Genomic DNA, 56,503 nt, shown 5'->3' with positions numbered 1-56,503 from the left:
GGGTCAGCTGTTCCAGTGCTGGCCGACGAGGTCGGTGGCCTGCTGTTCCCACTGGGCGTAGGCGTCCGGGTAGGCCGACACCTGCACGGTCTGCGCGGCGTCGGTCAGCGCCATGTCCTGCCAACCGTCGACCTGCGTGAGGCCCTTGAGGAACGCCGTCGTCGAGTAGGCCGGGTCGGTGATCTGCTCCGGCGTGCCCCAACCGGAGCTCGGGCGCTGCTGGAACAGGCCCAACGAGTCGTGGTCGTTGGCGTCACCCAGGTGACCCAGGTTCTCCAGCTTCGACTCCTGCAAACTCGTCGCGATCGAGATCACCGCGGCGCGTTCGGGCAGGCCAGCCTTCTTCGTCGCGGCGATGATCGCCTTGACGTTCGCGGTCTGCTCACCGTTGAGGTCGATGTGCGACTGCTCGCCCTGCGGCTTCGGCGCACCCGTCTGCACCGCCACCGCGACGGGCTTGGCGTCCACCGGGGTGGCGTGGGCGGCGATCGGACCGGCGAACACACCACCGGCGAACGCGAGACCAGCAACAGACAGCACACTCTTACGGAAGATCGTGGTCATGGGGGTAGCTCCTTCGGGGGTAGGAACACCCACACCGCCAAGGGGGAAAACGGCGGGCAGGGTGTGAGCACCTCGTCCGGCGCTGCACAAACAAGGGGGAAAGTTTGGGGGCCTGCGAGCCCGGGGGCTCGCGGCGCCGATGTCGGCGGCCTACCAAGCGCGGGGGCTCGGGGCGCCGGGACCGGATGCAACGACCGGCGGGCCGGGGTCATTCCCGGGGGGCGGCCCATCCAGCGGCGCCCGCATCACGGCGGCGCCTGGTCGCTGGCCGGGTCTGCAACGACCGGACCGGGCCGGGCATTCCCACCCCGCACCGGGGTCGAGCCTCACCGGCGGTGGTCCTGCGATCGTCAGGGGATGTAACGACCCCCAGCCAGCCACCATTCCACCGCCCGAGTGCGGCCGGTCACAGCCCACAAACCCCACCACCGGACAAACCACCCACCCCGACGCGACCGACCACGACCCCCGTCGGGCACTCACCGGGTGATCCACTCGGCTTCGGCGAAAACGGGGTATCCGGGACGGGGTGACACCCCAGTTTCATTGATGCCGAGTTGATCGCAACGTCGGGCTGAGGATGGATCCGACAAGGGCGGGTCTAGCTCTCATCGGCGGGCCAGGAGCCGCTGCGGTAGAGCGTGCCCCGGCCGCCCGGATCGGGGATCCCGTGCAGCGAGCGCCGCTCGGGGTCGGTCGGCTCGGGGTTGCCGGCGGCGCGGCGGGCTCGTCGCACGCGGGATCCGACGAACCAGGCGACGGCCGCCCCGCAGACCACGATCACCACGTTCTGCAGCGCGCCGACGTAACCCTCGACGAGATGCCAGTTGTCGCCCAACAGGTAGCCGGCGAGCACGAAGGTGGTGTTCCAGATCAGGCTGCCCAGCGTGGTGTAGAGCAGGAAGGTGCTGACCGGCATCCGCTCCACCCCGGCCGGGATGGAGATCAGGCTCCGGAAGATCGGGATCATCCGCCCGAAGAAGACCGCCTTCACGCCGTGCCGCAGGAACCACGCCTCGGTCCGGTCCACGTCGGCGAGCTTGACCAGCGGCAGCCGGGCCACGATGGCGCGCATCCGGTCGCGGCCCAGGGAGGCACCGATCAGGTAGAGCGCCAGCGCACCCACCACCGAGCCCAGCGTGGTCCAGAAGATCGCGCCGAGCAGGCTGATCCGACCCTGTGCGGCCACGAACCCGGCCAGCGGCAGGATGACCTCGCTGGGGATCGGTGGGAACAGGTTCTCCAGGGCCACCGCCAGGCCGGCGCCCGGCCCGCCGAGCCGTTCCACCAGGTCACTGACGTAACCGACGATGCCGCCCTGCGGAGGTTCCGCCGCGGCGGTGGGGGTTCCGGTGGCGAGCACGGCGTGGGACGTTCGAATCATGACCCCAACGCTACGAAGTGATCCTGAGAACCGACCGGGAGGCGGTCAGCCAATGTCGTCGGACGTGCACACCACCGGCCGTACCCCACTGCGGCTCGCGGTGGCGCAGCCGCCGTGCGTACCCCTGGATGTCGCGGAGAACGCGCGGGCGCACGCTGCCGCGGTCCGCGCGGCGCGCGCCCGGGTGGTGGTCTTTCCGGAGCTGTCGCTGACGGGGTACGAGTTGGACGCCCCGGTCGTGCCGGTCGACGACCCGCGGTTGGCGCCGCTGGTGGGGGCGTGCGCCGAGACGGGCACGCTGGCGTTGGCCGGTGCGCCGGTCGCCGGTGACCACATCGCGGTGTTGGCGGTGACCGGCGCTGGTGTGACGGTGGCGTACCGGAAGATGTGCCTGGGTGGCGCGGAGCCCCGCCGGTTCGTTCCGGGTGACACACCGGGTGTGCTCGATGTGGACGGTTGGCGGATTGGCCTGGCGGTGTGCAAGGACACCGGCGTCGCCGCGCACGCGCAGCGCACGGCCGCGTTGGGGATCGACGTGTACGCGGCGGGGGTGCTGGAGTTGGCGAGCGACGCCGCCGTGGTGGACCAGCGGGCACACCGGATCGCCGTCACGCACCGGGTCTGGGTGGCGGTGGCGAGTTTCGCCGGGTCGACCGGTGGTGGCTTCACCGAGGCGGCGGCGCGCTCCGGCGTCTGGACGCCACAGGGCGAGGTGCGCGCGCGGGCGGGTACGGCGCCGGGCGAGTTGGTCCGGGTGAGCATCGACTGAGCGGCCGACGCACTGCCCGACGGGCGCCACCGCACCCTGCCCGGTGAGTGGCACGGCGCGTCCGACGAGGTGCTGGCACCGGTGCTCGCCGAGCATGTCGCCGGTTGACCGCCGCCCGTCGAGGCGCGGCCTGTCGTACGGCGCGGCCACAATCCCTGCATGGCTGTGATTCCCGCTCGGCTGTCGGTGGTCACCGTCGGCGCACGCGACATGGGCCTGCTGCGGTCGTTCTACCGATCGTTGGGCTGGCCGGAGCTGCCGTCAGCTGACGACGGCTGGTCGGCGTTCCTGCTCGGTGGTGTCCTGCTCGCCCTCTATCCGCTGCCGGAGCTGGCCGCCGAGGCGGCACCCGGTGTTTCCGATCCGGCCGGCGGCTGGTCCGGGGTGACGCTGGCGTGCAACGTCGACGGTCGTGCGGACGTCGACGTGGCCTTCGCGGCGGCCGTCGCGGTGGGGGCGACGGTGGTGGCGGAGCCGACCGACCGGTCCTGGGGTGGGCGCTCGGCGTACATCGCCGACCCGGAGGGCAACCGGTGGGAGATCGCCTGGGCGGGCACGGCCGTCTTCGACGAGAGCGGCGCCCTCGTCTCCTTCGGTTGAGCGTGCCGTGGTTGCTCCCGGCAGGCGAGCTTGGAATGCTTCGGCCATGACTTCCTTCCCGGGGACCTTCGCCGCCGATGTCATCGGTGAGTCGGCTCGGACGCAGTTCGAGACGTTCATCGATGAGCACCGCAGGGCGCTCGACGACTACCTGGACGGGCTGACCGAGGAGCAGGCGCGCCGGTCGTTGGTGCCATCGCGGACCACGCTGCTCGGCCTGGTGAAGCACGCGACGTTCGTCGAGAAGGTGTGGTTCGACGAGGCGGTCACCTGCCGGTCGCGCGCCGAGATCGGCATCCCCGCGACGCCGGACGAGTCGTTCATCCTCGACGACGGCGACACGATCGCCACCATCCAGCGGGCACACCGCGAGGCGTGCGAGGCGTCCCGCCGTGCGACGGCGTCGCTGGGCCTGGACGACGTGCTCCGCGGCAACCGGCGTGGGCCGCTGCCGCTGCGCTGGGTCTACCTACACGTGTTGCGCGAGCTGGCTCAGCACTGTGGGCACGCGGAGATCCTGCGCGAGCAGATCCTGAGCGAGTAGTGCCGAATATCATCGCCGCATGCCCGAGTTGATCGCGCCCACCGTCCGTCTGCACGACGCCTGGCTCGAGGCGCACGACGAGTGGGGGCCGGGCGTCCACGAGGATGGTTTCGGGCTGCGGCCGTCCGACGAGGTGCGCTCGCCGGACGGGTTCGCGGCGTGGGTGACCCGGCTCAACGACCAGTCGGATCCGGCGATGCCGCTGGACGGCGGTCAGGTGCGGTGCACGTACCGCTGGATCGTCGAGGACGGCCGGGTGCTCGGTGGGATCGCGCTGCGGCACGACCTCGACGATGTCCTGCTGCGGGTCGCCGGGCACATCGGCTACGGCATCCGGCCGTCCGCGCGCCGCCGCGGGTTGGCGACCTGGGCGCTGGGCCGGATGCTCGACGCGGCGCGGTCGCTCGGCCTGCAGCGGGTGCTGATCGCCTGCGCGGCCGACAATGTCGCGTCGGCGAGGACGATCGAGCACCACGGTGGCGTCCTGGAGGACATCCGGGACACCACGCTCGGCCCGACCCGCCGTTACTGGATCACGCTCTAGGCCATCCGCTGGTGTCGCCGAAGCGGCGCAGGGTCCAGCGGGCCGGCGGCCAGGTGCCGGTGTCGTGGTCGGTGGTCCATTCGGTGATCGAGGCCGGGGGGATGACCAGGTCGAACCCCCGATGCAGCGGTTGGGCGGCGAGCGCGTGGAAGGCGACCTCGACCGTCGCGGTGTGACCGATCAGCAGCACGGTGGAGCCCTGGTGCCGGTGGGCGATCTCCATGATCGCGCGGCCGACGCGGGCCACCAGCTCGGCCCAGCTCTCGTTGCCGTTCTCGAACGGCCGGAACAGCCCTCCGCCCACCGCGGCGTGTTCGGTCCGGAAGCGGGCGACGGGCAGCCCGTCGGCGTACGGGGGCGTGTGCCAGGTGCACAGACCGCAGTCGGCCACCGGGCGGAGGCCGAACGCCGCAGCGATCGGTTGCGCGGTTTCGACGGTGCGGCGCAGCACGGACGAGTAGACCGCCACCGGCCGGTCGGTGGCGTGGTCCTCGGCGAGCCGTCTGGCGAGCCGGTGTGCCTGGTCGTGGCCGAACGCCGTCAGGCCCCGGCATCCGTGCGGGCCGCCCACGATCCCGTCGATCTGGTGGACCGACTCGCCATGACGCACGAAGATCAACCGTGTCCGCATCGGCCCATCATGCCAGTGAGACCGGCGGATGGATCAGTCGTCCGTACGGCCGGTGGAGAAGGTGCTGGCCTGATCGAGTAGTTCGTCGAGGTGGGCGCCGGTCCGCGCGGGGAGCCGGTCCCGGTCGACCAGCTCGGCGATGTGGTCACGCAGGTCGGCGACCCGCTTGGCGCGGTCGCGGGACCGGCGGTTGAGGTCGGCGAGGTCGTCGCGCAGGTCCTCGGCGGTTTTGCGGTCGATCTCGCCGCGGGCCTGGGCCGCGGCGAGCACGGCGGTGAACTCGTCGGTGACCTGTCGCAGGCTGACCGGCACCTGCTGGCCCACGGCCGAGGGCGCGGCGCTGCTGGCGGCCGGGGGTGTGGACGGTGCCGCCGGCGTCGGCGACTGGGTGCTGGGCGTGGGCGCCGGAGTGGTGGTCGGCGACGGGCCGGCGACCTGCGCGGGGCGCTCGGGAGCGTCGAGATTCTGGGCGAGCAGCGCGCCGAGGCCCACGACGGCCGCGAGGCCGGCCGCGACCAGCACGACGGCCGATCGACGTGACCGGCGGCGCGGCGCGGCATCCACCGGTACGGGGTGGGGGCGGACGGCGGCGCGGTCGATCAGGGTGGGCGGATGGGCGCTCGGCAGGATGCGCAGCAGCTCGGTGGGCGGCTCGACCGGCTGACCGGCACCGAACCGCATGGCCAGACGCGCTGCCGTCGGCCGGCGGGCCGGGTCGGCGGCCAGGCAGGCGAGGGTCAGCTCGGCGATGTCGGCGGGCAGGCCGGCCACCCGCAGCGGCGGCACCGGTGTGCCCCGCCGGTGCACCTCAAGGGCGTCTTCCCAGCTCTGCACGGGCAGCGGGGCCTGCCCGGTGAGGGTGCGGTAGAGCAGCGCGCCGAGGGCGTACACGTCGCTGGCCGGGTCGGGTGGGCCGGCGGCGAGGCGTTCCGGGGCGAAGTAGGCGGGTGTGCCCATGAGCGGTTCGCCGGACTGGCTGTCGAGCCCGCCGAGCGCGGCGATGCCGAAGTCGAGCACCTTGGCGCCGGTGTCGGTGAGCATGACGTTGCCCGGTTTCACGTCGCGGTGCACCACGCCGATGCGGTGCGCGGCGGCCAGCGCGGCGGCGATCTGCCCGGCCACCCGGACCGCCTCGGGCCAGGGCAGCGGGCCGCCGCGCAGCCGATCGGCCAGATTGTGCCCGTCGACCAGCTCCATCACCAGGTACGGCACGACGGCGCCGTCGGCCAGGGTCGCCTCGGCGTAGTCGTACACCTGGGTCACGTGTGGGTGGGTCAGCCGGGCGGCCGCGCGGGCCTCGCGTCGGATGGTGGCCCGCAGGTGCGGGTCGGCGGCGAGCTGCCCGGCGAGCACCTTGATCGCCACCGGCCGGCCGAGCACCTCGTCGTCGGCACGCCACACCTCGGACATGCCGCCGAGACCGATCCGCTCGTGCAGGACGTAGCGGTCGTGGAGACGGAGGGTGGGCGTGAAGGGTGACATGGCCTCACCAGTCTGCCTGGCGAGTTCCCACTCGACCACCCTGCGTGCCCGGCCCGGTGCCGCCCGTCCCCGACGTACCGAAATGGGCGGTTGTCAGGAGCAGCGGGGCAGCGGTCGGGGCTGGATCCGGTCGGCGAGCCGGCGCAGGGCGACGGCGGTCGCCTCCCGGGTCGGGGCGAGCAGCGCCCGGCGGGTGCGCTCGACCTGGACCGGCGCGTCCGGTCGGGCCGAGTTGACGTGGCGGTTCATGGCGTCGAGAGCGGTGACGTATCCGGTCGGGTATTCCATGGTCAACTCCTCGGGACGGGTCCGGTGGAGTCCCGGACGACGAGTGCGGTGGGCAGCAGCACATGACCGGCTGCGGCGTCCCCGGGCGGCTCGAGCAGCAACTCGGCGGCGATGCGGCCCTTCTCCTCGGCCGGCTGCCGGACGGTGGTGAGGCCGGCCGCCGCGGCCTCGGGGACGTCGTCGAAGCCGGTCACCGAGACCGGCGGGTGGGCGCCGCCCGGCCGTTGGGCCAGCGCGTCCAGCACGCCGAGGGCGAGCACGTCGGAGCCGGCCAGGACGGCGGTGGGGGGCGCGGGCCGGTCGAACAGCCCGGCGACGGCGGCGACCGCCGCCTGGCGGCTGTTGCTCCGGGCGTTGACCAGCGTCAGCTCGGCCCAGTCGACGCCGACCTCGGCGAACGCGTCGGCGAAGCCGGTGAGCCGGCCGCGCGTGGTCGGGTGCAGGGCCTCGTGCACGCCGGACAGGGTGAGTGGGCCGGCCGGCGCGTCGGGGAACACGGAGTCGGCGAGCAGGGCCACCCGGCGGTGACCGAGACCGGCCACGTGCGCGGCGACGCTGCGCGCCGCGGCCCGCTCGTCGATGCCGACGAACCGCTCGTCGTCGCCAGCGTCGTCGCGGGCGGCGGTGCTCACGTACGGCAGCCCGCGCGCCCGGATGACGTCCAGCGCCCATTCCTCGTCGGCCACGCAGTAGACGCAGAAGCCGTCGACGGCGGCGTTCTCCACGGCCCGGCGGGCGTCGGTCTGTGCCGGCGGCAGCGGCACGAGCAGCATGCTGGTGCCGTGCCGCTCGGCGGCCCCGCCCACCCCGGCGAGGAAGCGGACCGCGAACGGGTCGGTGAAGGCGTACGACAGCTGCGAGGTGAACAGCACCCCGATCGAGCCGACGAAGCCGCGCCGCAGGGATCGCGCGGTGGGGTTGGGACCGGGGTAGCCGAGGTGGCGGGCGGCGTCCAGGATCCGCTCGCGCAGGGCGGCGGAGAGCTGGTCGGGCCGGCTGTAGGCGTTGGACACCGTGCTGCGGGAGACGCCGACCGCGTCCGCCACGGCTTGCAGTGTTGGCTTCACCGGCACCCCTCTGTATCGATTCAGACTGGATCGATACAGAGACTAGCCCGATCGGTCGGCGACGGTCAATACGACGGGCCGACGAACGTCCGGGCACCGACCGGCGTGGCGCACGCCGGCGGGCGACCGCGACGACGGGACAGGTGCCCGGACTCCCCCAGCGGCGGCGGTCAGGGCAGGCGGGCGACCGCGCCGTACATGCTCACCTCGACCACCGAGGGGCGCGGCTGCGGCTCGCCCTCGGCCCGCCACTCGGCGACCGAGGTGATGCCCGGCTCGACCACGTCGAGGCCGGTGAAGAAGCCGGTGAACTCCGCCCGGGTACGCAGGTTGATCAGGCCGTGCGGGCCGCCACCCTTGGCCGCCGCCCTGGCCTCCTCGGCGACGGCGGGCGGCAGGTACTCGTGGGTGGCGTGCGAGGCGGCCAGGTAACTGCCCGCCGGCAGCGCGTCGAGCAGCCGGCGCACCAGCGCGTACGGGTCGTCGCCGTCGGGCACGAAGTGCAGCACCGCCACCAGCATGAGCGCGACGGGTTGCGACAGGTCGACGGTGCGCAGCAACTCCGGGTGCGTGAGGATCCGTTCCGGATCGCGCAGGTCGGCGTCGATGTACGCGGTGGCACCCTCCGGAGTGCTGCTCAACAGCGCGCGGGCGTGCGCGAGCACGATCGGGTCGTTGTCCACGTAGATAACCCGGGCCTCGGGCGTGACGGCCTGGGCGACCTCGTGGGTGTTGTTGGCGGTCGGGATGCCGGTGCCGATGTCGAGGAACTGCCGGATGCCGGCCTCACGGGCCAGGAAGCCCACCGCCCGCTGCAGGAACCGGCGATTCTCCAGCGCGGAGGTGCGGATGGTCGGGAAGGCCGCCGCCATCGCGTCGCCGGAATCACGGTCGGCCTGGAAGTTGTCCTTGCCACCCAGCCAGTAGTTGTACCGGCGGGCCGGGTGGGGCACCGAGGTGTCGATCCGGTCGCTCGGTGAGCCCGCCGGCGTGCCCGAAGTGTCGGTGGTCAAGGCTGCCTCCGCGCTGGCGTCCGTCCACTGTCGCCGGTCGCCGACCATGCTAGTGCCGCGCGCACGCTCGCGTGACCCCGGCCGGGGTCACGCCGGGTAGTGCTCGTCGAGCAACCGGCCGAGGATCTCCGGCGTACGCTCCGGCGGTTCGGCCTCGACGCAGAGCCGTTCCATCGCCACCGCGTAATATTCCAGGTCGTCGCGCTTGTCCAGGTAGATCGCGCTGGTGAGCTGTTCGATGTAGACGATGTCGGGCAACTCCTGGTCGCCGAAGCGCAGGATGGTGAAGGCACCGCCGGCCGCAGCGTGGCCTCCGGCGGCGAAGGGGATGACCTGGAGGCGGATGTGGGGTGACTTGGTCGCCTCGATGAGCGCGGTGAGCTGGCCGCGCATCACCTCAGCCCCACCGATCGGACGGCGCAGGGCCGCCTCGTCCACCACGGCCCAGAGCTGCGGCGGGTTGTCCCGGCGCAGCAGTTGCTGGCGCTGCATCCGCAGGGCGACCCGACGGTCAATCTCGGCGGCGCCGGCCGTGCCGTGCCCGAGCAGCACGACAGCGCGGGCGTACTCCCGGGTCTGCAACAGCCCGGGCACGAACTGCACCTCGTAGCTGCGGATCAGCGCGGCCGCCGCCTCCAGGCCCAGGTACGACTGGAACCAGCTGGGCAGCACGTCGCCGTAGCGGTGCCACCAGCCCGGGCTGTTGGCGTCGCGCGCGAGCTTGAGCAACGCCTCGCGCTCACCGTCGTCGGTGACGCCGTAGAGGGTGAGCAGGTCGGAGACGTCGCGTTCCTTGAAGCCGACCCGGCCCAGCTCCATCCGACTGATCTTGGATTCGGACGACCTGATCTCCCAGCCGGCGCCTTCACGAGTCACCCCACTGGACTCCCGCAGCCGACGCAGTTGGGCACCGAGCAGCATGCGCAGCACGGTGGGCCCGGTCGTCGGGCCGCCCTCGGCGGGAACCATCGTCACCTGCGGACCTCCGGATACCGACCATCGCGGACGGGAACCCGGCCCGGCCGACGTGTAAGCATGCCATGGACCGACAGTGAGGTGAACTCCTCCCGGCCCGGCGATTCCGTCCGGCCGCCGGAGGACGGTCAGTTGATCAGATGGTCGAAGTCGCCGTCGCGTGCGCCGAGCACGAAGGCGGCGATCTCGTCCACTGTGTAGATCAGCGCCGGCCCGTCCGGATGTCGGGAGTTGCGGACCGCGATGCCGGCTCCCCCGGGCAGTTCGGCGAGTTCGACACAGTTGCCGCTGGGGTTGCTGCGCCGGCTCTTCTGCCAGGTCAGCGGGGGCAGCTGATGGATCGGGACACCATTGGGTGGCTGCTGCATGAGGAAGTCTTTCTGCTCACGAGCCCGCCGGTGCCCGTGGGAGGAGCGGTGACGGCGAGGGGTGCGGTATCGACATTGGACGCTGCTGCACGTGCATCTGCTATTGCATCTGCACCGGACGGCGAGCATGATAACGCACGTGAATGGTGCCCATCCGTTCACTTTGAGTAACCCCTGGCTGGGCAACCACCAGGGGAAACGGGGGTCCGGCACGGTGTGCGCCGCGTCGGCCGGAGACTGGAGGCGGTCGCGGCGATGGGAGGGCTCGTGCCGGATCCGATGAGTGTCGCCTCCGGCATCTGCGCGGCAGGCGCGCTGCTCTCCTCCTGGCAGTTGCGCCGCAGGGCGGTGCGCGCCGAGGCCGAGATCGGGCACCTCCAGGCCGAGTTGGCCGCCGAGCGGCACGCCGCCAGCCACGACCCGCTCACCGGGCTGCCCAACCGTCGCGCCTTCTACCGCCTCGCGGCCGCCCTGCTCACCGACGCGGCCGGGCAGCCGCTGATTGCCGTCGTGCTCGACCTGGACGACTTCAAGCAGATCAACGACCGGTACGGTCACGCCGCCGGCGACCAGGTGCTGATCAGCGTGGCCGAGCGGCTCGCCGGGTTCGCCGGCGACAACCTCGTGGCCCGCCTCGGCGGGGACGAGTTCGCCGGGCTGCTCGCCAGCCCCACCATCGACCGGCGCTGGATCGAGCACGCCACCCGACGGCTCAGCGAGACCGTGGCCGCACCGATCCGGCTGTCCGGATGCAGCGTCCGGGTGACCGCCTCCGTCGGGCTCGCACCGGTGACCGGCCCGGCCCAGCTCACCGACGCGCTCAGTCGCGCCGACGCCGCCATGTACCAGGCCAAGAGCCTCGGCGGCACCCGCGCACCCCGGCAGCTCGTCGACAGTGTCCCGCTGGGCGAGCACTGAGCCGGCGCACCCGCACGGTCAACGTCGGTCAAGGTCGCGTAGCGCCACGTCGGCGAGGGTGATTACACGAACTGGCCCCGAACGCCTACGACCGGATGATCGGCCTGGATTTGGCCGACGTCAGCGCCGACGGCGCGATCACCAAGGCACCGCGCGGCGGCGACCGGGCCGGCCGCTCACCGGTCAACCGCGGCCAAGGCGGCATGAAACGCTCGACCGGCGTCGACGGCTACGGCATCCCGCTCGGCGTCACCGGCGCCCCGGCCAACCGGCACGACTCGCCGCTGCTACGCGACACCTTCGAAGCGTGCAGCGCCCAGCTGTGCCATCATTGGCCTGAGCAGGTCACCGCCCACCTCGACCGCGGGTACGACAGCACACGCTGGGCAGACGGTGGGGAGGCCGGCGGAGCAGGCCGAGATCGCCCGGTTGCGCCGTGAGTTGGAGTTGACGCAGGCGAAACTGGCGCGGACCGAGACGGCGTTGACGATCGTGGGAAAAGCACGAGAGCTCTTGGAGGACATCTCCAGGAGCGAGCCGGACGGTCCGGACGTGTTCGGGCTCGGCAAGCGCTGATGGCCGCTTACCGGGAGTTGACCAGCACCGGCACCACGACTCGGCAGGCGGCGGCGATGACCGGGATCGCCCGGTCCAGCGCGGACCGGGGCTGTCGCCGGTTCACCACGCCGACAAGATGCTCATCCCCACACTACTTAACGCGGCCATTCGGTGACTCACCGACTTTGCTTCGACTCTGGGGCTGAGGCAACGCCACCCTGTCCATTCGTTTTGGAGGGAGCCTGGCCGTAGGGGATCTGACCACTAGGTCCCGGCCGGCCGGAAGCGCCAGGACTGTGCGCCGGGACGCTGCTGACCAAAGAGGCCGCTCCCGGCACGAAGGGTACCGCCGACGGGATGAGCCGCGGGTCGACCACCGGATGCGGCGGTTGGGGCGGGGCGGGGCGTCGCCAGGGTTTCGACGGTATATGGCGGGAGATACCTGCCGGCGGTGGGACTGGGACTGGGACTGAGAACGGGGACCGGTTATGGTGGAAGCCACCTCTGGTCCTCGACTGCGCCGACGGCATGCGGGGTGCCTCCGGTTCCGTATTTGCTGCTCCGAGAACTGCCTGAGCGACCTCCCAGGAGACGTGACGCTTGCCTACTCGCGACGCGAAGATGCGTGGCAGCGACAGACCATCCTCTGACCGTTCGTCTCGACGTGGGAGTTCGCTGGACATCAGATCCTCCTAGACTGGTGTTTACTGAACAGAAACAGTCAATAACTACAACGCAGCTCGACTCGTCGGGGTTCATAGCCTTCCACGTAAGGGCCGCGCGACTGTGCGTAGTGTTCATTTCGTGCCGCTAGACACCTTTCGCGGTCTGGCTGAGGTCGGTGGAGATAGACCCGTCCCGGTGAGGTATCCGTCGATCAAGCCGGTGCGGTATCACTGGCGTGTGAGGCGGTTTTTCACCGCGGCGGCGAGTTCGGTGGCGGTGCGGACGCAGTGGTTGGCGAAGCTGCGTTTCATCGCTGACCAGGCCTTCTCGGCCCGGTTCAGTTCGGATGCGTAGGCAGGTAGCTGGTAGGCCCGTAGCCAAGGCCGGCGGGCGATCGCGGCGCGCATCGCTGGGCTCTTGTGGGCGTGCAGACGAGCTTGTCAAGTTGTCTGTGTAAGTTGATCTGAATTCATTGATGATTGAGATCTTGATCGGGCGTCGTTTAACCTACGGCAAGGTGGCCGGCGTCGCCGTCGTCGGCAACGAGGACGGCGCACACCACACCATCGGCCAGGTGCAGCAGGCACTCAACGAGGTCGGCTTCACCTGTGCCGCCGCCGGCGCCACCTACTGGGTCGGCGAGGCGCTGCACACGGTGGACTACCGCGACGTCGGGCCGAAGCCCGACACCACCGGCCGTACGACGAAGGCCCTCGCCCTCAACAGCGCGCACCTCGCCCGGCTGCTCGCCGAACAGCCGTACCCGCCGCCGGACGCGCGCGGCGCCGCGGACGGCCCGAGCCGCGCGACGGCCTGACGGGCCGCCAGGGGTACGTCAGCGCCAGCCGTAACCGGCGCGCAGGGCCTGCCCGACCCGCTCGAACCGGGGCCGATCGAGGATGGCGCCCTCGCGCCGGATGCTGTCCTCGCGCATGGTGAGCACGCGGTCCAGACGTACCCAGCTCGGCCGGTTGTCCCGATCCCACTCGCCGGGGCCGAGCGCGAACCAGTGCCGCTGCCCGTCCCGCTCGCTCTGACTGGACAGCATCAGCCCGAACAGCGTGCGGCTGTGCCGGCCGACGACCAGCACCGGCCGGTCCTTGCCCTGCCGGGGATCGTCCTCGTACGGCACCCAGGTCCAGACGATCTCGCCGGGATCGGCCTGACCGTCCCGCTCCGGAGCGTAGGTCAGCTCCCGCCGTTGCAACGCGCTCACCTGGCGTCGGCGGGCCACCTGCGCCGGGCCCGGCCCGGTACGCCGCGGCGACGGGATCACCGCGCCCACCCGGGAGATGCGCGCTGCCACGTTCCTCAACAGACCAGCCACGGCGGGCAGCCTACCGGCCCCCGTCCGCACCCCGGCGCGGGCGGTGGGCTGCGGCAGACTGCTCCCATGACTGAGCTGCCCGACGACCTGCCGATCCTCGAACGGCGTGCGGTACGGGTCGTGGTCCTCGACGACACCGACCGGGTGCTGCTGTTCCACACCCGGGATCCGGACCATCCGCGGCTGGGCACCTGGTGGGAGCTGCCCGGCGGCGGCATGAACGCCGGCGAGACGTACCGCGACACGGCGGTGCGGGAGCTGCGCGAGGAGACCGGCATCGACGTCAGCGCCGACCAGGTCGGCGCGCCGACCTGGCGACGGCGGGCGACCTTCCTGCACCGACAGGTGCGCCACGTCCAGGACGAGGTGGTCGTCGCGGTACGGCTGACCGGCCCCGGCCCGGACGTGGACGAGGCGCACCGGCTCGACTACGAGCGGGAGGACTACTTCGGGTTCCGCTGGTGGCCGCTGCCCGAGGTGGAGGCCAGCCCGGCCCGCTTCTACCCCGGTCAACTCCCCCGGCTGATCGGTGGCTTCCTGGCCGGCGAGGAGATCGACGAACCGTTCGAGCTGTGGTCGTGAGGCGCGGCGGCGGGCAGAGTGGGGGCATGACGACCGAGCTGCACGGGCCGCTCGCCGCGTACGCCGCGCGGCTGCACGCCACGATCGGCGACCGGCACCACATCGCCTCCCCGTTCGGTGCCTGGCTGCTGCTCGCGCTGGCCGGGACGGCCGCGACCGACCAGGCCGACCGCCCGGCGGCCGACGCGCTCGCGGACGCCCTGGGCACCGACCTGGCCGACGCCGCCGACATCGCCCGTGCGCTGCTGGACGCGCCGCACCCGCTTGTCGCGTCCGCCACCGCGCTCTGGCACCGGCCGGGTCAGGGCGACGGCGGCCGGGCCGACTGGCGGGCCGCCCTGCCCGAGCGGACCGAGGTCGGCGCGCTGCCCGACCAGGCCGGGTTGGACGCCTGGGCACGCGAGCACACGCTCGGCCGGATCGAGACGTTCCCGCTGACGGTCGGGCCGGACGTGGTGGTGGCCCTCGCCAGCGCCCTGGCCACCCGCATCTCCTGGGCCGCGCCGTTCGAGGTCGCCGAGGCCCGCGCACTCGGCGCCGGCAGCGCCTGGGCGGGGCAGCTCCGGCGTACGCTGCGCAGCCCGGGCCACGGTCACCGCTGCGCCATCGCGTCGACCCCGGAGGCCGGTGACGTGATCGTGCACGCCGCGTCGGCCCGGGCGGAGGACGGCGCGGGCCTGGTCGTCGTCTCGGTGGCCGCCGCACCGCAGGTGCCGCCGGCCGATGTGCTCGCCGCCGCGTACCGGATCAGTGCCGGCGCGGCCGACGGCGCGCCACCGGCCGGTCGCCGCTCCCTCTTCGACCTGCCGCTCGGTGACGGTCCGCTGTGGACGGTCCGCGAGGAGAGAGTGCGGACCCGGGCCCGCGACGGCCGCGAGGAACGGCACACGGCGGTGCTGCCCTGCTGGTCAGCCCGCAGCGAGCACGACCTGACCGCGCCGGCGCTCGGCTTCCCCGCCGCCTCGGCGACCCTGGCGGCGGCGCTGGCCCTGCCCGTGCAGGACTTCGAGGCACGGCAGGTGGCGATGGCGCGGTTCGGGCGGTACGGCTTCGAGGCGGCGGCGGTCACCGGCATGTTCGGGGTGACGAGCCTGCCGCCGGAGGGTGTCGCCCGGATCGCCGAGTTGCGCTTCGGTCACCCGTACGCGGTGGTGGCCGTCGCCACCGACACCCGGCCCGATCGCAGCACCGGGCCGTGGCACGGCGTGCCGGTCTTCTCCGCCTGGGTCACCGAGCCCGAGGAGTTGCCCGACGCCGACGCCTAAGGCCCGGGACTCGGCGCGCTGAGACGCGGCCCGGCGCGGCACATGATCAACTCAACTTCAGCGAAAGTGCGGTATCCCGGTCGCTGGGACACCGCGCTTTCAGGGAACGCGAGTCGATCATTGACCCCGGAGGTATGACGACAGGACCGCCGCGGAGGAGACGGCCAACTCACGGTCGAACACCTCGTCCGGGGGGACGAACAACATCGCTCGGCCCTCACCGAGGATCACGTCCTCCTGCCGGGCCGTTGTGGTGCCCTCGAACACGTGCACCGTCACCGTGTGCGGGAAGCCGGCCTCATCCGGGCGCGGCCCACTCCACAGCGGGTGCAACACGTCCGCCGTCAGACCGGTTTCCTCCCGCAACTCGCGCCGCGCCGCCTGCTCGGGCGACTCGCCCGGCTCACGGTGGCCGCCCGGCAGACTCCACTGGTTCGGCGAGACCGGGGCGTCCTCGTCCCGGTGCTGCAGGAGCACCGCGCCCGAAGAGTCGACGAGCAGCACGAGCGCGACCTCGTAGGTGGCCACCGCCGGGGACGCTGCTTACGAACGGGCGGTGACGTGGGCGACGAACGCTCGCCAGGCCGTCGGGGCGAAGACCAGGGTGCCGGCGTCGCGGTTCTTCGTGTCGCGGACCAGGACGACGCCGGGGAGATTGTCCGCAACCTCGACGCAGTCACCGCCGTTGCTACCGCTCCTGGTGCTCTTTCGCCACCGTGCGCCGGTCACGTCCATGATGCTGCCGCTTCTCTCAGGAGGTCCAGGGACCGCCCGCGGGGAAGGGCCTCGCCCCGGATGCGTTCCCACCGTCGCTCGAGGGTAGCAAGCTCCGACGTCTGATCGACGATTTGCGCCTGCGCCTGACTGTCCACATGTGCCACCCGCGTGCCGTCTGGCAACTCCGCGAGTGTGAACGGCCCGTTGAGCCCGGGGTAGGCGATCGCCTCGCTGGGCACGACGTGAAGCTGAACGCTCGGCAGGTCGGCGCAGGCCATAAGGTGAGCGAGCTGCGCAGCCATGAGCGGCCGCCCTCCGGCGAATCCTCGATGAAGGATTCCCTCATCGAGCACCGCGACGAACAATGGCCCACGTTCACGGGTGAGGATCGTCTGCCGATCGATGCGTGCCGACACCAGCTCTTCGATCTCAGCCGTTGTCAGCGCCTCCCACGCGAGTGTGGCGCGGGCGTACGCCTCGGTCTGGAGCAGGCCGGGGACCCAGGCGAGCTGGAAGGCGCGTAGAGCGACCGCCTCGCGTTCGATGTCGACCCACGGCCGGAACCAGACCGGCTCCCGACGGTTGAAGACGTCCGGCCACAGGTCCGCCACATCCTTACTCAGGATCTTTGCCACCTCGGCACGGTGACGGGTCTGCGGTACGCGTCCCGGGTTCGCCCAGCGGGCCACCGTCTTCGGGTGAATCCCCATGCGACCGGCCAGACTCTCGGCCGTCTCGGAAGCCTCGGCGAGCGCCGCGACGAATGCATGGTTCATGCCTGCGTCCCTTCGGGAGCCAATGGAGCGTTCCGAGGAAATCATCTAACGCTGTGTGATTGTCAGGCAACCCTCGGCAGGGTTCTTCGTAGACGGCGTGGGCGGTGGAGGCGACGAAGCCCGCCGCGCGCGTTCGTAGCGGGGGCCCGGCCGACCCGACGGCGAGCACCGAGGCCGGGCCCCCTTCCCAGAACGGACGTGAGGGGAAGCCATGCCCGACACACCAAGGACGCCCGACGCGACGCCGGCGAGGCCGGGTGTCGAGGCCGAGCCACGAACGATCCGGTCCGGCGACCTGCTGCGCCTGACCCGCGACGCGAGCCCGCAGTTCGTCCGCCCGATCACGGTGCGGGTGATCCGCGTCCTGAACGATCGGCACACGTACCACGGTTGGCTCTGGATCGAGTGCTACGAGGTGGGCCGTAACGGGAACGCGGTGGCCCGACGGGAGCTGTACCTGATGCCCGCGCGTGTGCCGATTGGCGGCTCCGCCCGTACCGCAGCGTCGCGGACGGCCAACCGGAACCCGGCGGGCGGCGGTGTGACCCGGCGACGGGACCACCTCCCCTCCCGGCCCACCTGGCGATGCCGGGCGTGCGGGATCGCCTGGCCGTGCTCGCCCGCGAAGCTGCGCCTGCTCGCCGAGTACCGCAACGATCGGCCCGCGCTGCTGGTCCACCTCGCGACGCTGCGCGCGCAGGCCGCCGTCCATCTCGACGAGTCGAATTCGACGGCTGAGCTGGTCTCGCGCCTCACCGACCAGGCCACCGCCCGCTGAGCAGGCGGACGCCCCACTCGTCCGGATCCCAGGCGCGGGGTGCCGGCACGGCCGCACCGGCACCCGCCCCGTCACACCCCGACCGGCACCCGTTCCTCCTCGCGCTGGGAGGCGCGGGCTGCCATCCGGCGTTCCCGCTCCTGCGCCCCGATCAGGTCGTCGGGCAGCGAGTCCGGCACCTCCAGGTCGAAGCGTCGCAGCAGCCGGATCGCGAAGCCGCCCAGGGTGATCACGACCAGGGCCGCGCCGAAGCAGACGTACGCGAAGCCGATGCCCCGGCCCGCGCCGGTGCCGATCACCGCGCCCACCGACCCGGCGAGCGCCCCGTCCGGGGCGAGCAGCGGCTCGAACAGGCTGGTGGCCGCCGGCGCGAGCAGCGCGAACCCGATCGGCAGGGTCGACCAGGAGATGGTCTGGTTGAGGCTGAACACCCGGCCGTGGAAGCGTTGCGGCACCTTGACCTGCACGATGGTGGCGTAGATGGACTGCGCGGTGGTCATCGACATGGCCAGCCAGAACGCCCCAACGCTGATCATCACGACCGACGCGTCCAGGCCGACCAGGACGCAGCCGAGGGCGGTGCCGAGGTTGCCGATCAGCACACCGATCATCCGGCGGTGGCGGGGGCCACCCCACAGCGACATGAGGACGCCACCGGCCACCGCTCCGAGTGCCTCGGCGAGAGCCACCTGGGCGACCTGCGTGGCGCTGCCGAAGGACAGCACCAGCGGCGTGGTGAGCACCAGGGCGGGTGCCAGGAAGATGTTGCCCAGCGCGAAGTAGCCGAGCATCAGCCGGAAGCCGCGATGCCGCCACGAGTAGCGCAGGCCGTTGGCGATAGCCACGAGCAGCCGCTCCCGGGGCCGCCAGCCGAGCAGGTCGGGGAAGCGGACCACGGCCAGAGTGGCGATCGCGACCAGGTAGCTGGCCACGTCCAGCAGCAGGATGCCCTTGAGGTCGATGGCGGCCAGCAGACCCGCCGCGAACACCGGCATCAGGAGCATGGCAAAGCCGTTGGAGAGCTGGGTGATGCCCGTCGCGTGCCCCAGGTAGCGCTTGGGCACGAGCTGCGGCACCGCCGACTGGAACGCGATGCGCTGGAACGACCCGGCCACCTGACTCAGCGCCACCAGCACGTAGATGTGCCAGAGCGCCAGGCTGCCGGTCCAGAGCAGCGCGGCGAGCACCAGCTGGACCGATCCGGCGCTGCAACTGGCGATCATCATGATCTTCCGCCGGCTGACCCGGTCGGTGACCGCCCCGGCGACCGGCAGCATCAGCACCCCGCAGACCAGCGCGAGCGCCCACAGCAGACCCAGGTCGGCCACCGACCCGGTGCGGGTGAACAGCCAGATCGGCAGGGCGAACGCGGTCAGCGCCGAACCGGTGGTGGAGACGAGCTGCCCGACGGTCACCGCCACGAACCGGGCCATGCTCGGCCGGACCAGCGGCTGCTCCGGCTCGGCGATCGCGTCGACCCCCCGGGTGTCGACGACCGCCCAGCCGGCGTCCTCACCGCGCGCCTGCGGGGTCAGCGCGGAGACGTCGTCGAGCGCCGGATGGACCCGGGTGACGATCTCGGCCAGCTCCTGTGCCCGGTACTTGAGGAAGAAGTGTCCCGCCTGGTCGAGCACCACCAGCGCCAGGCGGTCGCTCAGGAACTGCCACTCGGCGTACCGCTCGGTGTGGTAGTCGGTGACCGGGTCCTCCGAGCCGACCACCGAGATGATCGGGGCGCGCAGCTTCGTCGCGCGCCGGTCGAGCAGGTCGGTGAAGTACTCCTCGGACGCACGGGAGTCGGCCCGCATGTTGCTGATGATCCGGTCGGCCTGCTCGGCGTCCAGCTCGTCGGTGTCGACGCCCATCGACTTGAGCCAGCTCGCGTAGTGCCGGTTGCTGCGCAGCTTCTCCAGCCGGGTCCGCACCGCCGCGAACATACCCTTCGGGCGGGCGAACGGGAACATCGCGCCGATGTAGAGGGACGTCAGGTCCCGGCCGGCGGCCTCCACCTTGCGGGCCACCTCGGCGACGATCGCGCTGCCCACCCCGCAGTGCCCGTACAGGGCGAGGGGGCCCTCGACGCGTTCCAGGATCTCCCCGGCGACCCGGGTGGTCAGCTCGTCGAACGGCAGCGCGGCCTCGGTGAGCCCCACGTCGTGCCCGGGAATGGCCAGGGACCACAGCGCGTGCCCGGCCGGCAGCGCGTCCGCGAGCGGCTGGTAGACGATGGCGCTGCCGCCGCCGTACGGCACGCAGACGTACGTGATGACCCGCCGATCCGCCGGGACGGGTTTCGTCAGCTCGTAGAGCAGCCGACGTGGCCCGTCGCCACCGCCGTCGCCGGACATGAAGGCGGCCAGGTCACGGATGGTGCGCTGCTGGAACAGGTCCATCACGCCGACCGGCCGGCCGCCGTGCTCGGCCTTGCGGATGCGGGCCACCACCTGCGTGGCGAGCATCGAGTGACCGCCCAGGTCGAAGAAGTCGTCGTCGATGCCGAGAGCGTCCACGCCGAGGATGTCGGACCAGATCTCGGCGAGCAGCCGCTCGGTGTCGTCGCGGGGCGCCACGAGCGCCACCGACGCGGCGCGGGTGACCACCGGCGCGGGCAACGCCGTACGGTCCAACTTGCCGTTCGGGGTCAACGGGAACGCGTCCAGGGTGACGAACGCGGCCGGCACCATGTACTCGGGCACCGTCTCCTTCAGCGCCGCCTTCACCGTGTCGTGTGCGGCCGCGCCGACCACGTACCCGGTGAGGCGCTTGTCGCCGGGCGTGTCCTCACGGACCAGCACGACCGCCTCGGTCACCCCCGGCTGGGCGCGCAGCGCGCTCTCGATCTCGCCCAGCTCGATGCGCAGGCCCCGCAGCTTGACCTGGTGGTCGATCCGACCGAGGAACTCCAGCACACCACCGGGCTGGCCGCCGGGCGCGACCCGCCAGCGGGCCAGGTCGCCGGTGCGGTACAGCCGCGCGCCCGGCTCGAGGGCGAACGGGTCCGGCACGAACCGCTCGGCGGTCAGCGCCGCCCGGCGGTGGTAGCCACGCGCCAGCCCGACCCCGCCGATGTGCAGCTCACCGGCAACGCCGACCGGGCACGGGTTGCCCCGGGCGTCCAGCACGTGCAGGCGCAGGTTGCTGATCGGCGCGCCGATCGGCACGCTGGTGAGCCCGGCCAGCAGCGCCGGATCGCACGCCCAGGCGGTGACGTCGATCGCCGCCTCCGTCGGGCCGTACAGGTTGTGCAGGCCGCAGCCGGGCAGCCGCGCGGTGAAGTCGCGGGCCGCCGCGAGCGGCAGCTCCTCACCGCTGCAGATCACCCGGCGCAGCGCGGTGGCCGCCTCGACGCCGTCCTCGGCGAGGAAGACCGTCAACATCGACGGTACGAAGTGGGCGGTGGTGACCCCCTCGGTGACCAGCAGATCACGCAGGTAGCCGGCGTCCTTGTGACCGCCCGGCTCGGCCAGCACCAGCCGGGCACCCTTGCGCAGCGGCCAGAAGAACTCCCACACCGACACGTCGAAGCTGGCCGGGGTCTTCTGCAGGACGGCGTCGTCGGCGTCGAGGCGGTACGTGCGCTGCATCCAGTCGAGGCGGTTGACGATGCCCCGGTGGGTGTTCGGCACGCCCTTGGGACGGCCGGTCGAACCGGAGGTGTAGATGACGTACGCCAGGTTCGCCGGGCCGGCCGTCGGCGTCGGGTCACTGACCGGCTGGTCGACCCAGACCGACTCGTCGTCCAGAACGAGCACGCTCGCGTCGGTCGTCGGCAGCACGTCGCGCAGGTCTCCCTGCACCAGCACCACCGGCGCGGCGGCGTCGGTGACCATGAACGCCAGCCGGTAGGCCGGATACTCCGGGTCCAGCGGCAGGTAGGCGCCGCCGGCCTTGAGCACCCCCAGCAGGCCCGCGACCAACTCCACCGACCGTTGCGCGCAGACCCCGACCAGCGTCTCCGGGCCGACCCCGGCGGCGCGCAGCCGGTGCGCCACCCGATTCGCCGCCGCGTTCAGCTCGGCGTACGTCACCGAGCGGCCGGCGAACCGCAGCGCCACCGCGTCCGGTGTCCGGGCGGCCCGCTCCTCGATCGGAGCGTGCAGCGTCTGCTGCCGCGGGAAGTCGTGGTCGGTGTCGTTCCACCCGGCCAGCAGCTCCCGCTCGGCGGGTGCGAGCAGGTCCAGCGCGGACACCGGCAGGTCCGGGGTGGCGGCCACCGCGCGCAGCAGGGTGGTCAGCCGGTGCGCCATCCGCTCGACGGTGGCCCGGGTGAACAGGTCGGTGTTGAAGACCAGCTTTCCCCAGAGCCCGGCACCGGTCTCGACGGCGTGCAGCTCAAAGTCGAAACGGGTGGCCCGCAACTCCATCGGATGCCACTCGAAGGCGACGTCGGCGTCGTCGGCCACCCCTTCGAACCGGCCCATCTCGTAGTTCTGCAACACGAACATCGCCTGGAAGACCGGCGAACGGCTGACGTCGCGCGGCAACCCCAGCTCGTGCACCACCCGGGCGAACGGCACCTCGGCGTGCTCGAACCCGTCCAGCACGGCCCGCCGGGTCCGGTGCAGCAGCTCGGTGAACGTCGGGTCGCCCGCCAACTCGGCGCGCAGCGGCAGCATGTTGACGAACATGCCGACCACGTCCTCCAGTTCCGGCGCCGACCGCCCGGCCACCGACGCGCCGACCGCGAAGTCGTCCTGCCCGGCGTGCCGGGCCAGGAACACCTGGTACGCGGCGAGCAGCGTCATGAACAGCGTGCCGCCGTACGCGCGGGTCAGCGCGGCCAGACCCTCGGTGGTGGCCCGGTCCACGGTGAACTCGACGAAGTCCCCCCGGTAGGTCTGGGTCGCCGGCCGCGGCAGGTCCAGCGGAAGCTCCAGCGGGGTGATCCCCGTGAGCCGGTCCTTCCACCAGTCCAGGTGCCGGCGGGCGGCCGGCCCGGCCAGCTCCCGCGCCTCCCAGACGGCGAAGTCCCCGTACTGCACCGGCAGGGCGGGCAGCTCCCCGTCGCGGTAGCGGGCGATCAGGTCCCGCAGCAGCACGTCGACCGACCAGCCGTCGCCGACGATGTGGTGCTGGCCGAGGAACAGCACATGTTCGGTCGGCGCCAGCCGGATCAGCAGGGCCCGCAGCAGCGGCCCGTTGGCCAGGTCGAAGGGCTCGGCGGCGGCCCGGTCGACCAGGGCTTGCGCGGCGGCGTCGTCGGCCGCGTCGACCACGGTCAGCGGCACCTCGACCACGTCGTCGAGCACCACCGTCGGTCGACCGTCGACGTCGGCCGGGAACCGGGTGCGCAGCGACTCGTGCCGCCGGGTCAGATCGGCCAGCGCGCGGCGCAGCGCCGCGACGTCCAACGGTCCGCGGACCCGCAGCGGCACCGCGATGTGGTACGCCGCCTCCCCTGGCGCGAGCTGGTCCATGAACCAAACCCGCTCCTGGGCGTACGACAGCGGCACCTCGGCGTCCGGCGCACGGCCAGTGATCCGGGCGCCGGACGCGCCGGACGCCCGGCGGCGCAGCCGTTGGGCGATCAGCGCCTGCCGGGCGGCGTCGCGGGCGGTTTCCTGCACGTCGGTCATGAGCCGGTGTCCTTCTGCGCCGCGAGCAGAGCGGCGACCTCGGTTTCGGAGAGCTCGTCCAGTTCGGCGGCGATACGCTGCTCGATCTGGGCCGCCAGGTCGGCGACCACCGGGCTGCTGAACAGCGCCCGCATCGGCAGGTCCACATCCACTTCGGCGCGGATGCGCGCCATCGCCCGCATGCCGCGCAGCGAGTTGCCGCCGAGGGCGAAGAAGTCGTCGAGGGCGCCGACCTTCTCCAACTGCAGAATCTCGGCGTAGACCTCGGCGACCAGCGCCTCGGCGTCGGTACGCGGAGCGAGGAAGCCGCCGGAGGTGACGACCGTCGGGGCCGGCAGCGCGGCGGTGTCCAGCTTGCCGTTCGGCGTCAACGGCAGCGCGTCCAACCGGACGAAGGCGCTCGGCACCAGGTGCGCGGGCAGGTCCAGGGCCAGGTCGGCGGCGACCGTCGTCTCGTCGACGTCGCCGACCAGGTAGGCGACCAGCGTCGGCTCACCCGCGTCGGCACGGACCACCACCGCTGCCGCGTCCACGTCCGCACGGGAGCGCAGCACCGACTCGATCTCGCCCAGCTCGATCCGCATCCCCCGGACCTTGACCTGGCTGTCGCGGCGGCCCAGGTATTCCAGCGTCCCGTCGGCCCGCCACCGGGCCAGGTCACCGGTGCGGTACATCCGCTCCCCCGGCGGCCCGTACGGGCAGGGCAGGAACCGCTCGGCGGTGAGCGCCGGCCTGCGCAGGTAGCCCCGGGCCAGTTGCGCCCCGGCGACGTACAGCTCGCCGACCACGCCCGGCGGCACCGGGTTCAACGCGGCGTCGAGCAGGTGTGCCCGGGTGGTCCAGGTGGGTTGGCCGATCGGCACCGGGCCGGCGGGCACCGGCTGGCCGGGGGCGATCCGGGCGGCGACGCAACCCACGGTCGCCTCGGTCGGGCCGTACTCGTTGACCACGGCGACGTCCGGGTGCGCCGACCGCCAGGCGGCCAGCTGCTCGCCGGTCAACGCCTCCCCGCCGACCACCAGGTCGGTGGTGGGCGACAGCGCGTCGTCGAGCAACGGCAGGTGGCTGGGGGTGACCTTGAGGAAGGTCGGCGGGCCACCGGCCCGGGCGGCCGGAGTGTCGATGCCGGCCAGCCGGACCGTGCCGCCCGCGGTGAGCGTGCCGAGCAGTCCCGTCACGGTCAGGTCGAACGTGACCGGGGAGTGCAGCAGGGCGGTGCCGGCCAGGCCGGGGTAGGTGTCCCGAGCCCAGGCCAGGTACGCGGTGACCGCCCGGTGCTCCACCAGCACACCCTTGGGCCGGCCGGTGGAGCCGGAGGTGTAGAGCACGTACGCGGGGTGCTCCGGGCGCAGCGGCGCCCGCCGGTCGTCGTCGGTGAGGTCGGTGTCGGTGAGGTCGGTGTCGTTCCGGTCGGCGGCGGTCGCGGCGTCGAGCACCAGCGCGTCGGCCGGGGCGAGGGCGGCCGTCCCCGCGGTGGCCAGCACCAGCGTCGGTTGCGCGTCGGCGAGCAGGTAGCCGATCCGGTTCGCCGGGTGGTCGGTGTCCACCGGCAGGTACGCCGCGCCGGCCTTGAGCACCGCGAGGATCGCCACCAGCAGCTCCGCCGAGCGGGGCAGCAGGAGCGCGACGACGGTCTCCGGGCCGGCACCCCGCTCGACCAGCAGCCGGGCCAGCCGGTTTGCCCGCGCGGACAGCTCGGCGTAGCTCAGCTCCACCCCGTCGCAGAGCACCGCGACCGCCGCCGGGGTCACGGCGCACTGCCGCTGCACCTCGGCGACCACGGTGCTCGGGGTCACGTCGCCACCACTGCCGGTCCAGGTGAGCAGCAGGTCCCGCTCGGCGTCGTCGAGCAGGGGCAGCGCCGACAGTCTGGTGGCCGGGTCGGCGACCACGGCGGTGAGCAACCGCAGGTAGCGGGCCACGATCGTCTCGGCGGTGGCCCGGTCGAACAGGTCGGTGCGGTAGACCAGCCGGCAGGTGCCCCGGGTGATGTCGAAGGCCAGGTCGTCCTTGGTGGTGCCCAGGGCCACCACGTCCAGGCCGGAGTCCGGAATGAAGTTCAGCGCGGTCTGGAACACCGGCTGCACCGACGGGTCGCGCTGCCCGGCGACGGCCTCGACGACCCGCTGGAACGGGGTCTGCCCGTGCTCCATCGCCTCCACCAGACCGCCCCGGATCCGGCCGAGCAGGTCGGTGACGCTCGGGTCGCCGGTCAGGTCGCAGCACAGCGCGACCGGGTTGACGAACATCCCGATCAGCGGGGTCAGCTCGGCGGTGTCCCGGGCGGCGGTGGAGACGCCCACCACCACGCGCGTGTCGCCGGAGATCCGAGACAGCAGGGCCGCGAAGGTGGCCAGCAGCACCATGTACGAGGTGGCGGAGGTGCTGGCGGCGAGTCGACCGACCTGGTCCAGCAGCCCGTCGGGCAGGTCGAAGCGGACCTCGTCGCCGGCGAAGCCGAGCTGGGTGGGGCGCGGTCGGTCCAGTGGCAGAGTGGTCACGGCCGGCGCGCCGGCCAGGTGGCCGCGCCAGAAGGCGAGCTGCCGGTCCAGTTCGTCACCGCTGAGCTGGTCGCGCTGCCAGACGGAGAAATCGGCGTACTGGATGGGCAGCACGGGCACGTCGGCGGGCGCGCCGGTCAGCGCGGCGCGGGCGAACGCGGACAGCTCGGTGTCGAGGAGCACCGCGGAATGGCTGTCGAAGACCGCGTGGTGCACCACGAACTGCAACCCGACCCGGTCGGCGGCGAAGTGCACCAGCCGGGCCCGCCACAGCGGCGGGGCGTCCAGCGGGATCGGAGTCCGGGCCAGCTCGGCGAATGTCTCGTCGTAGCGGGCGTCCTGCTCGTCGGCGGGCAGGGCGCTCAGGTCCAACTCCGCCAGCTCCAGCGGCTCGACGGCCCGGACGACCTGCGTCAACGTGCCGTCGACCATCCGCAGGTGGGTCCGCAGCGCCTCGTGCCGGGCGACCACCAGCGCGAACATCTCGGCGGCCTGGGGTGCGGTGACACCGACCGGGAAGCGGCACGGCGCGGAGATGTTGTAGACCGGTGAGCCGGGGTCGAGCTGGTTGGCCGTCCACACCCGCTCCTGGGCGTACGAGGCCGGGAAGGTCCACTCCCGGGTCATGACGCCGTCTCCCGCACCGAACGGGGACGCATGTCGGTCCAGACGGAGTCGATGTGCGCGAGGCACTCCTCGCGGGTGCCGGCGAACCCCTCGTCGTACCACCCCGCGGGGAGGTCCCGCTCGGCCGCCCAGATGGAGTACTGCTCCTCGTCGTTGCGGACGACCAGGAATCGGGATTCGGACATCACTGTGCTCCATCGGTGTCGGGGGTGTGCGGCTCGGCCATCGCGACGGCGATCTTGCGGGGGCCGGTGAACGGCTCCCGGCCGTGCGCGGCGGTCATGTTGTCCACCACCAGCACGTCGTCGCGCTGGTAGTCGAAACGGACGCTGGCGGCGCGGTAGGCGGCGCGCAGGTGGTCCATGACGTCGGCGGGGATCTCGCCGCCGTCGCCGTAGTAGGTGTTCGACGGCAGCCCGTCGGCGCCGAACATGGCCAGCAGCCCCTCCTGGAGGTCCTTGGCCAGGCTGCTCACATGGAAGAAGGTGGCGTGGTTGAACCAGCGGGGGACGTCCGAGCCGGGCCGGTGGTGCACGGCGTCGCGCACCGCCCGGGTCCGCAGGCCGTCGCGGCCCACCCACTGCAGCGTGATCCGGTTCGCCGCCGCGTACGCCTCGACCTCGGAGCGGTCCTCGGTGCCGAAGACGTGCTGCCAGGTGGTGCCGAAGTCCTCGTGGAAGTTGCGCATCAGCATCCAGCGACGGCGGATGAACTCCTCGCGGACCGCCGGGTCGATCTCCTGGTAGACCCGGCGGATGTCGGCCAGCGGGGTGGCGCCCAACGTCTGCGGCGCGGTGATGCAGTAGAAGAACAGCGTCAGCGGCCACCGCGCCTGGTACGAGTTCTCGTTGTGCAGGAAGATCTCCTCGTCCGGCGGGTAGTCGGTCGAGGTGTACACGCGGCCCTTGATGGCGTGCCGTGGTGAGGACCGCTCGGTGTAGGTCAGTGGCTCACCGGACAACGCCCGGACCACCCGGTCGAAGCCGTCCACCCCGCCCACGTCGAAGCCCCGGAACAGCAACCCGCCCTGCTCGGCCAGGGTGGCCCGCAGCTCGGCGCGGCGGTCGGTGATCAGGTCGGTCAACGCCCGACCGTCGGATTCGACGACCACGGGCAGCGTGGCGATCGTGTCGCTCATGGCTTTTCGGTCCTGCTTTCTCGTCAGGCGCGGGGCAGTCGCGGGATGGTGGGGATCGGTGCCGGGGCGGCCGGCTCGTCGACGGCGGCGGCGCGCAGCTCCTCGATGCGGGCGGCGAGCCCGGCCACGGTGGGGGTGTCGAACAGGCTGCGCATCGGCAGCCGCACGCCGGTCGCCTTGCGCATCGCGGCGATCAGCTGCACCGCGACCAGGGAGTTGCCGCCCAGGGCGAAGAAGTCGTCGTCGACGCCGACCTCGGTCACGCCGAGCCCGTCCTGCCACACCCGGGCGATGACGGACTCCAACTCGGTGCCGGGCGCCGCGCCGCCGCCGGAGGCGGCGGGGGTGGCGTCGTCGGCGGTGAGGGTGTCGGTGGTGAGGGTGTCGGTGGTGAGGGTGTCGGTGGTGACCCGGCCGGCCCGGCGGCGGATGTCGTCGACGGTCCTGGTGGCGATGACCACCTGGGCCCCGAGGCCGGCGGTGAGGCTGCGCCGGAACGCCTCCGCCCCGTCCACCGGCCGGATGTCCTCGGTCGAGGTCGGCGTGGGCGCGTCCACCTCGGACGGTTGGACGAGACCGCCGGTGACCGCGTCCCGGTCGACGCGGCGCAGCACGAAGTCGCTGACGGCGACCAGCTCCACCCCGTCGGGGTCACGCAGCGACAGGTCGGCGACGACCACCTCGTCGCTGTCACCCGCCCGGTGCCGCAGCTCGCTGGTGAACCGGGTCGGCAACGGTCCGCGCACCACGATCCGGCCGTACGACAGCGGCAGGTAGGTGCCACTGCCCTGGCCCCGGCCGAACGCGGTCGCCACGTCCAGCAACGCGGGGTGCAGGCCCCAGGCGGGCAGCTCGGCGACGGCCGGGGCGGGCGCCTCGATCACCGCCAGCTCGGTGTCCTCGGCGAGGTGGTGTTCGCGCAGGGCGGCCCAGCGCGGCCCGAAGGTGAGCATGCTGCCGCGGCCCCGACCGAACGAGGCGTCGTCGTCCACCCGGCGGCCCACCGCGGACGCCGCCCGTGCCGGTGGCGCCGGCTCGTCGGTCCAGCCGGCCACACCGCGGACGTGGGTGCGCAGTCGACCACCCGCCAGGCTGCGCACGACGAACTCGGTGCCCCCGTCATCGGCCGGCATCAACTCCACCCGGTACTGGGCGACCGTGCCGTCGGGCACCGCGAACGGCTCCAGGAAGACCACGTCCCGCAACTCCACCGCCGCGTCGGGGCCGGGTGCGGGCAGCGCGTCGACCACCGCGGCCCGCACCGCCTCCAGGTGCGCGGTGCCCGGGACCACCGGCACGCCGCCGATGCGGTGCTCGTCGAGCATCCAGTGGCTGCTGGCCGAGACCAGGCCGTGCAGCACCGTCTCCGCCGGCCCGGTGACCTTCGTGGCGAGTACCGGGTGGTCGACCGCGCTGGTCACCGTGTCGCGACCGGCCGCCCGGAACCCGGCCGGCGCGGCGGTCTCCACGGCCATGCCCACCTCGGCCCAGCCACCCCAGTTCTGCGACAGCACCGGCGACCGCCAGCCCGCGCCGGAGCGGGCGTGCGCGTCCAGGAACGCGTTGGCGGCGCAGTAGTCGACCTGCCCGAAGCCGCCGACGACAGCGGTGATCGACGAACAGAGCACCACGAAGTCCAGCGGCAGGTCGCCGAAGACCTGGGCGAGGGCGAGCGTGCCGGCGAGCTTCGGGGCGAGCACCCGCTCGGCGTCGGCCCGTTCCTTGACCTCGGCCATCCCACCACCGGGCAGGCCGGCGGCGTGCACGATGCCGTCCAGACCGCCGTACGCGGACAGCGCCGCGTCGCGGACCCGACGCAGCTCCGCCGGGTCGGTGACGTCGGCGGCGAGCACCAGCACCTCGGCGCCGGCGGACTCCATCCGGCGGATCGCCGCGATGGCCCGCCCCGCCCGGTCGTCGCCGTGCACGGCGAGGTGGTCGTCCCACCGTTCGCGCTCGGGCAGCCCGGAGCGGGCCAGCAGCACCAGCTTCGCCCGCGCCCGGGTGGCGAAGTCCTCGGCCAGGGTGATGCCGACGCCGCCGAGACCACCGGTGATCAGGTACCGGCCGCCGTCGCGCAGCGCGCCCGGATCCCCCTCCGCGTCGATCGTCACCTGCTCCACGTCGGCCCGCCAGCGCCGCCCACCCCGCAGGGCCACCTCGGGCTCCCGGGGGCGGCGCAGCTCGGCGACCACCGCCGCGACACCGTCGTCGGACGGATCCGCGTCGACGAGCCGGACGCTCAGGCCGGGCAGCTCGGCGGGGAGCACCCGGGCCAGCCCGGCCAGGGTGGCGTGCTCCGGTCGGCGCAGGTCGTCACCGCGTACGTCGCCGGTGCCGGTGGTGACCAGCTCCAGGGCGACGCCGTCCTCGGCACCGGTCAGGCCGGCGCCGGCGAGCGCCTGCACGAGGTGCAGAGCGCTGAAGAAGCCCCACTCCTGGGCCGCCCAGGTCGCCGCGATGTCGATGCCGGCGGGTACGCCGTCGAGGGTGAACGCGTGCACCACCCGGGCCGGCGGCACGCCACCGTCGGCGGTGAGCGCGGCCACCAGGTCGTCGTAGTCGGCGCGTACCCCCGGGCGGAGCCGGTAGTCGCCGTCGGCGGCGAACGCGTCGCCGGGGCGCACCACGACGGGGTCGGCGCCGGCGGCCCGCAGGCCGGCGACCAGCGCGTCGCCGCGCGGACCGGCGGTCAACACCAGGCAGCGGCCCAGCGGCACGGTCGGCGGCAGCGGCGCGGCCTGCCGCCACACCGGCACGGCGAACCACTGCGGCAACGGTCGCGGCCCCACCTCGACCGGGGCGGTCACGACCGGCTGCTCCGGATCCGGGTCGATCCAGAAGCGGCGGCGCTCGAAGGGGTATGTGGGCAGCGGCACCCGCCGGGCCGCCGGGTCGTCGTCGAAGCGCACGGGCACGGCGGCGGACCAGAGCGCGCCAGCGGCGCCGAGCAGGGTGGCCAGGTCGCCGGTGCCGTCGCCCGGCCCGGGCAGGCTGCTCAGCGGGGCGAGCTGGCGCTGCTCCGGGGCGGCCCTGGCCACCTGCATCCGGGCCAGGCTGGCCAACTGCCGGCCGGGGCCGCACTCAAGCAGCTGCCAGGTGCCCGCCGTCAGCAGGGTGGCGACGCAGTCGCCGAACCGGACCGGCTGCCGCAGGTGCGCAGCCCAGTACGCCGGGTCGGTGGCCTGCTCGGCGGTGATCCAGGCGCCGGTGACGTTGGACAGGAACGGCAGCGTCGGCGGGCGCAGCGTGACCGTGCCCATCAGCGCCGTGAAATCGGCCAGGATCGGGTCCATCATCGGCGAGTGGAAGGCGTGCGAGGTGCGCAGCATCTTGCTCTTGCCATCCAGCGTGGCTGCGAACGCCTCGACCGCGGCGGTCGGGCCGGCCACCACGCAGGTGCCCGGTCCGTTGACGGTGGCGACCGCCAGCTCCGCGGGCAGGTGCGCGGCGACCACCGACTCGTCCAGCGCCACCGCCAGCATCGACCCGGTCGGCACCGACTGCATGAGCCGGCCCCGACCGGCGACCACCCGCAGCGCGTCGGGCAGGCTCAGCACGCCGGCGATGGTGGCGGCGACGTACTCGCCGATGGAGTGGCCGATCATCGCGGCCGGCCGCACCCCGGCGGCCTGCCAGAGGACGGCCAGGGCGTACTCGACGGTGAACAGGGCCGGCTGGGTGTAGCGGGTCTCGACGAGGCGCTCCCCCGCCGCCGGGTCGCGGCCGAGGATCAGGTCACGCAGGTCCAGGCCGAGTTCGGGGCGGAGCAGCTCGGCGCACTCGTCGACGGCGGCCGCGAAGCTGGGCTGCTCGGCGTAGAGCTGCGCACCCATGCCGGCATACTGGGCGCCCTGACCGCTGAACAGGAAGCCCACCTTCGGGGCGGGACTGACGGTCACCGGCTCCGGCCCGCGCTTGCGGGCACGCAGGGCGGCGGCAGCCGAAACCAGGTCGGTGGCGACCACCGCGCGGCGGTGCGCGTACTGCCGGCGGCCGACGCGCAGGGTGTGCGCGATGTCGGCGAGGTACTCCGGCCCGGCGTCGGCCGCGCTGTCCAGGTGATCGGCGAGGCGCCGCACCGCCGCGTCCAGGGCGGTGGGGGTGGCCGCGGAGACCTGGAGCAGGTGCGCCGGGCGCACCCGCCGGTCGTCCCGGTATGCCGCCGGCGCCTCCTCCAGCACCACGTGCGCGTTGGTGCCGCCGATGCCGAACGAGCTGACCCCCGCCCGGCGCGGCCCGCCGTCGGCGTCCCACTTGGTCAGCGTGTTCGCCACGAAGAACGGGGTGTCGGCGAACTCGACCGCCGGGTTCGGCGTCTCGAAGTTGATCGTCGGTGGGATCAGACCGTGCTCCATGGCCAGCACCGTCTTGATCACGCTGACGATGCCCGACGGCTGGCTGAGGTGCCCGATGTTCGACTTCACCGAGCCAATGCCGCACCAGCCCCGCTCGTCGGTGTCCTTCGAGTAGACCGCGGAGAGCGCGGCCACCTCGATCGGGTCGCCCATCGCCGTGCCGGTGCCGTGTGCCTCGACGTAGGTGATGGTGCGCGGGTCGACGTCGGCCATCGCCACGGCCTGGGCGACCACCGCCATCTGCCCGTCGACGCTCGGCGCGGTGAAGCCGACCTTGCCGGCGCCATCGTTGTTGATCGCGTTGCCGAGCACCACGGCGCGTACGGTGTCGCCGTCGGCGATGGCGTCGGAGAGCCGCTTGAGCAGGGTCACCCCGACCCCGCTGCCCCACACCGTGCCGTTCGCGTCGGCGTCGAACGGGCGGCACCGGCCGTCAGGCGAGGTGAAGCCCTCCATCCCCAGGTAGCCGACGTGCGGCAGCTCGATGTTCACCCCGCCGGCCAGGGCCATGTCGCACTCGCCGTTGCGCAGCGCCTCGCAGGCCAGGTGGAAGGCGACCAACGAGGTCGAGCAGGCGGTGTGCACGGTCATGCTGGGCCCACGCAGGTCCAGCCGGTACGACACGTTGGTGGCCACGTAGTTCGGCGAGTTGCCGGTGGCGATGGACACCGCGGTGTGCGGGTTGCCGCCGGCCCGCTGGTTACGCAGCACGTTGCGCTGCAGGTACGTGTTGCCGCCGGTGCCCGCGTACACGCCGACCGCGCCGTCGTAGCGCGACGGGTCGTAGCCGGCGTCCTCCAGCGCGGTGTGGCAGGTCTCCAGGAACAGCCGGTGCTGCGGGTCGGTCAGCTCGGCCTCCCGGCTGGTCATCCCGAACAACCCGGCGTCGAACTCGTCGTACCCGTCGACCAGCGGGGCGCGGTTGACCCAGCCCGGATCGTCGACCTCGTTGACTGTCGCGCCCCGGGCCAACTGCTCCTCGCGGGTCAGCTCGGTCGCCGACTCGACGCCGTCGACCAGGTTGCGCCAGAACTCGTGCACGTCGGCGGCGCCGGGTAGGCGCGCGGCGAGGCCGACGATCGCGATCGGTTCGATGCCCTCGTCCGCCAGGTCATTGGCGTCGTCGGGCCGTGTGGTCGGGTTGCTCATCAGGCTGTCCTTCGTCACGCGGTGCCGCCAGGGCGGCGGGGAGGGATACGGCGGGTACGGCCACGGCGGGCGGCGGCCCGCATCGCGGCCCTGGCCAGCTCCGGCCGGTCGGCGGCGCCGTCCAGGCTGGCGGCGAGGGCCCGGACGGTGGGATGGCGGAACAGGTCGAGCATCCGGATCGAGCGGCCGGTGGCGGCGGTCAGCCGGGCGTGCACGGCGGCGAGCGCCAGCGAGTGGCCGCCGATATCGAAGAAGTTGTCGGTGACGCCGACGCGGTCCCGCTCGAGGACCTCCCGCCAGATGCCGGCGATCAGCTCCTCGGTCTCGGTGAGCCCGTCCGGTCCGGCGGGCAGCAGACCGGACGGCGGGCCGGAGGCCTCCGCACCGGCGACGGTCATGGCACCGAGCTGCGGCACCCGTACGGTGGGCCGGGGCAGGTCCCCGGCCACCGCACGGGTCGGCGCGTGCGGCGCGGCGGCCAGCGCGTCCACCAGGTCCGCCAGGTCGGCGAGCAGGTCCTCGATCCGAGTGGCGTCGAAAAGGTCGGGGTTGTAGACCACCTCGATCCCGGCCCGGCCGTCGCGCTCCACCACGTAGACGGTGATGTCGAACGGCGAGCCGGGCTTCGGCACGGCCACCGGCTCGGCGCTCAGCCCGCTCAGGTCCAGCCGGGGCGGGGCGAAGTTGAGCACGTTGAACAGCACCTGCACCAGCGGCGCCCGGGCGGTGTCCCGGCCGACGCCCAGTGCCTCGACGATGCGTTCCAGTGGCGCGCCGGGGTGCGCCGTGGCCTCGTGCAGCTCGCCGGCGCACCGATCGACCAGCTCGGCGAAGCTCGCGCCGCCGGTCCGTACCCGGACCGGCACGGTGTCGATGAAGAAGCCGACCACGTCGTCGAAGGCGGCCAGCCGCCGGTCGGCGACGATCGCCCCGAGCACGTGATCGTCGCCGCCGGTGAGCCGGGCGATCAGCTCACCGAAGGCGGCCAGCAGCACCGCGGCGACCGTGGTGCCGCGCCGCTCGGCCAGCTCCCGCACGGCGTGGTCGGCCGGCGCCGACAACCGGACGGACGCCTCCGCGCCCGCGTAGGTCTGCACCGCCGGCCGGGGCCGGTCGCGGGGCAGCTCCACAACGGTGGGCGCGCCGCTCAGGTGCCCGGCCCACCAGGCCAGGTCGGCCTGGCCCCGACGCCGGTCCCGCGCGTCCCGCCACACCGCGTAGTCGGCGTAGCGGGCGCGCAGCTCCGGCAGCGCCGGCGGCTGGCCGGCCACCGCCCGGCCGTACCCGGTGGCCAGGTCGTCGTAGCAGACCCGCTCGGACCACCCGTCGAAGACCGCGTGGTGCCAGGTGACCGCCAGCACGTGCTCGTCCGGCCCGAGCCGGTAGACGGTCACCTGCCAGGGTGGCCCGGTGGCCAGGTCGAACGGGTGCGCGGCACCGGCGGCGAGCATCCGGGCCAGCTCCGCCTCCCGGTCGGCGCTGTCGGTCAGGTCGACCACCGGCACCGCCACGTCGGTGGGCTCCGCGCAGACCGCGTACGGCACGCCGCCGGTCTGCGGGATGCGCCACCGCAGCACGTCTTGCCGGACGGCCACGGCCCGCAGCGCGGCGCCGAGCGCGGCCGTGTCCAGCGGCCCGCGCAACCGGTGCGCCACCGCGATGTTGTACGGCGCGCTGGACGGCGCGAGCTGGTCGACGAACCAGAGCCGGCGCTGCGGCGGGGAGAGCGTCGGCGGGTTGCCGGTACTCAACTCGTCGCCGGCGCTCGGCGCGACGGCGACCTGCTCGACCAACCGGCCGAAGCCGCGCAGCGCGAACACCTCCCGGGTGTCCACCTGCCGGCCCAGCTCGGCGCGCAGGGCGGCCACCAGCCGCATCGCCACGATGGAGTTGCCACCGGCGGCGAGGAAGTCGGTGTCCGGGCCCGGCGGCGCGCCCAGCAGCCGGGTCCAGATCCCGGCCACCGCCGCCGCGACCGGGTCACCGGTCACGTCGGCGGGCACCGCCGCGTCGCCCGGCTCGGCCGGGGGGGCGGTGAGGGCGGTGACGGCCAGCGCCCGCAACGCCGGCCGGTCCAGCTTGCCGCTGGTCGGGCTCACCGGCAGCGCGGCGCGGCGCAGCACCCGGGCCGGCAGCATCGCGGCGGTCAGCCGACTGCCGGCGTACGCGCGCAGCCGCGCGTCGTCGGGCGCGTCCGCCGGGGTGAGGAACGCGACCAGCTCGGTGCCGGCCGGCCCGGCCACCGCCTCGACGGCCACCGAGGCGACGCCGGGCAGGTCGGCCAGCACCGCCTCGACCTCACCCAGCTCGATCCGCTGCCCCCGGATCTTGACCTGCCGGTCGGCCCGGCCGAGGTAGACGATCCGCCCGTCCGAGTCGTGGCGGACCAGGTCACCGGTGCGGTACAGGCGCTCACCGGGCAGGCCGGAGAACGGATCAGGGACGAAGCGCTCGGCGGTCAGCGCGGGGCGGCCCAGGTAGCCGTCGGCCAGCCCGGGCCCGCCGATCAGCAGCTCACCGGTCTCCCCCACCGGCACCGGGTCCAGCGCGGCGTCCACCACGTACGCACGGTGGTTGGGCAGCGGCCGGCCGATCGGCACCGGGTCCGTCTCGGTGGCGCTCAACGGGCCGCTGACCGCCAGCACCGTGGTCTCCGTCGGCCCGTACCCGTTGAGGAAACGCCGGCCGGGCGACCAACGCGCGGCCAACGCGGCCGGGACGGCCTCGCCACCGCACAGCACCGTGCGCCAGTCGGGCACCTCCGCCGGGTCGAGCATGGCCAGCACGGTGGGCGTGATGAAGCCCCAGTTCACCTCGTGCGCGACGATGAACCGGGCCAGGCGCACCGGGTCGGCGCGGTCCTCGGCGCCGAGCAGCTGCACGGTGCCGCCGAGCAGCAGCGGGACGAACAGGTCCATGGTGGCCGCGTCGAAGCCCAGCGAGGCGATGCCCAGGCTGCGCACGCCGGCGTCCGCTCCGCTGAGCGCGACCACGCCGCTGACGAACTCGACCACATTGCGGTGGGTGGTGAGCACACCCTTGGGTCGGCCGGTGGAGCCGGAGGTGAACAGCACGTACGCCGGATCGCCGGGGCGGGCCGGGCACGGCGCGAGGGGAGCCGGCCCGGGCAGGCCGATCGCCTCGACGCCGGGCGCGCCGCCGAACTCGGCCTCCGCGGCCTCGCCCACCACCAGGGACAGGCCCGCGTCGGCGGCGATCCCGCGCAACCGCCGACGCGGGCCGCCCGGCTCCAGCGGCACGTAACAACCGCCGGCCAGCAGCACACCGAGCACGGTGGCCACCAAGTCGGGTCGGCGGGTGCCGCACACACCCACCCGGGTCTGCCGACCGACCCCTCGGGCACGCAGCGCGGCGGCCACCCCGGCGGCCCGGGACAGCAGCTCGGCATAGCTGAGCCGGATGTCCCACTGGCGCACGGCCACCGCGTCCGGAGTGCGGGCGGCCTGCGCCACGACCAGCTCGGCGAGCGTCGCGTCCGGCCAGGGCAGCGACTCGCCCCGCACGGCGCTGACAGACAGGATGTCGGTCACGCGTTCCCCCCGGGGTAGCTGCTCGGATCGGTGACCTGCAGGCGGAGCTCGTTGACGTACCCGCGGCCCCCCGCGTCGGTCACCCAGCTGTCACCGGGCGTCGGCAGCAACTCGGTGACCACGATCGCGACGTCCGGCCCGGTACGGGCGGCGGCGTCGACCATCGCGCACAGCGACTGGGCGTAGAGCGGGCCGGTCAGGTCCACATAGCAGGGCTTGACCTCGGTGCCGAGCTTCACGAACACCCGCTCCGGCAGGCCGAGCCGGGCACGCCACCGGCGCACCGCGAGGAACCGGCCGGCCTCCCCCTTCACCCCGGCCAGACCGCTGTCCCCCACCGTGGCCCGCCACGTCCGCCGGGCCACCACCAGGCGGTCGATGGTGATCCGGGGCGTGTGGGGCGCCGGGTCGAGCAACTTGAAGCTGTCCAGCAGCAACGACCCGAGCAGGTTGGCGAAGACCTCCACCAGCGGCCAGCGGCTGCCGTCGGGCAGCACCGCCTCCAGCCGGTCACCCGCCGGCACCACCCGCACCTCGGTGGCGGGGACCAACCGGTCGATCTCACCGCCGCGGGCGGTGTCGATGCCGAGCTGCCGGTCGGCCGCGCTGTTCAGCCCGTACGTGGTGCGGGTGGTCACCCGCGGGAAGCCCTCGGGGTAGAGCACCCGGACCCGGGCCGGGCCGAGGTCGGCGTCCAGCCCGGCGCGCAGCGCCACCGGGTCCGGGTGGAACGGCACGAAGACCGCGCTGTCGAAGGGCACGTGAGCCGGGTGCAGCTCGCCCAGCACCAGCAGGAACTCACCCCGGTTCAACGCGTCCAGGTCGACGGCGCTGATCTGCACGTCCGGGCCGTGGATCCGGCCGGACGGCCAACCCGGCGCGGTCGCCGGAAACACCCGGTGGGCCCGCTCGGTCAGCTCCGCGGCGCTGAGCCGCAGCTCCGACTGCCCCGGCGGCAGCGCGGCCAGGTCGAACAACTCCGCCCAGCGGGCGGTGAAGCCGGCCCCAGCGGCTGCCAGTGGCCCCTCCGGGGCGAGCAGCAGCCCCTGGGCCAGGGACCAGACGTCGGCCAGCCGCACCGGCCCGTCGGCGCGCAACTCCTCGTACAGCTCGCCGAGGAGTCGTTCGCAGGCGGCACCGATCTCCGCGGTCAGCCACCGCGCGGCCTGGAGCAGCACGGCCAGCGGCGCGGCGAGGGCATCGAGCACCCCCGCGCCGACGGTCACGCTGAGATCCCGGGTGGTCTCCTCGTACACCACGGTCCGGCCGGCGTACATCTGACCGGCCTGCCGGGTGGCGGGCCGGCCGGTGACCTCGGTGAACTCCGCGTTCAGCGCCTCCAGTGCGGCGCCCAACCGGTCCGGGTCGCCGGCCGCCGCGGCGACGTCGTCGCGGCGCGCACAGAGCCGTTCGAAGCCGTCGATCACCTCGGCGCGCAGGTCGGCCGCGCCGATCGCGTCCAGCCGCTCCCGCAGCACCTGCTCGGCCCGGGGGCTGATCGGCAGACCGGCGTCCCAGGTCAGCAGGCCACGCTCGACCAGTCGGTCGAGCAGCAGGTACGCGTCGGCGGCGGAGCGCAGGCCGGCGTCGCCGTCGGCGAGGATCCCCTCGACCAGCCGCAGTGCCGACGTACGCCCGTCGCACCCGGCCAGCAGCCGGGCCTCCAGCGTGGACAGCTCCACCGGGGGGTGCAGCGGCCGGTGCAGCCGCCGGCCCTCCACCGTCAGGTGCGGCGCCAGCGCCGGCGCCCACCAGCGACGCACGTCCAGGTCGTCGGCGAGCCGATCGGCGTACGCGATCAACGCCCACGCCTCGAAGCGCACCAACCGGCCCGACAGCAGCCCCGGCCCCGGCCGCAGCCGGGTCGGCTCCTCAGCGGGATCGAGGACGCCCCAGCAGACCGGGCCGAAGAAGCCGATCGTCTCGGCCTTGCCGCAGTAGCGCTGCCAGTAGCGCAGCAGGCTTAGCTCGCGCCGGCGCCGCCAGTGGTTGCGCACCGACGGATCGGTACGCAGCAACCCGTCCAGGGCGGTCACCATGGCCGGGTTCTGCCAGGTGACCGCCTCGCGCAGCAGCGGGTCGGCGGCGATCTCGCCGGCGGTCACCGAGGCCCCGGCCAGGGCCTCGGTGAACGTCTTGTCGAAAAGGTCTGCGGTGTCCTCGCCGGCCAGCAGCGCGTCCGCGGCGGCGGCGGCCTCCGGGGCGGCGAAGGCGGCCAGGCCGTCGGCCGGAAAGCCGGCGGTACGCAGCACCACGTCGCGCCAGACCGACCAGCCCGTCGTGCCAAGGGGCAACAGGTGGTTCATCGAATCAGCTCCGGCTTGTCGGTGTCCACGATGTGCAGTCGTAGTTCGCTGAAGTAGCGCCGGCCCGCCGCGTCGGGCACCCAGGCGTCCTGCGGGGTGGGCAGCATCTCGCTGACCACCAGCGTCGTGGCGTCTCCGCCGTCCCGACCGGCCGCCCGCACCATCGCGCAGAACATCGTGGCGAAGGCGGGACTGCTCAGGTCGACGAAGCAGGGCTTGGTCTCGGTGCCGAGCTTGACGTACACCTGCTCCGGCAGGCCCAGCCGGCGCCGCCAGTCCCGCACGGCCAGGAAGCGGGCCCGCTCCCCGGTCACCGCGCCCAGGCCGCACGCGCCGACCGTGGTCCGCCAGGTCTGCCGCGCCACCACCAGCCGGTCCAGGGTGATCCGCGGGGTGTACGGCGCGGCGGCGACCAGTTTGAAGCCGTCGACCGTGTGTGTGCTGAGCAGCCCGGCGCAGACCTCGGTCAGCGACCAACGCTGCCCGTCGGCGGCGGCGACCACCAGCCGACCCGCCTCGTCGTGCACGGTCAGCGCCACGGTGGGCAGCACCCGGTCCGGGTCGGCGTTGGGTGCCGGCGCGAACGCCAACTGCCGGTCGGTCGGGCCGATCAGCGCCTCCGCGACCCGGCTCGTGCGCCGCGGCCAGTCGGTGGGGAAGAGCAGCCGGATCCGGTGCGGACCGAGGTCGGCGGCCAGCGCGTCGCGCAGCCGCTCCGCGTCCGGGTGCGACGGGGTCAACGCCTGGCAGTCGAACGACGGCCAGGCGGCGTGCAGCTCGCCGAGCACCACGGTGTAGTCGCCCCGGGCCAGCGCGGCCGCGTCGGCCGCGCAGATCTGCAGGTCGGGGCTGTGCAGCCGGGCGTTGGACCAGTCCGTCCGCACGGCCGGGAAGGCCTCGTCGACCCGGGCGGCCAGGTTCGCCACGTCGAGACGCACCTCGGTGGTGCCGGGAGGCTGCCGATCCAGCTCGAACAGCTCCGCCCAGCGGGCGGCGAACTGAGCGGCGACCGCGTCCACCGGGCGCTCACGGTTGCCCCAGAACAGCCCCTGGACCAGGAACCACAGGTCGGACAGGGCGACCGGGGCGTCGCCGGCCTCGGCGCGCAGCTCCTCGTACAGCTCCCGGAACACCGCCCCGTACGCGTCCTCGAGCGCGACGGCCAGCCAGCGGGCGGCCCGCAGCAGCACGGCCAGCGGCGCGGCGACGGAGTCCAGCAGCGGCGCTCCGAAGACCACGTCCAGGTCCCGGCTGGTGTCCTCGTAGCAGAGGGTCCGGCCGGCGTACATCTGTCCGGCCCGGCGCTGCGCGGACTGGCCGGTCAGGTCGGTGAACGTCGCGTCGAGCGCGTCGAGGGCCACCCGCAGCCGGTCCGGGTCGCCGGCCGCCGCGGCGACCGCGTCCCGGGCGGCGCAGAGCCGGTCGAAGCCGGCCTGGGCGGCGGCCCGGGCCGGGGTGTCGCCGACGGCGGCGATCCGCTGCCGCAGCACCTCCTCGGCGGCCGGACTGACCGGCAGTTCGGCGTCCCAGGTGACCAGCTCGCGCTGCACCAGCCGGTCCAGCAGCGCGTACCCGTCCTCCGGTCGGCGCAGCCCGATGCTCGGGTCGGTCACCACGTCGCGGGCGGTGCGGTGGCCGTCGGCGGCGGCGAGCAGGGCCGCCTCCACCGGGGACAGCGGGACGGGGGGGCGGCCCGGCCGACGCACCTCCCGGCCGACGAGGCACAGGTGCGGGGCGAGCCGGGGCGCCCACCAACGGCGCACCGCCGGGTCCTGACCGATCCGCTCGGCGTACGCGGTCAGCGCCCAGGACTCGAACCACACCCAGCGGCTGCGGGTCAGCGCGGCGCCGGGGCGCACCTGCGCCGCCACGGGCAGCTCGGGGTCGATGGTGGCCCAGCAGCTCGGCCCGAAGAAGCCGACGGTCTCGTTCTTGCCGCAGTACCGCTGCCAGTACTTGAGCAGCATGCGTTCCCGTTCCCGGCGTCGCACGTTGCGGACGGCGTCGGGGCCGCCCCGGGCCAGGCCGTCGAGGGCGATCAGCGCACTCCGGTTCTGCCAGGTGACCGCCTCGCGCAGCAGCGGGTCGGCGGCCAGCTCGCTCAGCCCCCGGCCGGTGGCGGCGATCGCCTCGGCGAACTCCTTGTCGAACAGGCCGGCACCGGTGCCGGTGGCGAGCAGCTCGTCGGCCGCGGCGGCGGCCTGCGGGGCGGCGAGCATGGTCAAGCCCTCGGCGGGGAAGCCAGTGCTGCGCAGGATGGCGTCGCGCCACACCGACCAGCCGGTGTCGCCCAGCGGCACCCGGTGCCCGTCCGCCGCGGCGCGCGCCGGCCCGCCCGACGTCGGGGTGCGAGCGGACTTCCGGTCGAGCGCGGCGCGCAGGTCGGCGCGGATCGCCGCGGCCAGCTCGGGCAGCGCGTCGTGCAGGAAGAAGTGCCCGCCGTCCAGCTCGTGCAGTGCGCAGCCGGCGGAGGTGTGCTCCCGCCAGGCGGCACTCTGCTCCCGGGTGACCGCCTGGTCGTCGCGCCCGCTGAACACCACGATCGGCACCGGCAGCGGCTCCTCGGGGCGGTACCGGTAGCCGTCCACCCGCTCGAAGTCGGCGCGCAGCAACGGCAGCAGCAGCTCGACCAGCTCGGGATGCTCCAGCACCTCGGCAGGCAGCCCGCCGCCGGCGCGCAGCCGGCGCAGCAGCTCCTCGTCGTCCACCTGGGACAGCCCGTCGAAGGCGCTGGGCGCGCTGATGTGCGGGGCGCGGGCGCCACCGACGTAGAGCCGCAGGGGCAGCGCGTGCCCGCCTCGGCGCAGCTCGCGGACCACGTCGAAGCCGAGCCGGCCGCCCATCGAGTGGCCGTAGATCGCGTACGGTCCGTCGACCCGCTCGGCGATGGCGGTGGCCACGTCGGCGACCCGGAACCGGGGGTTCTCGTTGATCCGGTTCTCCCGGCCGGGTAACTGCACCGGCAGCACCTCGACGTCCGGGCCGAAACAGCTCGGGAAGTGCCGGAAGGCGCTGGCGCCAGCACCGGCGTAGGGCAGGCAGAGCAATTGCACCGGTGCCGGATCGCGGCTGCCGGCGGAGAGGAACCAGGTCACCGCACGCCTTTCTGAGGAGGATCGATCCAGTACCGCCGCCGCTGGAAGGGGTAGGTGGGCAGCGAGGTGCGTCGGATGGCGTCGGCCGGCTGCAGGGCCGTCCAGTCCAGGTGTTGGCCCGCCACCCAGCTGGCGGCCAGTTCGCGCAGCGCGCCGGGCGGGCCGGCGACCCGGGTGTCGGTGCGGAGCAGCTCGTCGAGCGCGGCGACCGCGCCGGCCGCGTCGATGGCGACCACCGCCGCCCGGCAGCCGAACTCGCGCCGGCCCAGCGCCAGCGTCGCGGCGACGTCGGCGAGGGTGGGTGCCGTGCCGGCCAGGTGCCGCCGCAGCCGACCGAGCGCCGCCCGCAACGCCACCGGGGTACGCGCCGAGACCGGTAGCAGGTGCGCGCCGGGCGCCCCGGGGTCCGGTGGCTCCACCGGAGGTGGCTGCTCCACCACGACGTGCGCGTTGGTGCCGCCCAGCCCGAACGAGCTGACCCCGGCGACCCGGCGCGGCGCGTCCGGCCAGTCCCGCACCTTCGTCGGCACGTAGAACGGGCCGGCGGCCAGGTCGATCTCCGGGTGCGGCCGGGTGAAGTGCAGGTTCGGCGGGATGACACCGTGCTGCACGGCGAGCACCGCCTTGATCAGCCCGGCGATGCCGGCCGCGGCATCGAGGTGGCCGATGCTGGTCTTCACCGAGCCGAGCGCGCAGGTCTCGGCCGGCGCGGTGCCCTCGTACACCTCGTGCAGCGCGGCCACCTCGATGGCGTCGCCGAGCGGCGTACCGCTGCCGTGCGCCTCGATGAGGCGGACCTCGCCGGGGGTCACCTCGGCGGCGGCGAGCGCGCCGGCCACCGCGGCGGCCTGCCCGGCCGGGCCGGGCACGGCGAAGCCGGCCCGGTCGGCGCCGTCGTTGGTGACGGCCCAGCCGGGCAGGATCGCGAGGACCCGGTCGCCGTCGGCGCGCGCGTCGGCGAGGCGGCGCAGCGCCACCACTCCCGCGCCGGAGCCGAAGCCGGCACCCTGGGCGGCCTCGTCGAACGCCCGGCAGCGGCCGTCGGGGGAGGCGAGCCCGCCGGGGGTGTGCCGGTGTCGGGGCCAGGTGACGCTCACGCCGCCGGCCAGGGCGAGGTCGCACTGGTAGTCGGCGAGGCTCTGCGCCGCGAGACAGACCGCGACCAGCGAGCTGGAGCAGGCGCTCTGCACCGCCACCGCCGGCCCGGTCAACCCCAGCCGGTACGCGACCTGCCCGGGCAGGTGGTCGGTGAGCTGCCGACCGACCAGCCGGGCCTCCCAGTCGTCCGGGTCGACGTCGCCGACCACGGCGGGGTTGTCCATCAGGTGGAACAGGAAGTAGCGGTTGACGGAGGTGGCGGCGTACACGCCGACCAGACCGGGGAAGCGGTCCGGGTCGTGACCGGCGTCCTCCAACGCCTCCCAGGCGGTCTCCAGGAACAGCCGGTGCTGCGGGTCGGTGCGGGCGGCCTCCTGGTCGCCGAACGAGAAGAACTCCGCGTCGAAGTCGGCGACCCCGTCGAGTCGGCCGGTGGCCTTGACGTGCCGGGGATCGGCGCGCAGGCCGGGGCCGACGCCCAACGCGGCCAGCTCGTCGTCGCTGTGGTCGTGGATGGCGTCCACGCCGGCGCACAGGTTCCACCAGAACGTCGCCGCGTCCGGCGCCCCGGGGAACCGGCCGGCGAGACCGACGACCGCGATCTCGTCCCCGGTGTAGTCGCGCGCGCCGACCGAGGCGGCGGGCGGGCCGACCGGAGCCGGCGGCACGACGGCCGACGTCGATACGGCGGCGGTCGACACGGCGGGGTTCGACCTCGGCACGGCGGGGTTCGACACGGCGGGGTTCGACACGGCGATCGGGGCGGGCACCGGTGGGGTGACCTGCGCGGGCGGGTCGACCAGCCGGGCCTGGGCGGCGACCGTCGGATGGTCGAAGAGCCGCAGCAGCGGCACTCCGACGCCGAACCGTTCGGCCAACCGCTGCTGCACCCGGCCGAGCAGCAACGACTGCCCGCCGACGTCGAAGAAGCTGTCGGTACGGCCGACCGCGTCCCGGCCGAGCACGTCGCACCAGATGTCGTGCACGACCCGCTCGGTCGGCGTGGCCGGACGGTCCGAGACCGGTACGGCCCAGGCCGGGTCGGGCAGCGCCCGCTCGTCGACCTTCCCGCTGACGGTCAGCGGGAACTCGGCGACCGGCACGACGGCGCGGGGCAACGCGTAGTCGGGTAGCTGGCGGGTCAGGGCAGCCCGCAGCGCGGCCGGGTCGGGTGGCGCACCGGCCGGCCGGACGTACGCCAGCAGTTCGCCGCCGCGGGCGATGGCGCGTACCTCGGCGACGCCCGGCTCGGCGGCGAGCACCGCCTCGATCTCGGTCAGCTCGACCCGGAAGCCGCGGACCTTGACCTGCCGGTCGAGCCGGCCGAGACAGCGCAGCTCGCCGGTGGGCAGCAGCTCGCCGAGGTCGCCGGTGCGGTACGCGGGCACGCCGTCGGGGTCACGGCCGAAGGTGTCGCTGCTCTGGCCGAGGTAGCCGGGTGCGAGGTGCGGGCTGCGGACCACGATCTCGCCGTCCGGTGCCAGCCGCAGCGCGTACCCGGGCAGTGCCGTGCCGATCGGCAGCGGGCCGGTGGCCGTCGGGTCGACGTCGGCCAGCGGCAGCACGTGCCGGGCGGCGAACGTCATCTCGGTGGCCCCGTAGCCGTTGACGAGGACGCAGTCCGGGGCGAAGCGTCCCCGGGCGCGGACGGCGTCGGCGTAGGTGGCCTGCTCACCTCCGAGCAGCAGCACCCGGACCCGGTCGAGCCGGTCGACGCCGGGGGCGTCCAGCAGGTGCCGGTAGACGGTCGGGGTGGAGTGGTAGACCGTGACGCCGTGCCGGGCCAGCTGCTCGACGGCGTACGCCAGGCCGTGCCGGCGCAGGTCGACCGGGACGACGGCGGCGCCGGTGAGCAGCGCCGGGTACAGGTCGGGGATGGCCGCGTCGAAGCTGAACGAGGCGAGCAGGCTGAGCCGGTCGTCCGGACGCAGGGCGAGCGTGGCGATCTGGTTGTCCACCACGTGCAAGAGGTTGCGGTGGGTCTGCCCGACGGCCTTGGGTCGGCCGGTGGAGCCCGAGGTGAACAGCACGTACGCGAGGGCGTCCGGGTCGACGGGCACCGGTCGCAGCGGTGCGGGTCGTACGTCGACGGCGGGGACGATCCGCAGGCCGGGACGGTCGGCGGCGAGGCGTCGGGCGAGTTCGGTGTGTTCGCCGCCGCAGAGCAGGGTGGTGACGTCGGCGCCGTCGAGAAGGTGGCGCAGCCGCTGCTCCGGGAAGCCGGGGTCGAGCGGCACGTAGGTGGCGCCTGCGGCGAGCGTGCCGAGGATGGCCGCGATGGTGCCGCCCCCGTGGGCGGTCAGCAGGCCGATCCGGTCGCCGGGCCGTACGCCGGCCGCGGCCAGCAGGTCGGCGTGCCCTCCGGCGAGACCGGCGAGGGTGGCGTAGTCGAGTGGATCGGTGTCGCCGAGCACGGCGGAGCGGTCGCCACCGCGGGCGGCGGACTCGCCGAAACGGTGGACCAGGGTCGAGGTCTTCATCTCAGAACGCGTACGAAGATCCACTATGGACGGACGCGCGGCGATGGACAGCGGTGATCATTCATCCCCCCCAGGACTTCACAATGGAAGGAGCATAGGGTTCGATGGGTGACGCGATAGATCATTGACTAGAGTCGACCCGAAGGGTCTACCGAAGGCTCCGACGAGGGACGGCGAACATCGTCCGATCATCCCCCTGGCGCGGCGCTTGATTTTCGCCTAAAGCGGCCAGCCGCAACCATTCTTCCGGCTCCGTATCATTTGCGTTGAGGAATTTCCCGGCCGAAAGCGCCTCGTCCGAATGACGACATCGAAGCGTTCAGTCCCCGACAGATGGCGGAACGGCAGGGGTCACGCCGCCATCCGGATCGCGCGACAGGCCGTCCACCATCTGCCGGAACTCGCGCACCGTGACGGCCTCGCGCAGGGTCGCGAAGACCGCCCCGGTGCCGGCTCGGGCGGTCGCCTCGTCGACACCGGCCCGCTCGCCGACCCGCCGCAGGAACTCGGCCGGCCCCGGAGCCGGCGGCACCGATCGGGCCGCGCTCCGACCCGCGCCGCCGAGGTAGCCGTCCACCTCGTCGGGGAGATGCCCGGCGAGGTCGGTGGCCGAGCCACCGGTCACCCGTTCGGCCATCGTCTGGAGAACGGCGCGCGCCACCACGGCGGCCTGCTCGGGCGGCAGCCCGGAGCGCCGGGACACCGCGTCGATGAAGCGGGGGAACCGCACACCGTCCTCCTGTCCACCACGGGTCGCGCGCTTACCCGGGCAGGCGGTCGGCAAACGGCGGTGCGGTCAGCGCAGTAGGCCGGTGGCCCGCAGGTGGTCGAAGATGATCTGGTCGACCGCGGAGGTGCGGTGCCGGTCGGCGTACTCCAGCCAGGCCGTCTCGGCGATCTCGTTCGCCGGGCGCAGGCGCCCCTCGTACCCGGCCCGGTAGCAGGTCATCCGCACGGTGACGCCGGCCGCGTGCCCGTGCGCCTGAGCCGTGAACGTGCCCAGGTGCACGGCGTCGCGCACGTCCACCTCGACGCTCAGCTCCTCGTCGATCTCCCGGCGCAGCGTCTGCAGGTCGGTCTCCCCCGGCTCGCGCTTGCCACCCGGCAGATACCACACGTCCTTGCCCCGCGACCGGGTGCTCAGCACCCGTCCGTCCTCGATGAGGATCCAGGCCACCTTGTCGATCTCGGACACGCCACCCTCCCGCCCGCGCAGAGCGGGCACGCTACCACCCGACGCCCGCCCGGAGCCCACTCAGTCGGCCAGCAGGTCGAGCAGCAGCGCCGCGGTCCACCCGAACGCCGGTGAGCCCAGCCCGACGCCGGTGTCCGGGTGGAAGTACTCGTGGCAGCCGGCACCGGCCACCAGTCCGATCATCGACCGGCGCAGCCCGGCCGCCAGCTCCGGGTGCCCGTGCACGGCGAGCCCGCGACGCACCAGCCAGCCGATGTTCAGCCAGCTCGGCCCCCGCCAGTAACGCAGCGGCTCGAAGTCCGCTGCGGTGCGGTCGTGGCTGGGCAGCGGCCGATCCATCCGCCGGGCCACCCCGAAGCGCGCCGACGTCGCCTCGACGACCACCGCGTCGACCTGCCGGGCCGGCAGGTCGGGCAGGATCAGCGGCGTCAACCCGAGCACCGTCCGGGCACCGACCAGCCGGCCGGTGCGCAGGTCACGCGGCTGGAACGTGCCGGTGCCCGGGTCGTACAGCCGGCGGACGAGGGCGTCGGTGATCCGGGCCGCCCGGGCGCGGTGCGGGCCCGGGTCGGCGCCGATGAGCGCGGCGATCTCCGCGAGGGCGTGTTCGGCAGCGCCGAACGCCGCGTTGAACAGCGGGCACTCCACCAGGAACGGATGGCCGTCGGCGAGGCGCCGGTCGGCGTAGCCGTGGTCGCGGTAGGCGTCGACGATCGCCAGGTAGCGCGCGTAGTCCAGGTCCGTGGGGCGGTGCGCGGCGTCGGCGTGCGCGGTGTCGTGCCGGCGGTACGCGCGCATCACTGCTGCCTCGGCCCGGACCGCGGCCATCGGCTCGTCCCAGGCGGGGCTGTTGTCCAGCCCGGACTCCCACGGGTGCACGATGCAGACCAGGCCGTCGCCAGCCACGTCCCGCCGCTCGGCCAGGTAGCGCTGCTGGGCCACCAACGCCGGATAGAGCCGGCCCAGCGCGGCCCGGCCGGCCTGCCCGGGTGCGCGCCGGTACGCCAGCCACGCCGCGAGCGCGTGCACCGGCGGCTGGACCAGGCCGGACGTGTCCACGGCCGGAGCGCCCTCCGCGTCCGCCGAGCGCCACAGATCCGGCCCCGGGAAGTACGCGCCGACCCGCAGCGCCGGGTTGAACACGATGTGCGGCACCCGCCCGTCGGCCCACTGCGCCCGGAACAGGCTCGCCAACTCCTGCCAGGCCCGTTCGGGGCGGACCTGGGCCAGCCCGACCGCGATGAACGCGGAGTCCCAGCTCCACTGGTGCGGGTAGAGCGTGCGCGACGGCACGGTGTGGTCGTGCTCCCAATTGGCCTCGAGCGTGTCGACCGCGAGCTGGCGCAGCCCGGCCGGGTCGGCGGGACCGCCGGCACGGGCCATCGTGGTCCCGCCGACGCGTGTCGGCCCGGCGTCGGCGCTCACGCGGCGGCCCGCCGGGGCAGCGCGTGCCGCAGCACCGTGGCGGCCTCCTGCAGGGCTCGGACCGGGTCGCCGCGCAGCCGGCACTCCAGGGCCAGCCAGCCCTGGTAGTCCAGCTCCAGCAGGGTGCGCATCAGTGCCGGCCAGTCGAGGTGCCCGGCGCCCGGCTGGAAGCGGTTGGAGTCGCTGACCTGCACGTGCCCGAGGTACGGCGCGGCGGCGCGCAACGCCCGGTGCACGTCGTCCTCCTCGATGTTCATGTGGAAGGTGTCGGCGACCACCCGCACCGAGGGCAGTCCGAGTGCGGCGCACAGCGCGACCGCCTCGTCGAGGCGGTTGACCATGTGGTCCTCGTACCGGTTGAGGGGTTCCAGAAAGAGGGTGACGCCCTCGGCCTGGGCGTGATCGCCCAGCTCGCCGAGGGCGTCGAGGAGGACCTGCCGGTCGCCGGCCGGCGGGCGCGGCGGCTCGAACGGTGGCAGCCGCCGGGAGAACATCCCCCAGGCCGCCGGTGTCATCACCCCGACGCCGCCCAGCTCGGCGATGACGGAGAGTTGGGAGCGGAGGTTACGGACGGCGTCGGCGGACCGGTCCGGGTCGAAGTCGCCGATGAAGTGGCCCATCTCGACGCAGACGGTGGGCATCACCACCCCGGCGGCGCGGGCCCGGCGCAGCTCGGGCAACCGGCGGGCGAACGCGAGGTCACCGCGACCGCGCAGCTCGATCCCCTGGTAACCGAGGGCGGCGGCGAGGGCGTACTTCTGGATCAGGTTGGCGCCCGGCAGGAGTTGTTCCTGGCAGGCCAGCGCGATGGTGATCATCTAGAACCTCAGCACCACTTGGAGGACGTCACCGGCGCCGCGGTCGAGCAGCGCGAGGGCGTCGGCGACCGCGCTGGCGTCGACGATGTGGCTGACCAGCGGCAACGGGTCGACGCTGCGCTCAGCCACCAGGTCCATGAAGGTCTGCGCGACCCGGTCTCCGGTCCACCGGCCGGCCATGCTCGGCGCGGGGGTGGGCCCGGAGACCTGGGCGGCCACCAACTGGATGCGGTTGTGGTGGAACTCCTCGCCGAGGCCGAGTGCGTCGGCCTGGCCCTGGTAGAAGCCGGCGGCCACGACCCGACCGGCGTGTGCGGTGGACCGGATCGCCTCGTGCAGCGCCGGGTACGCCCCGGACAGCTCCAGGCAGACGTCCGCGCCCCGGCCACCGGTGGCACCGCGCAGCACGGCGGCGGCCGACTCGGCGGACACGTCCACGGTGGATCGGGCGCCGTAGCGGGCGGCGTGCTCCAGCCGGCCGGGCATCCGGTCGACGGCCACCACCCGGGCACCGGAGAGCACCGCGAGCCGGGTGGCGAGCAGCCCGATGACGCCCTGCCCGAAGACGCCGACCCAGTCGCCGAGGTGCAGGTCACCGGCGAGCACGGCGGTCAGGGCGATGGCGCCGGGCCGGGCGAAGACCGCGACGAGCGGGTCCAGCCCGGCGGGCAGCGGACGGACCGTGTCGGCGGCGAGCACCGCCTCGGCCCGGTGACCCCAGATGCCCCAGACGAGCTGCCCCGGATGCCGGTCGGCCACGTCGGGCGCGACCTCGATGACCTCGCCGACCTCCTCGTAGCCGAAGCCGATCAGCGGGTAGGGCACCGGCGTCTGGCGGGGGACGAACATCCGGGCGGCGTCGTCCCAGTCCTTGCTGAGTCGGGGGTTGCTGCCCCGGTAGAGGGTCAGCTCGGTGCCGGCGGAGATGCCCGAGTAGCAGGTGCGGACCCGGACCTGGCCGGGGCCGAGCGGATCCGGCGGGCAGGGCTCGAGGCTGATCCGTCGAGGCCCGGCGAGAGAGACCACCCAGTTGCCCATGTGTCACATCCCGGTAGCGCTGGGCTCCAGGATAGACACAAAATCGCAATATGTCTTGTTATTGATCTATCGAAGGTGTTGAATCCGGTATGTACCCTTCGAGAGGAGTGCCACCGATGTCAGCACCTCCGAGGCGGATACTCGCCACCACCCTGATCATGACACTGGCAGCGTCCACCCTGCTGGCCTGCGGAGATGACGGATCCGACAGCAACAGCAAAAAGATCACCGTTTGGAGTCTGGAGGACGTCGCCGACCGCGTCACCGCCACCAAGGCGATCATCGCCGACTTCACCGCCAAGACCGGGATCCAGGTCGACCTCGTGACCGTCAACGAGGACCAGTTCCCCTCGCTGATCGCCGCCAACGCCGCCGCCGGCGAGCTGCCCGACGTGGTCGGCTCGGTCTCCCTGGCCGGCATCCGTACGCTCGCCGGCAACGAGCTGCTGCACGCCTCGGCGAACGCGGAGGTCGTCGACAAGCTGGGCAAGCAGACGTTCTCCCCCCGCGCGCTGGAGCTGACCTCCGACGACGGCAAACAGCTCTCCGTGCCCAGCGACGGGTGGGGGCAGCTGCTCGTCTACCGCAAGGACCTGTTCGCCGCAGCCGGCCTGCCGGTCCCCGACACGTACGAACGGATCACCGACGCCGCGGCGAAGCTGAACACCGGCGGCGTCGCCGGGATCACCGCGGCGACCAGCCCGAGCGACGTGTTCACCCAGCAGACCTTCGAGCATCTGGCGCTGGCCAACGGCTGCCAGCTCACCGGCGACGACGGGGCGGTCACCCTCGACTCACCGCAGTGCGTCGAGGCGTTCCGCTTCTACGGCGATCTGATCCGCACCAGTTCGGTGAAGGGCGCACAGGACGTCGACACCACCCGGGCCACCTACTTCGCCGGCAAGGCGGCCATGGTGATCTGGTCGCCGTTCATCCTCGACGAGCTGGCCGGGCTGCGCAACGACGCCAAGCCGACCTGCCCGCAGTGCCAGGCCGACCCGTCGTTCCTCGCGAAGAACAGCGGGTTCGTCACCGCGATCAAGGGCCCGAACGGCACCGAACCGGCGCAGTACGGCGAGATCAGCTCGTGGGCCGTGCTGGACGGCGCGGCGGCCGACCCGGCGAAGTCCTTCGTGGAGTACATGCTCGGCGACGGCTACCCGCGCTGGTTCGGGATGTCCCCGGAGGGCCGCTTCCCGGTACGCAAGGGCACCCCGGCCGAGCCCGAGGCGTACCTCAACGCCTGGAACACCAGCCAGGCCGGCGTCGACGCCAAGAAGCCTCTCGCCGACGTGTACGGCGACGAGGTGCTGGCCACGCTGCGCCGCAGCCCGGACACCTTCCAACGCTGGGGGCTCAGCCAGGGGCAGGGCAAGCTGGTCGGCGCGATGCTCGGCGAACTGCCGGTGCCCAAGGTGCTGGCCGACCTCATCGCCGGCAAGTCCGACGCGGCAGCCGCCGCCGGTCGGGCCGAGAAGGACGTCGACGCCATCAAGCAGGGCGTCAATTGACCACCACCGCGCCCGGCCCCGGCCGCTCCCCCACCCGGGAGCGGCCGGCGCCGCCACGGCGCCGACCACTGACCCTGCGCCGCCGTGAGTCCCGTGCCGGGCTCGCGCTGGTCGCACCGACCCTGCTCGTCACCATCGCGGTCATCGGCATCCCGATCGTGTGGACCGTGCTGCTCGCCTTTCAGCGGGTCCGGCTCGCCACGCTGCGCAAGACCGGCCTGTTCGGCGAGTTCACCATGGACAACATCGACCGGGTGCTGCACACCCCCGGCTTCGCCGAGACGCTGTGGGTCACGTTGATCTACAGCATCGGCGGCACGGTCGGGTCGATCCTGCTCGGCCTGGTCGCCGCCCTGGTCGTCCGCCGGCCGTTCCGGGGCCGCACCCTGGTCCGGGCGTCCATGCTGCTGCCGTACGTGGCACCGGTGGTCGCGGTGACCTTCGTCTGGCAGGTGATGCTCGACCCGCAGCTCGGCATCGTCAACGAGTGGGGCCAACGCCTGCTGGGCTGGGACGCCCCGGTGCCGTTCCTCACCCAGGAGTCCACCGCGCTGGCCACGGTCATCGTGTTCGAGGCGTGGCGGTACTTCCCGTTCGCGTTCCTGTTCCTGCTGGCCCGGCTCCAGGCGGTGCCCGGCGAGTTGGAGGAGGCCGCCCGGGTCGACGGCGCGACCCCGACCCAACGGTTCCGGCACATCCTGCTGCCGCAACTGCTGCCGGTCATCGCCCTGCTGGGCGTGCTGCGCTTCATCATGACCTTCAACAAGTTCGACGACGTCTACCTGCTCACCGGTGGCGCGGCCGGCACCGAGGTGGTCAGCGTGCGGGTGTACGACTTCCTCACCGCGCGTACCGACATCGGCGCGGCGGCCGCGCAGGCGGTCGTGCTGGCCGTCGTCCTCATCGTGTTCGTGCTGATCTATCTGCGCTTCTTCGGACGGAGGGTCGGCTGATGGATCGGGACGTCGTCGAGACGGTGAGCCTGCGTTGGCTGCGCCGCCTGGTGATCGCCGCGTTCCTGGTGGTCACCGTCTTTCCCTTCTACTACATGCTGATGCTCTCGGTGCGCCCCATCGAGCGGCTGCTGCTCGACCCCGGCGCGCTCGTGGTGGGCTTCGGCGAGCTCACCGTCGCCACGTACGCCGAGGTGCTGAAGGCCACCGACGACGGCGGCCAGGGTTTCCTCACCTTCATCCGCAACAGCGGGCTGGTGGCCGTCGCGGCGACCGTGCTCACCCTGGTGGTGGCGATCCCCGGCGCGTACGCGGTGGCCCGGCTGCGGTTCTTCGGCCGTCGGCAGGTGGACTTCCTGTTCCTGGCGGTCTACCTGTTCCCGTCGATCGTCATCGCGATCCCGCTGTTCGTGGTCTTCACCCGGGCCGGGCTGCGCGGCTCCCTGTTCGGTCTGGTGCTGGTCTACATCTCGCAGACGTTGCCGGTCTCGGTCTACATGCTGAAGAACTACTTCGAGACCATCCCGGTCAGTCTGGAAGAGTCCGCCGCCATCGACGGCGCCGGACGGCTCGGCATCATCCGCCGCGTCAGCCTGCCCCTGGCCATGCCGTCGATCATGGCGGTCGCGCTCTACGACTTCATGATCGCCTGGAACGAGTTCCTCTTCGCGCTGCTGTTCCTGGTCGACAAACCCGACCGGTGGACGGTGTCGCTGGGGTTGTCCCTGCTCGCCGACGGGGTGGAGGTGCCCAAGACGGTGCTGATGGCCGGGTCGGTCGTCCTCACCCTGCCCATCGTGATCCTCTTCTTCGCCAGTGAACGGCTGCTCACCGAGGGGCTGACCAGCGGCGCGGAGAAGGGCTGAGCGACGGCGTACGGGCGCTGGGCGGCGGGCCGCCGCCCAGCGCCCCACCGTTCCTTGATCGGTGGCAGCTGAGCGACTCGACACGCCGGGCACCGCCCCGCTGAGCCGCCACCGATCGGTGCGCCCGACCGGCCTCACCCGTCGCGCCCCGTCCGGCGCGGTTACCGTGGCCGTATGGCCAACCCGACCCGCTGGGCGACCGACACCGGTCCGGAGCACTCGCAGTGGTACATCGACCGGTTCCGCAAGCTCGCCGCCGAGGGTGCGGACCTGGCCGGCGAGGCCCGTCTGGTGGACACCCTGGTCGCGCCGGGGTCGCGGATCCTCGACGCCGGCAGCGGCACCGGCCGGGTCGGCGCCGCGCTGGCCCAGCGCGGGCACACCGTGATCGGGGTGGACGCCGACCCCGCGCTGGTGGAGGCCGCCCGCGCCGATCATCCCGGCCCGCGCTGGCTGGTCGCCGACCTGGCCGAGTTGGACCTGCCGGCGATGGGCGAGGCGGAGCCGTTCGACGCCGCCGTGCTCGCCGGCAACGTCCTCGCGTTCGTCGCGGCCGGCACCGAGCCGGAGGTGCTGCGCCGGCTGGCCGGGCACCTGCGCCCGGACGGCGTCCTGGCGGTCGGCTTCGGCACCGAGCGCGGGTACCCGCTGACCGCGTTCGACGCCGACGCGGTCGCCGCCGGCCTGCGCCTGGAACACCGCTTCGCCACCTGGGACCTGCGTCCGTGGCGGGACGACGCGGCCTTCGCGGTCAGCGTCCTGCGCCGCCCGGCCGACTGACCCGCCACGTCCTCACCCGGGGGCGGCGACGGCCCGCGCGGCGGCCGGATCCAGGGTCGCACCGGCCGGCACGAGGCTCACCAGGCCGGCCGGCAGCCGCACCGGACGCACACCGCGGTAGCCGAGCATGGTGAGCACACCGCGGTCGGCCAGCACGTACCGCCGGCCCAGGTCGGTCACCACGGACACCGCGCCGCCGGACGCACCCGGCGCCGCGGCGGCCTCGACCACCGCGCCGCGACCCGGCTCCACCACCACGTGGTCGGCCAGGACCGCGCCGCCGGCCGGCGCGGTCCGTGGCACGGCCGCCAGGTCCGGCAGCGGTACGCCCCACCGCACCTCGCCCACCCCGCCGTCGTCGCCGACGCGCGTGCACAGGCCCGCGCCATCGGCCGCCGCGAGGCGGGGCGGGGCCGTCGGTGGGGCCGTCGGCCCGCTCGGAGCCAGGTCGGGCACCGTGGGAAGCGCGGCGAACTGACCGAGTGTCATGGGCGCGGGCTCGCCCTGCGCGGTGCTGGCCAGCAACAGCCCGGCCTGCAACTCGGTGATCCCGGCCAGCCCGGCGTCGAGCACCACCGCGTACTGCCGGCCGCCGCCGGAGTTGCGCACGAGGTAGACCTGACCGACCGTGGCACCCGGCACCCCGGTGCTGGGTCTGCCCAGATCGGGCAGGGCGAGCGGGGCCAGGTCGACGCCCGCGGGCAACGAGTTGAGCAGCGCGGGCGCCACCGGCACCGCGCGCGTGCGGGTGGTGGCCAGGGCCGCCAGCACCCGGTTGGGATCGCGGATCAGATAGCGCCGCTGGTGCCAGACCAGGTGCAGCCCACCGTCGGGATGACGCAGCAGCAGCGCGTCCTCGCCCAGCGGCTGCCCGCCGCCGGGTTCGGCGCCGATCAACAACGCGGAGTGGGGCTCCGCACCGCCCGCGCCGGCCGGGACCGCCGAGCACACCGTCCACGCCGTGGTCGCGAGGCGGCCCGGAGCCGGCAGCGAGTCCGGGGCGTCGGCGATGCCCAGCGGCAGACCGCGCGGCACGCCGTCGATCGAGCGTCGGGAGACGAGCACGGTCTTCGCGGAGTCCGCGCCGACGATCAGCAGCGCCGAGGCGTAGTTGAGCACCGGGTGTAGCTTCTCCTCGCGGTAGACGAACCGGGCGCCGGACTCCTTCTCCACGATCACCGCGCCCGGGTCACGCCACCCCTTGCCGCCGCCGGCGAACAGGCCGTAGAGCGCGAAGCCACCCAACCCGATCGCCGCGACCAGGACGCTGGCCAGGCCGGCGCCCGCCAGCCGCCGAAACGGCGACTGCGCGGGGTCGGTCTCGCGCATGACCAGGGCGGCGACCGCCCGCTGGACGCTGAACTGGTAGGAGTGCAGCTGGTCCTGCCGCGACGGCATGAGGTCCCTTCCCGCTGGATCGGCCGGGCACAGGATATGCGTTGCGTCGATGTCCCGTGGACCCTGCGTGGCCGGGCCGATCCCGACGGGTACCATCCGGGGACGAATCCGGCGGCGAGAGGGCACCGTGGGCGCGCGTTTCGAAGAGCTGGCCTGGCGGGAAACTCCGATCGGCGGGATCAGCCTGCGCCGGCGTCTCGACCCGGCGCTCCAGGTCGAGGTGTACGAGGTCAAGCTCGACGACGAGTACCTGATGTCCAGCCTCTTCCCGGTCGCGGAGATCGAGCTGGCCCGGCTGGGCCTCGCCGAGCTGGCCGGCGACGCCGTGGACGTGGTGGTCGGCGGCCTCGGCCTGGGCTACACGGCCAAGGCCGCGCTGGACGACCCGAGGGTACGGTCGTTGCTGGTGGTCGAGGCGATCGAGGATGTCATCGACTGGCACCGGCGAGGGCTGTTGCCGTTCACCGCTGGGCTCGCGGAGGATCCGCGGACCCGGTTCGTCCGGGCCGACTTCTTCGCGGCGGTCGCCGGCGACACCGGCTTCGACGCCGACGCACCCGGCCGGCGGTTCGACGCCGTACTGCTCGACGTCGACCACTCCCCGCGCAACGTATTGCACCCCAGCCACGCCTCCTTCTACACGCCGGTCGGGCTGCGCCGGCTGGCCGCGCTCCTGCGCCCGGAGGGCGTCTTCGCGCTGTGGTCGGACGACCCGCCGGACGCCGAGTTCACCGCGACCCTCAGCCAGGTGTTCACGACGGCGCATGCCCACGTGGTCCCGTTCGCCAACCCCCTGACCGGCGGCCAGTCCGCCAACACGGTCT

General features: G+C 73.4%; 44 protein-coding genes. 15 read left to right on the top strand and 29 right to left on the bottom strand.

Features of this window, described 5'->3' with window-relative positions; all coding sequences use genetic code 11:
- Window positions 1–3: 3 nt before the first annotated feature.
- The gene (locus F8271_RS05125) at window positions 4–564 is read right to left on the bottom strand and encodes a hypothetical protein (protein WP_151488487.1); all 561 of its coding nucleotides are present in this window, start codon (window positions 562–564) and stop codon (window positions 4–6) included.
- 601 nt (window positions 565–1,165) lie between these two features.
- Window positions 1,166–1,948 (bottom strand): DedA family protein, encoded by a 783-nt coding sequence (locus F8271_RS05120; RefSeq protein WP_151488486.1) that lies wholly within the window; start codon window positions 1,946–1,948, stop codon window positions 1,166–1,168.
- A 52-nt stretch (window positions 1,949–2,000) separates the two neighbouring features.
- Here F8271_RS05120 and F8271_RS05115 point away from each other — a divergent pair, with 52 nt between their 5' ends.
- The 4 genes from F8271_RS05115 (at window position 2,001) to F8271_RS05100 (ending at window position 4,405) form a co-directional block, all read left to right on the top strand.
- Window positions 2,001–2,717 (top strand): carbon-nitrogen hydrolase family protein, encoded by a 717-nt coding sequence (locus F8271_RS05115; protein ID WP_151488485.1) that lies wholly within the window; start codon window positions 2,001–2,003, stop codon window positions 2,715–2,717.
- Between the two features lie 159 nt (window positions 2,718–2,876).
- Complete coding sequence (locus F8271_RS05110) at window positions 2,877–3,317, top strand: VOC family protein (RefSeq protein WP_151488484.1); 441 nt, start codon at window positions 2,877–2,879, stop codon at window positions 3,315–3,317.
- A gap of 46 nt (window positions 3,318–3,363) precedes the next feature.
- Entirely contained in the window at window positions 3,364–3,861 is a 498-nt protein-coding gene (locus F8271_RS05105; RefSeq protein ID WP_151488483.1) for a DinB family protein, read from the top strand.
- 19 nt (window positions 3,862–3,880) lie between these two features.
- Window positions 3,881–4,405: a GNAT family N-acetyltransferase gene (locus F8271_RS05100; protein ID WP_151488482.1), complete on the top strand. Its 525-nt coding sequence runs from the start codon at window positions 3,881–3,883 to the stop codon at window positions 4,403–4,405.
- On the opposite strand, the gene F8271_RS05095 is transcribed toward F8271_RS05100, so the two are convergent.
- The 7 genes from F8271_RS05095 to F8271_RS05065 form a co-directional block, all read right to left on the bottom strand.
- Entirely contained in the window at window positions 4,395–5,036 is a 642-nt protein-coding gene (locus F8271_RS05095) for a histidine phosphatase family protein (RefSeq protein WP_151488481.1), read from the bottom strand. The genes F8271_RS05100 and F8271_RS05095 overlap by 11 nt on opposite strands.
- A 33-nt stretch (window positions 5,037–5,069) precedes the next feature.
- The gene (locus tag F8271_RS05090) at window positions 5,070–6,518 is read right to left on the bottom strand and encodes a serine/threonine-protein kinase (RefSeq protein WP_151488480.1); all 1,449 of its coding nucleotides are present in this window, start codon (window positions 6,516–6,518) and stop codon (window positions 5,070–5,072) included.
- 93 nt (window positions 6,519–6,611) lie between these two features.
- A complete protein-coding gene (locus tag F8271_RS05085; RefSeq protein ID WP_225854173.1) occupies window positions 6,612–6,806 on the bottom strand; it encodes a hypothetical protein in 195 nt (64 codons plus the stop codon).
- 2 nt (window positions 6,807–6,808) lie between these two features.
- Entirely contained in the window at window positions 6,809–7,852 is a 1,044-nt protein-coding gene (locus F8271_RS05080; RefSeq protein ID WP_225854172.1) for a LacI family DNA-binding transcriptional regulator, read from the bottom strand.
- A 191-nt stretch (window positions 7,853–8,043) separates the two neighbouring features.
- Window positions 8,044–8,886, bottom strand: a complete 843-nt coding sequence (locus F8271_RS05075) for an SAM-dependent methyltransferase (protein ID WP_151488477.1) — start codon at window positions 8,884–8,886, stop codon at window positions 8,044–8,046.
- An 87-nt stretch (window positions 8,887–8,973) separates the two neighbouring features.
- Window positions 8,974–9,861, bottom strand: a complete 888-nt coding sequence (locus tag F8271_RS05070; protein ID WP_151488476.1) for a helix-turn-helix transcriptional regulator — start codon at window positions 9,859–9,861, stop codon at window positions 8,974–8,976.
- Window positions 9,862–9,989: 128 nt separating this feature from the next.
- Entirely contained in the window at window positions 9,990–10,229 is a 240-nt protein-coding gene (locus F8271_RS05065; protein ID WP_151488475.1) for a DUF397 domain-containing protein, read from the bottom strand.
- 267 nt (window positions 10,230–10,496) lie between these two features.
- Between F8271_RS05065 and F8271_RS05060 the strand changes: the two genes are divergently transcribed.
- The gene (locus F8271_RS05060) at window positions 10,497–11,147 is read left to right on the top strand and encodes a GGDEF domain-containing protein (protein WP_151488474.1); all 651 of its coding nucleotides are present in this window, start codon (window positions 10,497–10,499) and stop codon (window positions 11,145–11,147) included.
- Window positions 11,148–11,242: 95 nt separating this feature from the next.
- Window positions 11,243–11,587, top strand: coding sequence for a transposase (locus F8271_RS05055; RefSeq protein WP_151488473.1), 345 nt, complete (start codon window positions 11,243–11,245; stop codon window positions 11,585–11,587).
- A 1,011-nt stretch (window positions 11,588–12,598) separates the two neighbouring features.
- Here the strand turns inward: F8271_RS05055 and F8271_RS05045 are convergent.
- Window positions 12,599–12,802 (bottom strand): transposase, encoded by a 204-nt coding sequence (locus F8271_RS05045; protein ID WP_225854174.1) that lies wholly within the window; start codon window positions 12,800–12,802, stop codon window positions 12,599–12,601.
- 44 nt (window positions 12,803–12,846) lie between these two features.
- Between F8271_RS05045 and F8271_RS05040 the strand changes: the two genes are divergently transcribed.
- Window positions 12,847–13,188, top strand: a complete 342-nt coding sequence (locus tag F8271_RS05040; protein ID WP_225854171.1) for a hypothetical protein — start codon at window positions 12,847–12,849, stop codon at window positions 13,186–13,188.
- Between the two features lie 18 nt (window positions 13,189–13,206).
- Here F8271_RS05040 and F8271_RS05035 read toward each other — a convergent pair whose 3' ends face one another.
- Entirely contained in the window at window positions 13,207–13,698 is a 492-nt protein-coding gene (locus F8271_RS05035) for a type II toxin-antitoxin system PemK/MazF family toxin (protein ID WP_151488471.1), read from the bottom strand.
- Window positions 13,699–13,764: 66 nt separating this feature from the next.
- On the opposite strand from F8271_RS05035, the gene F8271_RS05030 reads away from it, so the two are divergent.
- A complete protein-coding gene (locus tag F8271_RS05030) occupies window positions 13,765–14,280 on the top strand; it encodes an NUDIX hydrolase (RefSeq protein WP_151488470.1) in 516 nt (171 codons plus the stop codon).
- Between the two features lie 26 nt (window positions 14,281–14,306).
- Complete coding sequence (locus F8271_RS05025) at window positions 14,307–15,545, top strand: hypothetical protein (protein WP_151488469.1); 1,239 nt, start codon at window positions 14,307–14,309, stop codon at window positions 15,543–15,545.
- Between the two features lie 117 nt (window positions 15,546–15,662).
- Here F8271_RS05025 and F8271_RS05020 read toward each other — a convergent pair whose 3' ends face one another.
- Genes F8271_RS05020 through F8271_RS05010 form a run of 3 tightly spaced genes read right to left on the bottom strand, consistent with a single transcriptional unit; the run spans window position 15,663 to window position 17,038 of the window.
- Entirely contained in the window at window positions 15,663–16,073 is a 411-nt protein-coding gene (locus tag F8271_RS05020) for an NUDIX domain-containing protein (protein ID WP_151488468.1), read from the bottom strand.
- Between the two features lie 15 nt (window positions 16,074–16,088).
- Entirely contained in the window at window positions 16,089–16,280 is a 192-nt protein-coding gene (locus F8271_RS05015; protein WP_151488467.1) for a DUF397 domain-containing protein, read from the bottom strand.
- Entirely contained in the window at window positions 16,271–17,038 is a 768-nt protein-coding gene (locus tag F8271_RS05010) for a DUF5753 domain-containing protein (RefSeq protein ID WP_151488466.1), read from the bottom strand. The genes F8271_RS05015 and F8271_RS05010 overlap by 10 nt, the downstream gene beginning before the upstream one ends.
- Before the next feature lie 211 nt (window positions 17,039–17,249).
- On the opposite strand from F8271_RS05010, the gene F8271_RS34085 reads away from it, so the two are divergent.
- A complete protein-coding gene (locus F8271_RS34085; RefSeq protein ID WP_370461859.1) occupies window positions 17,250–17,816 on the top strand; it encodes a hypothetical protein in 567 nt (188 codons plus the stop codon).
- Window positions 17,817–17,887: 71 nt separating this feature from the next.
- Here the strand turns inward: F8271_RS34085 and F8271_RS04995 are convergent, their stop codons facing one another.
- The 14 genes from F8271_RS04995 to F8271_RS04930 form a co-directional block, all read right to left on the bottom strand.
- The gene (locus tag F8271_RS04995) at window positions 17,888–23,392 is read right to left on the bottom strand and encodes a non-ribosomal peptide synthetase/MFS transporter (RefSeq protein WP_151488465.1); all 5,505 of its coding nucleotides are present in this window, start codon (window positions 23,390–23,392) and stop codon (window positions 17,888–17,890) included.
- Window positions 23,389–26,520 carry a non-ribosomal peptide synthetase gene (locus F8271_RS04990; RefSeq protein WP_151488464.1) on the bottom strand — a complete coding sequence of 1,044 codons (3,132 nt, stop codon included), beginning with the start codon at window positions 26,518–26,520 and terminating at the stop codon, window positions 23,389–23,391. Before F8271_RS04990 ends, F8271_RS04995 begins: the two co-directional genes overlap by 4 nt.
- On the bottom strand, window positions 26,517–26,705 hold the full coding sequence (locus tag F8271_RS04985; RefSeq protein WP_151488463.1) for an MbtH family NRPS accessory protein: 189 nt from the start codon (window positions 26,703–26,705) through the stop codon (window positions 26,517–26,519). Before F8271_RS04985 ends, F8271_RS04990 begins: the two co-directional genes overlap by 4 nt.
- The gene (locus F8271_RS04980) at window positions 26,705–27,658 is read right to left on the bottom strand and encodes a TauD/TfdA family dioxygenase (protein ID WP_151488462.1); all 954 of its coding nucleotides are present in this window, start codon (window positions 27,656–27,658) and stop codon (window positions 26,705–26,707) included. The genes F8271_RS04985 and F8271_RS04980 overlap by 1 nt, the downstream gene beginning before the upstream one ends.
- A gap of 23 nt (window positions 27,659–27,681) precedes the next feature.
- On the bottom strand, window positions 27,682–33,165 hold the full coding sequence (locus F8271_RS04975; RefSeq protein ID WP_151488461.1) for a type I polyketide synthase: 5,484 nt from the start codon (window positions 33,163–33,165) through the stop codon (window positions 27,682–27,684).
- Between the two features lie 14 nt (window positions 33,166–33,179).
- On the bottom strand, window positions 33,180–36,716 hold the full coding sequence (locus F8271_RS04970; RefSeq protein WP_151488460.1) for a non-ribosomal peptide synthetase: 3,537 nt from the start codon (window positions 36,714–36,716) through the stop codon (window positions 33,180–33,182).
- Window positions 36,713–39,022: a lantibiotic dehydratase gene (locus tag F8271_RS04965; RefSeq protein WP_151488459.1), complete on the bottom strand. Its 2,310-nt coding sequence runs from the start codon at window positions 39,020–39,022 to the stop codon at window positions 36,713–36,715. Before F8271_RS04965 ends, F8271_RS04970 begins: the two co-directional genes overlap by 4 nt.
- On the bottom strand, window positions 39,019–42,117 hold the full coding sequence (locus F8271_RS04960; protein ID WP_151488458.1) for a thioesterase domain-containing protein: 3,099 nt from the start codon (window positions 42,115–42,117) through the stop codon (window positions 39,019–39,021). The genes F8271_RS04965 and F8271_RS04960 overlap by 4 nt, the downstream gene beginning before the upstream one ends.
- The gene (locus tag F8271_RS04955; protein WP_151488457.1) at window positions 42,114–45,695 is read right to left on the bottom strand and encodes an AMP-binding protein; all 3,582 of its coding nucleotides are present in this window, start codon (window positions 45,693–45,695) and stop codon (window positions 42,114–42,116) included. Before F8271_RS04955 ends, F8271_RS04960 begins: the two co-directional genes overlap by 4 nt.
- Window positions 45,696–46,014: 319 nt before the next feature.
- Window positions 46,015–46,425 carry a DUF2267 domain-containing protein gene (locus F8271_RS04950; protein ID WP_192580146.1) on the bottom strand — a complete coding sequence of 137 codons (411 nt, stop codon included), beginning with the start codon at window positions 46,423–46,425 and terminating at the stop codon, window positions 46,015–46,017.
- A 66-nt stretch (window positions 46,426–46,491) separates the two neighbouring features.
- Window positions 46,492–46,890: an NUDIX domain-containing protein gene (locus F8271_RS04945; protein WP_151488455.1), complete on the bottom strand. Its 399-nt coding sequence runs from the start codon at window positions 46,888–46,890 to the stop codon at window positions 46,492–46,494.
- A 60-nt stretch (window positions 46,891–46,950) separates the two neighbouring features.
- Complete coding sequence (locus F8271_RS04940; RefSeq protein WP_151488489.1) at window positions 46,951–48,273, bottom strand: hypothetical protein; 1,323 nt, start codon at window positions 48,271–48,273, stop codon at window positions 46,951–46,953.
- A 38-nt stretch (window positions 48,274–48,311) separates the two neighbouring features.
- Window positions 48,312–49,133 carry a sugar phosphate isomerase/epimerase family protein gene (locus F8271_RS04935; protein ID WP_192580145.1) on the bottom strand — a complete coding sequence of 274 codons (822 nt, stop codon included), beginning with the start codon at window positions 49,131–49,133 and terminating at the stop codon, window positions 48,312–48,314.
- Window positions 49,134–50,171, bottom strand: coding sequence for a zinc-binding alcohol dehydrogenase (locus F8271_RS04930; RefSeq protein WP_151488454.1), 1,038 nt, complete (start codon window positions 50,169–50,171; stop codon window positions 49,134–49,136).
- Window positions 50,172–50,329: 158 nt separating this feature from the next.
- Here F8271_RS04930 and F8271_RS04925 point away from each other — a divergent pair, with 158 nt between their 5' ends.
- The 4 genes from F8271_RS04925 (at window position 50,330) to F8271_RS04910 (ending at window position 54,281) form a co-directional block, all read left to right on the top strand.
- Window positions 50,330–51,682, top strand: coding sequence for an ABC transporter substrate-binding protein (locus tag F8271_RS04925; RefSeq protein ID WP_225854170.1), 1,353 nt, complete (start codon window positions 50,330–50,332; stop codon window positions 51,680–51,682).
- Entirely contained in the window at window positions 51,679–52,635 is a 957-nt protein-coding gene (locus tag F8271_RS04920; RefSeq protein ID WP_151488452.1) for a carbohydrate ABC transporter permease, read from the top strand. The genes F8271_RS04925 and F8271_RS04920 overlap by 4 nt, the downstream gene beginning before the upstream one ends.
- Window positions 52,635–53,501 (top strand): carbohydrate ABC transporter permease, encoded by an 867-nt coding sequence (locus tag F8271_RS04915; RefSeq protein ID WP_151488451.1) that lies wholly within the window; start codon window positions 52,635–52,637, stop codon window positions 53,499–53,501. The genes F8271_RS04920 and F8271_RS04915 overlap by 1 nt, the downstream gene beginning before the upstream one ends.
- A gap of 174 nt (window positions 53,502–53,675) precedes the next feature.
- Window positions 53,676–54,281, top strand: coding sequence for a bifunctional 2-polyprenyl-6-hydroxyphenol methylase/3-demethylubiquinol 3-O-methyltransferase UbiG (locus F8271_RS04910; RefSeq protein ID WP_151488450.1), 606 nt, complete (start codon window positions 53,676–53,678; stop codon window positions 54,279–54,281).
- 12 nt (window positions 54,282–54,293) lie between these two features.
- Here F8271_RS04910 and eccB read toward each other — a convergent pair whose 3' ends face one another.
- Window positions 54,294–55,679 (bottom strand): type VII secretion protein EccB, encoded by a 1,386-nt coding sequence (gene eccB, locus F8271_RS04905; RefSeq protein WP_151488449.1) that lies wholly within the window; start codon window positions 55,677–55,679, stop codon window positions 54,294–54,296.
- A gap of 127 nt (window positions 55,680–55,806) precedes the next feature.
- Between eccB and F8271_RS04900 the strand changes: the two genes are divergently transcribed.
- Window positions 55,807–56,503: spermidine synthase (locus F8271_RS04900; protein WP_151488448.1), on the top strand; the 697-nt coding region annotated here is incomplete at its 3' end.

The sequence above is a fragment of the Micromonospora sp. ALFpr18c genome (assembly GCF_008868155.1).
Lineage (GTDB): Bacteria > Actinomycetota > Actinomycetes > Mycobacteriales > Micromonosporaceae > Micromonospora.
This window is presented reverse-complemented; position numbering and strand designations above follow the sequence as displayed.

Coding starts and splice junctions, on each gene's coding strand:
- F8271_RS05015 (WP_151488467.1), bottom strand. CDS start 16,280: ATGGACGTGACCGGCGCACGGTGGCGAAAGAGCACCAGGAGCGGTAGC.
- F8271_RS04980 (WP_151488462.1), bottom strand. CDS start 27,658: ATGAGCGACACGATCGCCACGCTGCCCGTGGTCGTCGAATCCGACGGT.
- F8271_RS05110 (WP_151488484.1), top strand. CDS start 2,877: ATGGCTGTGATTCCCGCTCGGCTGTCGGTGGTCACCGTCGGCGCACGC.
- F8271_RS05100 (WP_151488482.1), top strand. CDS start 3,881: ATGCCCGAGTTGATCGCGCCCACCGTCCGTCTGCACGACGCCTGGCTC.
- F8271_RS04990 (WP_151488464.1), bottom strand. CDS start 26,520: ATGACCCGGGAGTGGACCTTCCCGGCCTCGTACGCCCAGGAGCGGGTG.
- F8271_RS05010 (WP_151488466.1), bottom strand. CDS start 17,038: ATGAACCATGCATTCGTCGCGGCGCTCGCCGAGGCTTCCGAGACGGCC.
- F8271_RS04935 (WP_192580145.1), bottom strand. CDS start 49,133: ATGATCACCATCGCGCTGGCCTGCCAGGAACAACTCCTGCCGGGCGCC.
- eccB (WP_151488449.1), bottom strand. CDS start 55,679: ATGCCGTCGCGGCAGGACCAGCTGCACTCCTACCAGTTCAGCGTCCAG.
- F8271_RS04995 (WP_151488465.1), bottom strand. CDS start 23,392: ATGACCGACGTGCAGGAAACCGCCCGCGACGCCGCCCGGCAGGCGCTG.
- F8271_RS04985 (WP_151488463.1), bottom strand. CDS start 26,705: ATGTCCGAATCCCGATTCCTGGTCGTCCGCAACGACGAGGAGCAGTAC.
- F8271_RS05120 (WP_151488486.1), bottom strand. CDS start 1,948: ATGATTCGAACGTCCCACGCCGTGCTCGCCACCGGAACCCCCACCGCC.
- F8271_RS34085 (WP_370461859.1), top strand. CDS start 17,250: ATGCCCGACACACCAAGGACGCCCGACGCGACGCCGGCGAGGCCGGGT.
- F8271_RS04965 (WP_151488459.1), bottom strand. CDS start 39,022: ATGAACCACCTGTTGCCCCTTGGCACGACGGGCTGGTCGGTCTGGCGC.
- F8271_RS04975 (WP_151488461.1), bottom strand. CDS start 33,165: ATGAGCAACCCGACCACACGGCCCGACGACGCCAATGACCTGGCGGAC.
- F8271_RS04940 (WP_151488489.1), bottom strand. CDS start 48,273: ATGGCCCGTGCCGGCGGTCCCGCCGACCCGGCCGGGCTGCGCCAGCTC.
- F8271_RS05025 (WP_151488469.1), top strand. CDS start 14,307: ATGACGACCGAGCTGCACGGGCCGCTCGCCGCGTACGCCGCGCGGCTG.
- F8271_RS05040 (WP_225854171.1), top strand. CDS start 12,847: ATGATTGAGATCTTGATCGGGCGTCGTTTAACCTACGGCAAGGTGGCC.
- F8271_RS05090 (WP_151488480.1), bottom strand. CDS start 6,518: ATGTCACCCTTCACGCCCACCCTCCGTCTCCACGACCGCTACGTCCTG.
- F8271_RS05125 (WP_151488487.1), bottom strand. CDS start 564: ATGACCACGATCTTCCGTAAGAGTGTGCTGTCTGTTGCTGGTCTCGCG.
- F8271_RS04915 (WP_151488451.1), top strand. CDS start 52,635: ATGGATCGGGACGTCGTCGAGACGGTGAGCCTGCGTTGGCTGCGCCGC.
- F8271_RS04925 (WP_225854170.1), top strand. CDS start 50,330: ATGACACTGGCAGCGTCCACCCTGCTGGCCTGCGGAGATGACGGATCC.
- F8271_RS05030 (WP_151488470.1), top strand. CDS start 13,765: ATGACTGAGCTGCCCGACGACCTGCCGATCCTCGAACGGCGTGCGGTA.
- F8271_RS05115 (WP_151488485.1), top strand. CDS start 2,001: ATGTCGTCGGACGTGCACACCACCGGCCGTACCCCACTGCGGCTCGCG.
- F8271_RS04930 (WP_151488454.1), bottom strand. CDS start 50,171: ATGGGCAACTGGGTGGTCTCTCTCGCCGGGCCTCGACGGATCAGCCTC.
- F8271_RS05065 (WP_151488475.1), bottom strand. CDS start 10,229: ATGCAGCAGCCACCCAATGGTGTCCCGATCCATCAGCTGCCCCCGCTG.
- F8271_RS05105 (WP_151488483.1), top strand. CDS start 3,364: ATGACTTCCTTCCCGGGGACCTTCGCCGCCGATGTCATCGGTGAGTCG.
- F8271_RS05095 (WP_151488481.1), bottom strand. CDS start 5,036: ATGCGGACACGGTTGATCTTCGTGCGTCATGGCGAGTCGGTCCACCAG.
- F8271_RS05085 (WP_225854173.1), bottom strand. CDS start 6,806: ATGGAATACCCGACCGGATACGTCACCGCTCTCGACGCCATGAACCGC.
- F8271_RS04910 (WP_151488450.1), top strand. CDS start 53,676: ATGGCCAACCCGACCCGCTGGGCGACCGACACCGGTCCGGAGCACTCG.
- F8271_RS04955 (WP_151488457.1), bottom strand. CDS start 45,695: ATGAAGACCTCGACCCTGGTCCACCGTTTCGGCGAGTCCGCCGCCCGC.
- F8271_RS05055 (WP_151488473.1), top strand. CDS start 11,243: ATGATCGGCCTGGATTTGGCCGACGTCAGCGCCGACGGCGCGATCACC.